The sequence below is a fragment of the Sphingorhabdus sp. M41 genome, assembly GCF_001586275.1.
In the GTDB taxonomy this organism is placed as follows: domain Bacteria; phylum Pseudomonadota; class Alphaproteobacteria; order Sphingomonadales; family Sphingomonadaceae; genus Parasphingorhabdus.
Map to the genome: position 1 here is coordinate 399395 of NZ_CP014545.1, position 55977 is coordinate 455371.

Annotated in this window: 60 protein-coding genes and 1 pseudogene (2 of these 61 only partly in view); 33 read left to right on the forward strand and 28 right to left on the reverse strand. The window is 55.7% G+C overall.

The features are described 5' to 3' along the window. Positions 1-479 carry the 3' portion of a hydrogen peroxide-inducible genes activator gene (locus tag AZE99_RS01960; RefSeq protein ID WP_067197633.1) on the forward strand. 427 nt of this gene lie to the left of the window's left edge, so 479 of the gene's 906 nt are visible here — the last part of the coding sequence; its start codon lies off the left edge, out of view; its stop codon occupies positions 477-479. A 63-nt stretch (positions 480-542) separates the two neighbouring features. Beyond that, positions 543-1400: a leucyl/phenylalanyl-tRNA--protein transferase gene (gene aat, locus AZE99_RS01965; RefSeq protein WP_067197636.1), complete on the forward strand. Its 858-nt coding sequence runs from the start codon at positions 543-545 to the stop codon at positions 1398-1400. 35 nt (positions 1401-1435) lie between these two features. On the opposite strand, the pseudogene AZE99_RS16485 reads toward aat, so the two are convergent. From AZE99_RS16485 to AZE99_RS01985, 5 genes and pseudogenes are all read right to left on the reverse strand, one after another. Beyond that, positions 1436-1876: pseudogene (locus AZE99_RS16485) on the reverse strand (DUF2155 domain-containing protein); the annotation flags it as partial. After that, positions 1873-2280 carry an NADH:ubiquinone oxidoreductase subunit NDUFA12 gene (locus AZE99_RS01970; RefSeq protein WP_067197639.1) on the reverse strand — a complete coding sequence of 136 codons (408 nt, stop codon included), beginning with the start codon at positions 2278-2280 and terminating at the stop codon, positions 1873-1875. The gene AZE99_RS01970 and the pseudogene AZE99_RS16485, both read right to left, overlap by 4 nt. Before the next feature lie 81 nt (positions 2281-2361). Then, positions 2362-2865, reverse strand: a complete 504-nt coding sequence (locus tag AZE99_RS01975; RefSeq protein WP_067197642.1) for a DUF192 domain-containing protein — start codon at positions 2863-2865, stop codon at positions 2362-2364. 17 nt (positions 2866-2882) lie between these two features. After that, positions 2883-3503: a cold-shock protein gene (locus AZE99_RS01980; protein WP_067197644.1), complete on the reverse strand. Its 621-nt coding sequence runs from the start codon at positions 3501-3503 to the stop codon at positions 2883-2885. Positions 3504-3659: 156 nt separating this feature from the next. Further along, positions 3660-4289, reverse strand: coding sequence for a regulatory protein RecX (locus tag AZE99_RS01985; protein WP_082788189.1), 630 nt, complete (start codon positions 4287-4289; stop codon positions 3660-3662). A 75-nt stretch (positions 4290-4364) separates the two neighbouring features. Between AZE99_RS01985 and AZE99_RS01990 the strand changes: the two genes are divergently transcribed. After that, the gene (locus AZE99_RS01990) at positions 4365-6095 is read left to right on the forward strand and encodes a fatty acyl-AMP ligase (protein ID WP_067197646.1); all 1731 of its coding nucleotides are present in this window, start codon (positions 4365-4367) and stop codon (positions 6093-6095) included. A gap of 142 nt (positions 6096-6237) precedes the next feature. On the opposite strand, the gene AZE99_RS16490 is transcribed toward AZE99_RS01990, so the two are convergent. Continuing rightward, positions 6238-6381: a hypothetical protein gene (locus AZE99_RS16490; protein ID WP_335339220.1), complete on the reverse strand. Its 144-nt coding sequence runs from the start codon at positions 6379-6381 to the stop codon at positions 6238-6240. A gap of 86 nt (positions 6382-6467) precedes the next feature. On the opposite strand from AZE99_RS16490, the gene AZE99_RS16495 reads away from it, so the two are divergent. Next, entirely contained in the window at positions 6468-6806 is a 339-nt protein-coding gene (locus AZE99_RS16495; RefSeq protein ID WP_335339221.1) for a hypothetical protein, read from the forward strand. Beyond that, a complete protein-coding gene (locus tag AZE99_RS01995) occupies positions 6784-8553 on the forward strand; it encodes a putative bifunctional diguanylate cyclase/phosphodiesterase (protein ID WP_335339222.1) in 1770 nt (589 codons plus the stop codon). Before AZE99_RS16495 ends, AZE99_RS01995 begins: the two co-directional genes overlap by 23 nt. Positions 8554-8568: 15 nt before the next feature. Here AZE99_RS01995 and AZE99_RS02000 read toward each other — a convergent pair whose 3' ends face one another. After that, the gene (locus AZE99_RS02000; RefSeq protein ID WP_067197652.1) at positions 8569-9300 is read right to left on the reverse strand and encodes a ParA family protein; all 732 of its coding nucleotides are present in this window, start codon (positions 9298-9300) and stop codon (positions 8569-8571) included. 47 nt (positions 9301-9347) lie between these two features. Then, positions 9348-9698 (reverse strand): arsenate reductase (glutaredoxin), encoded by a 351-nt coding sequence (gene arsC, locus AZE99_RS02005; RefSeq protein ID WP_067197655.1) that lies wholly within the window; start codon positions 9696-9698, stop codon positions 9348-9350. Between the two features lie 157 nt (positions 9699-9855). Here arsC and AZE99_RS02010 point away from each other — a divergent pair, with 157 nt between their 5' ends. Next, a complete protein-coding gene (locus tag AZE99_RS02010) occupies positions 9856-12066 on the forward strand; it encodes a TonB-dependent receptor (RefSeq protein WP_231862669.1) in 2211 nt (736 codons plus the stop codon). 147 nt (positions 12067-12213) lie between these two features. On the opposite strand, the gene AZE99_RS02015 is transcribed toward AZE99_RS02010, so the two are convergent. Both AZE99_RS02015 and AZE99_RS02020 read right to left on the reverse strand, forming a co-directional pair. Continuing rightward, entirely contained in the window at positions 12214-12753 is a 540-nt protein-coding gene (locus AZE99_RS02015) for a (2Fe-2S)-binding protein (RefSeq protein ID WP_067197658.1), read from the reverse strand. Between the two features lie 100 nt (positions 12754-12853). After that, positions 12854-13618, reverse strand: coding sequence for a class II aldolase/adducin family protein (locus AZE99_RS02020; protein ID WP_067197660.1), 765 nt, complete (start codon positions 13616-13618; stop codon positions 12854-12856). Between the two features lie 260 nt (positions 13619-13878). Here AZE99_RS02020 and rpsU point away from each other — a divergent pair, with 260 nt between their 5' ends. Genes rpsU through AZE99_RS02035 form a run of 3 tightly spaced genes read left to right on the forward strand, consistent with a single transcriptional unit; the run spans position 13879 to position 15348 of the window. Continuing rightward, entirely contained in the window at positions 13879-14085 is a 207-nt protein-coding gene (gene rpsU, locus AZE99_RS02025) for a 30S ribosomal protein S21 (protein ID WP_067197663.1), read from the forward strand. Between the two features lie 35 nt (positions 14086-14120). Next, the gene (locus AZE99_RS02030) at positions 14121-14699 is read left to right on the forward strand and encodes an FKBP-type peptidyl-prolyl cis-trans isomerase (RefSeq protein WP_067197665.1); all 579 of its coding nucleotides are present in this window, start codon (positions 14121-14123) and stop codon (positions 14697-14699) included. Between the two features lie 34 nt (positions 14700-14733). After that, complete coding sequence (locus AZE99_RS02035; protein WP_231862670.1) at positions 14734-15348, forward strand: FKBP-type peptidyl-prolyl cis-trans isomerase; 615 nt, start codon at positions 14734-14736, stop codon at positions 15346-15348. A gap of 18 nt (positions 15349-15366) precedes the next feature. Here AZE99_RS02035 and AZE99_RS02040 read toward each other — a convergent pair whose 3' ends face one another. Continuing rightward, positions 15367-17457, reverse strand: coding sequence for a RelA/SpoT family protein (locus tag AZE99_RS02040; protein WP_067197668.1), 2091 nt, complete (start codon positions 17455-17457; stop codon positions 15367-15369). Between the two features lie 173 nt (positions 17458-17630). Next, positions 17631-17960, reverse strand: a complete 330-nt coding sequence (locus tag AZE99_RS02045) for a CC_3452 family protein (RefSeq protein ID WP_067197670.1) — start codon at positions 17958-17960, stop codon at positions 17631-17633. Positions 17961-18133: 173 nt separating this feature from the next. On the opposite strand from AZE99_RS02045, the gene AZE99_RS02050 reads away from it, so the two are divergent. Then, positions 18134-18673, forward strand: coding sequence for a winged helix-turn-helix transcriptional regulator (locus AZE99_RS02050; protein WP_082788192.1), 540 nt, complete (start codon positions 18134-18136; stop codon positions 18671-18673). A gap of 35 nt (positions 18674-18708) precedes the next feature. On the opposite strand, the gene AZE99_RS02055 is transcribed toward AZE99_RS02050, so the two are convergent. Next, a complete protein-coding gene (locus tag AZE99_RS02055) occupies positions 18709-19293 on the reverse strand; it encodes an HD domain-containing protein (RefSeq protein WP_067197673.1) in 585 nt (194 codons plus the stop codon). A gap of 161 nt (positions 19294-19454) precedes the next feature. On the opposite strand from AZE99_RS02055, the gene AZE99_RS02060 reads away from it, so the two are divergent. Both AZE99_RS02060 and AZE99_RS02065 read left to right on the forward strand, forming a co-directional pair. Then, positions 19455-20687: a sensor histidine kinase gene (locus AZE99_RS02060; protein WP_082788432.1), complete on the forward strand. Its 1233-nt coding sequence runs from the start codon at positions 19455-19457 to the stop codon at positions 20685-20687. Further along, positions 20684-21484, forward strand: a complete 801-nt coding sequence (locus AZE99_RS02065) for a LytR/AlgR family response regulator transcription factor (RefSeq protein ID WP_067197676.1) — start codon at positions 20684-20686, stop codon at positions 21482-21484. The genes AZE99_RS02060 and AZE99_RS02065 overlap by 4 nt, the downstream gene beginning before the upstream one ends. A 3-nt stretch (positions 21485-21487) precedes the next feature. Here the strand turns inward: AZE99_RS02065 and tadA are convergent, their stop codons facing one another. Then, positions 21488-21946: a tRNA adenosine(34) deaminase TadA gene (tadA, locus tag AZE99_RS02070; protein WP_067197678.1), complete on the reverse strand. Its 459-nt coding sequence runs from the start codon at positions 21944-21946 to the stop codon at positions 21488-21490. A gap of 152 nt (positions 21947-22098) precedes the next feature. On the opposite strand from tadA, the gene rpmB reads away from it, so the two are divergent. Then, entirely contained in the window at positions 22099-22389 is a 291-nt protein-coding gene (rpmB, locus tag AZE99_RS02075; RefSeq protein ID WP_067197680.1) for a 50S ribosomal protein L28, read from the forward strand. A gap of 4 nt (positions 22390-22393) precedes the next feature. Here the strand turns inward: rpmB and AZE99_RS02080 are convergent, their stop codons facing one another. Next, the gene (locus tag AZE99_RS02080) at positions 22394-23467 is read right to left on the reverse strand and encodes an esterase-like activity of phytase family protein (protein WP_082788194.1); all 1074 of its coding nucleotides are present in this window, start codon (positions 23465-23467) and stop codon (positions 22394-22396) included. Positions 23468-23565: 98 nt separating this feature from the next. On the opposite strand from AZE99_RS02080, the gene AZE99_RS02085 reads away from it, so the two are divergent. Genes AZE99_RS02085 through AZE99_RS02100 form a run of 4 tightly spaced genes read left to right on the forward strand, consistent with a single transcriptional unit; the run spans position 23566 to position 27149 of the window. Continuing rightward, positions 23566-24276 carry a CoA transferase subunit A gene (locus tag AZE99_RS02085; RefSeq protein WP_067203183.1) on the forward strand — a complete coding sequence of 237 codons (711 nt, stop codon included), beginning with the start codon at positions 23566-23568 and terminating at the stop codon, positions 24274-24276. Further along, positions 24276-25220 (forward strand): hypothetical protein, encoded by a 945-nt coding sequence (locus AZE99_RS02090; protein WP_067197683.1) that lies wholly within the window; start codon positions 24276-24278, stop codon positions 25218-25220. Before AZE99_RS02085 ends, AZE99_RS02090 begins: the two co-directional genes overlap by 1 nt. A gap of 2 nt (positions 25221-25222) precedes the next feature. Further along, positions 25223-25864 carry a 3-oxoacid CoA-transferase subunit B gene (locus tag AZE99_RS02095; RefSeq protein WP_067197685.1) on the forward strand — a complete coding sequence of 214 codons (642 nt, stop codon included), beginning with the start codon at positions 25223-25225 and terminating at the stop codon, positions 25862-25864. 10 nt (positions 25865-25874) lie between these two features. Beyond that, positions 25875-27149 (forward strand): serine hydrolase domain-containing protein, encoded by a 1275-nt coding sequence (locus AZE99_RS02100; RefSeq protein WP_067197686.1) that lies wholly within the window; start codon positions 25875-25877, stop codon positions 27147-27149. Here the strand turns inward: AZE99_RS02100 and AZE99_RS02105 are convergent. Further along, a complete protein-coding gene (locus tag AZE99_RS02105) occupies positions 27134-27931 on the reverse strand; it encodes a sugar phosphate isomerase/epimerase family protein (protein WP_067197688.1) in 798 nt (265 codons plus the stop codon). The two genes, AZE99_RS02100 and AZE99_RS02105, sit on opposite strands and share 16 nt — an antisense overlap. 148 nt (positions 27932-28079) lie before the next feature. Here AZE99_RS02105 and AZE99_RS02110 point away from each other — a divergent pair, with 148 nt between their 5' ends. Then, the gene (locus tag AZE99_RS02110) at positions 28080-29666 is read left to right on the forward strand and encodes a fatty acid--CoA ligase (protein WP_067197689.1); all 1587 of its coding nucleotides are present in this window, start codon (positions 28080-28082) and stop codon (positions 29664-29666) included. Positions 29667-29780: 114 nt separating this feature from the next. Beyond that, positions 29781-30524 carry an enoyl-CoA hydratase/isomerase family protein gene (locus tag AZE99_RS02115; RefSeq protein WP_067203185.1) on the forward strand — a complete coding sequence of 248 codons (744 nt, stop codon included), beginning with the start codon at positions 29781-29783 and terminating at the stop codon, positions 30522-30524. A gap of 81 nt (positions 30525-30605) precedes the next feature. Here AZE99_RS02115 and AZE99_RS02120 read toward each other — a convergent pair whose 3' ends face one another. From AZE99_RS02120 to AZE99_RS02135, 4 genes are read right to left on the reverse strand one after another with little or no spacing between them, the layout of a single operon-like run. Continuing rightward, the gene (locus tag AZE99_RS02120; RefSeq protein WP_067197691.1) at positions 30606-31364 is read right to left on the reverse strand and encodes an SDR family NAD(P)-dependent oxidoreductase; all 759 of its coding nucleotides are present in this window, start codon (positions 31362-31364) and stop codon (positions 30606-30608) included. 32 nt (positions 31365-31396) lie between these two features. Next, positions 31397-32182 (reverse strand): ThuA domain-containing protein, encoded by a 786-nt coding sequence (locus AZE99_RS02125; RefSeq protein WP_067197693.1) that lies wholly within the window; start codon positions 32180-32182, stop codon positions 31397-31399. Beyond that, positions 32183-32731: a VOC family protein gene (locus AZE99_RS02130; RefSeq protein WP_067197694.1), complete on the reverse strand. Its 549-nt coding sequence runs from the start codon at positions 32729-32731 to the stop codon at positions 32183-32185. Beyond that, entirely contained in the window at positions 32728-33357 is a 630-nt protein-coding gene (locus AZE99_RS02135; protein ID WP_067197696.1) for a glutathione S-transferase family protein, read from the reverse strand. Before AZE99_RS02135 ends, AZE99_RS02130 begins: the two co-directional genes overlap by 4 nt. A 179-nt stretch (positions 33358-33536) precedes the next feature. On the opposite strand from AZE99_RS02135, the gene AZE99_RS02140 reads away from it, so the two are divergent. Both AZE99_RS02140 and AZE99_RS02145 read left to right on the forward strand, forming a co-directional pair. Then, entirely contained in the window at positions 33537-35117 is a 1581-nt protein-coding gene (locus AZE99_RS02140) for an aromatic ring-hydroxylating oxygenase subunit alpha (protein ID WP_082788195.1), read from the forward strand. A gap of 11 nt (positions 35118-35128) precedes the next feature. Next, positions 35129-35542: a PaaI family thioesterase gene (locus tag AZE99_RS02145; RefSeq protein WP_067197700.1), complete on the forward strand. Its 414-nt coding sequence runs from the start codon at positions 35129-35131 to the stop codon at positions 35540-35542. Positions 35543-35545: 3 nt separating this feature from the next. Here AZE99_RS02145 and AZE99_RS02150 read toward each other — a convergent pair whose 3' ends face one another. From AZE99_RS02150 to AZE99_RS02165, 4 genes are all read right to left on the reverse strand, one after another. Further along, positions 35546-36358, reverse strand: coding sequence for a helix-turn-helix domain-containing protein (locus AZE99_RS02150; protein WP_067197702.1), 813 nt, complete (start codon positions 36356-36358; stop codon positions 35546-35548). A 118-nt stretch (positions 36359-36476) separates the two neighbouring features. Then, entirely contained in the window at positions 36477-36710 is a 234-nt protein-coding gene (locus AZE99_RS02155) for a biotin/lipoyl-containing protein (RefSeq protein WP_067197704.1), read from the reverse strand. Positions 36711-36716: 6 nt separating this feature from the next. Further along, entirely contained in the window at positions 36717-37718 is a 1002-nt protein-coding gene (locus AZE99_RS02160) for an alpha-ketoacid dehydrogenase subunit beta (RefSeq protein ID WP_067197706.1), read from the reverse strand. Then, on the reverse strand, positions 37715-38830 hold the full coding sequence (locus tag AZE99_RS02165) for a thiamine pyrophosphate-dependent dehydrogenase E1 component subunit alpha (protein WP_335339224.1): 1116 nt from the start codon (positions 38828-38830) through the stop codon (positions 37715-37717). Before AZE99_RS02165 ends, AZE99_RS02160 begins: the two co-directional genes overlap by 4 nt. Before the next feature lie 166 nt (positions 38831-38996). Between AZE99_RS02165 and AZE99_RS02170 the strand changes: the two genes are divergently transcribed. From AZE99_RS02170 to AZE99_RS02180, 3 genes are all read left to right on the forward strand, one after another. Continuing rightward, positions 38997-39998, forward strand: coding sequence for an NADP-dependent oxidoreductase (locus tag AZE99_RS02170; protein ID WP_067197708.1), 1002 nt, complete (start codon positions 38997-38999; stop codon positions 39996-39998). Positions 39999-40083: 85 nt separating this feature from the next. Then, on the forward strand, positions 40084-41295 hold the full coding sequence (locus AZE99_RS02175; protein WP_067197709.1) for an acyl-CoA dehydrogenase family protein: 1212 nt from the start codon (positions 40084-40086) through the stop codon (positions 41293-41295). Positions 41296-41307: 12 nt separating this feature from the next. Further along, the gene (locus AZE99_RS02180) at positions 41308-42447 is read left to right on the forward strand and encodes an acyl-CoA dehydrogenase family protein (RefSeq protein WP_067197711.1); all 1140 of its coding nucleotides are present in this window, start codon (positions 41308-41310) and stop codon (positions 42445-42447) included. Positions 42448-42463: 16 nt separating this feature from the next. Here the strand turns inward: AZE99_RS02180 and AZE99_RS02185 are convergent, their stop codons facing one another. Further along, positions 42464-42844 (reverse strand): nuclear transport factor 2 family protein, encoded by a 381-nt coding sequence (locus AZE99_RS02185; protein WP_067197713.1) that lies wholly within the window; start codon positions 42842-42844, stop codon positions 42464-42466. Between the two features lie 84 nt (positions 42845-42928). On the opposite strand from AZE99_RS02185, the gene AZE99_RS02190 reads away from it, so the two are divergent. The 6 genes from AZE99_RS02190 to AZE99_RS02215 all read left to right on the forward strand — a co-directional run bounded on the left by AZE99_RS02190 (position 42929) and on the right by AZE99_RS02215 (position 47964). After that, on the forward strand, positions 42929-43699 hold the full coding sequence (locus tag AZE99_RS02190) for a glucose 1-dehydrogenase (RefSeq protein ID WP_067197714.1): 771 nt from the start codon (positions 42929-42931) through the stop codon (positions 43697-43699). An 83-nt stretch (positions 43700-43782) separates the two neighbouring features. Further along, positions 43783-44196 (forward strand): Zn-ribbon domain-containing OB-fold protein, encoded by a 414-nt coding sequence (locus AZE99_RS02195; RefSeq protein WP_231862671.1) that lies wholly within the window; start codon positions 43783-43785, stop codon positions 44194-44196. Further along, entirely contained in the window at positions 44196-45344 is a 1149-nt protein-coding gene (locus AZE99_RS02200) for a thiolase family protein (RefSeq protein WP_197460282.1), read from the forward strand. Before AZE99_RS02195 ends, AZE99_RS02200 begins: the two co-directional genes overlap by 1 nt. A gap of 8 nt (positions 45345-45352) precedes the next feature. Further along, on the forward strand, positions 45353-46528 hold the full coding sequence (locus tag AZE99_RS02205) for an acyl-CoA dehydrogenase family protein (RefSeq protein WP_156472059.1): 1176 nt from the start codon (positions 45353-45355) through the stop codon (positions 46526-46528). Positions 46529-46531: 3 nt separating this feature from the next. Continuing rightward, entirely contained in the window at positions 46532-47554 is a 1023-nt protein-coding gene (locus AZE99_RS02210; protein WP_067197718.1) for an NADP-dependent oxidoreductase, read from the forward strand. A gap of 17 nt (positions 47555-47571) precedes the next feature. After that, positions 47572-47964, forward strand: a complete 393-nt coding sequence (locus tag AZE99_RS02215; protein ID WP_067197720.1) for a limonene-1,2-epoxide hydrolase family protein — start codon at positions 47572-47574, stop codon at positions 47962-47964. 2 nt (positions 47965-47966) lie between these two features. Here AZE99_RS02215 and AZE99_RS02220 read toward each other — a convergent pair whose 3' ends face one another. Next, the gene (locus AZE99_RS02220) at positions 47967-48728 is read right to left on the reverse strand and encodes an SDR family oxidoreductase (protein ID WP_067197722.1); all 762 of its coding nucleotides are present in this window, start codon (positions 48726-48728) and stop codon (positions 47967-47969) included. Positions 48729-49012: 284 nt separating this feature from the next. On the opposite strand from AZE99_RS02220, the gene AZE99_RS02225 reads away from it, so the two are divergent. The 3 genes from AZE99_RS02225 to AZE99_RS02235 all read left to right on the forward strand — a co-directional run bounded on the left by AZE99_RS02225 (position 49013) and on the right by AZE99_RS02235 (position 55086). Continuing rightward, positions 49013-51472, forward strand: coding sequence for a TonB-dependent receptor (locus AZE99_RS02225; RefSeq protein WP_082788196.1), 2460 nt, complete (start codon positions 49013-49015; stop codon positions 51470-51472). Positions 51473-51685: 213 nt separating this feature from the next. Further along, positions 51686-54145 carry a TonB-dependent receptor gene (locus AZE99_RS02230; protein WP_156472060.1) on the forward strand — a complete coding sequence of 820 codons (2460 nt, stop codon included), beginning with the start codon at positions 51686-51688 and terminating at the stop codon, positions 54143-54145. Between the two features lie 149 nt (positions 54146-54294). Continuing rightward, positions 54295-55086, forward strand: a complete 792-nt coding sequence (locus AZE99_RS02235) for an SDR family oxidoreductase (RefSeq protein ID WP_067197728.1) — start codon at positions 54295-54297, stop codon at positions 55084-55086. A 2-nt stretch (positions 55087-55088) separates the two neighbouring features. On the opposite strand, the gene AZE99_RS02240 is transcribed toward AZE99_RS02235, so the two are convergent. Next, entirely contained in the window at positions 55089-55442 is a 354-nt protein-coding gene (locus tag AZE99_RS02240; protein WP_067197729.1) for a thiol-disulfide oxidoreductase DCC family protein, read from the reverse strand. Between the two features lie 110 nt (positions 55443-55552). Further along, positions 55553-55977: the end of a DNA topoisomerase (ATP-hydrolyzing) subunit B gene (gyrB, locus tag AZE99_RS02245; protein ID WP_067197731.1), read on the reverse strand. The gene runs 2092 nt beyond the window's last position; the window shows 425 of its 2517 coding nt (coding positions 2093-2517); the start codon falls outside the window, past its right edge; it ends in the stop codon at positions 55553-55555.

Sequence of the window (55977 nt, forward strand, 5' to 3'; positions counted from 1 at the left end):
ACATGCTGCTCGGGCCTTTGCCGATCGAGGGCGAAAACCTGCATATCGAACCGTTGTTTCGCGAACCGCTGATGCTGGTCGCGCCACCGGATCATCCGCTTGCCGCGCGGCAGGATCTGGTGCTTTCCGACCTCGCGGGATTACCGGTGCTGAGCCTCGACCGCCGGCATCATCTCCATCGCGACGTGGCGCGTCAGTGCCAGCAGCATGACATGAACCTGCTGCGCGACTATGAGGGCACCAGCCTCGACAGCGTGCGGCAGATGGTGGCTTCGGGACTGGGGCTGGCGATTTTGCCGGAACTCTATGTGCGTTCCGAACTGGCTCGCGGCGGAGATGTCGCCCTGCTTGAAGTCGAAGGCTGGTCTGTGACCCGCAGTATTGGGGCCGCCTGGCGCACCAATGCCGGTTTTGCCAGCGAATATGCAGCGATTGCAGAAAAAATTGCCGATGAGGCCCGTGTGTTGATGGCCGATTGAGGGATGGCGATCTTTGTCTATTTCCATCTGGGCGAATGGGGTTGATCGGGTTATTCGCTATTCATGACTATTAATCTGGACCTTTTGATAAAAGCCTATGCCTCGGGAATCTTCCCGATGGCCGATGCCCGAGATGACCCGGATACATTCTGGGTTGAGCCCAAAACGCGTGCTATCCTCCCGCTCGACAATTTTCAAATGTCGCGCTCGCTCCGCAAAACCATCCGATCGGACCGGTTTCGGGTTTCCTCCGACAGCGCCTTTGCCGAGGTGATCAAGATTTGTGCCACAGAAGCGGCCGATCGCAAGGAAACCTGGATTAATGCCGAGATCGAAGAGGCATTCAACAATCTCCACCAGCTGGGCCATGCGCATAGTGTCGAATGCTGGCTGCGAGACAAGGAAACCGGAGAGGAGAATCTGGTCGGCGGTCTTTATGGTCTGGCAATTGGCGGTGCTTTCTGCGGCGAAAGCATGTTTTCGCGGGCCAGCGACGCATCAAAAGTAGCTTTGGCGTGGCTGGTAGCCCGGTTGAAAGTCGGAGGATTCTCGCTGCTCGATTGCCAGTTCATGACGGATCATCTGGCGTCATTGGGCGCTATTGAAATAAGCCAGGAAGCCTATCTGGATGAACTCAGAAAAGTAAGAGGCTATGCGCCGTCTTCGGACTCGGCGATCAGGTCACCGATCAAATCTGCCGGTGCGTTATTTGGTGAAGGGGACGGCCTGGCTGCTGGCGCCGGTTTGGGCGCGGGAGCAGCAGGGGCTGCGGTTTCCGGCACAGTTGCGTTCGGTGCGCTTGATACACTATTGGCAAGATTGGATGAGGATGTTCGCGGAGCGGTTGGATTGACCGCATCTTCGGAGGGCTCCTCTTCGCCCGGGAAGCTCATTGCGCAGCTTTTGACCCAGACATCATAAATCGGATGCTCTACAACATTCAGCGAAGGTGATTCCCGAAACAGCCAGCCGGAAAAAACCCGTTTCCACTGATCTTCACCCGATCGAGTGGAGGGGCGATCGTTGACCAGAAGCTGGACGAATGCACCCTGCTCGGGAGTCAGTTCCCATGGCGCCGTTCTCTCACAGGCCCGCAAGCGGACAATTGCACGTCCGATACGGACGGACTGACCCGGCCGCAGCTCAAGATCCCGCGTGAGACCGTTGCGTTTGTTGAGAAAGCCGAGCGTGGCGACCCGTTCCGCCATTGGTGTACCAATTTGCTCGGTCACCGATGCGACCAGATCGCCATCGGTTGCGGCGAGCTCGCGTTTTTCGGCCGCCTGGCCGGTCGCATGTTCATCGACCTTGTCGCTGCTGAACCAGCCGCAGCCAGTCAGCAGAAAGGTCGCCGCTAGCATCGAAAAGGAAATGGATTGGCGCGTCATGCCTGTCATTCCGCTTCGGCGGGGTTCCAGGGTTCATAATCGCCAGTTGCCGGAGCGCGGTGACCGCCTGCTTCCAGCGCACCTGCCGGTCGATAGGCTTGCGCGGTACCGGTCAGGTTGCCGCTCGGTTCTTTTTCCCAGATGCGGGCTTGCGGCAGATGGCTTTCCGGTATTTCGTCATAGCTGTGATGGAGCCAGCCATGCCATTCTGGCGGCACCCGGCTGGCGTCATTGGCACCATTGTAGATGACCCAGCGTTGTCCTGCAGGGTGGCCGGCGCCAGCTTTTTTTGCCTGGAAATAGATATTGCCAAACACGTCCTCGCCGACACGCTTGCCATTGCGGGCGCTGAACAGGGAGGTGCCGATCGTCGCGCCGTCCCACCAAGTGAATATTTTCGCCAATATGCTCATGCCGTTCGCTTAGCCCCGCAGCCATGCGCTCCGCAATGAAAAAATGTCAAATGTGGCGGATGTCGGAAGAAGCAGGGATACTCATTGCCAGGCAACGGTGTCACCTGGCTTTATACCCAGTTCCGCTGCCCGGCCGGCGGCGATTTCGAGCACTGTGGCAATGGGTTCATTGGAGCGTACCGGCGCGAGCGAATAGGGTATCGTGTCGGCTGCAATTGATTCGATAGTCCCGTTCCTGCGGATGAAGATAATATCGAGCGGAATCACCGTGTTCTTCATCCAGAAACTTGCGACGCGGTCCTCGGTGAACGGGAAAATCATGCCCTTGTCAGGGGCCAGCCGGGTCCGGAACATCAGGCCCTGAGCCTGCTGTGCGCCACTCTCTGCCACTTCTACTATGAAAGCATGTGTCGCGTCCGTCGTCCGAATGCTCAAAGCCACCTGATTGAGGCCAGCTTCGGAGACAGGCAGTTCGTTTTGGACGCTGGTTGCGGTGGTTTCGCTCGACCGCCCTTGACAGCCGGACAGGCCGACAACCGAAAACAGCATCAGGGGAAGCGCGACCGCTTGTGATATCTTCAACATCTGGATGAGCTTCTGTTCTAGTTCGACGGGGGCTGGCAGACTTGCACGGCCATATGGCCGCGGTTGCCGTCTCTTATGCGGGCCAGCAATTGTTGGCCCGGAACGACCTCGATAATGCCTGCGTCCCGAAGCGTTTCCATATGGAGGAAAATATCGCCGTCAAAATCGTCGCTCACCAAAAAGCCATAGCCTTTAGCGCGGTTAAACCATTTTACCTCTGAGTCGATGAATGTAGAATTGTCGTCGACAATATGGATGGGCTGCCGGGCGCTAGACGCTGTTGACGCTTCATTTCGCGGTCCGCACTTGGACAGGTCAATATCGAGAATTCTGGTGGCCTGCAGCCCCTTGGGTGCGACGGCATATTCACAGGTGACGATTGCCATCTCGGGCAATTCCCGTGTGCCGAGGGATTCCAGCAGACTCCAGTGAACCAATATGTCCGATTGTGGGGTGGAGTCATTATCGGATGCTTCATTATGGTCCGGAACGATGAAACCAAAGCCGCGATGACTGTCGAACCATTTTACGCGACCTGTAGCGCGCAGCAATTCACCATTGGTTGATGCATGATCGTCATCGCTGGCATGGGGCGCGTGACTATCCGCAGGGTCAGGTTCCGCAAATAAGCTTGCCACGATGTATCTCCGAACAAAACTAAATCAAATCAAAAGTCTAAATATTTCGAGTCGCAGCGCGGGATATATCATAATTAATATAAACTTGCGATTCTTGACGTCAAAAAGACTTATTTACTCCAAAATGGGGAGATTTCCGCTCCAAATTGGGTTAAATTATTCTTCGGCTGCGATCTCTTCGCCGGGTTTGGCGAAGACAAAACGAGAGGCAAGGTCCAAATCATGGCCGGCGCGCAAGAAAGCCTGCAATTGCTTGCGGCACTTATCGTCTGCCTGCTGGGCTTCGGCATAGGGACCAATTCTTCGTTTGCGCGCAAATTTATCGGCGGCGGCCCATTTGTTCGACTCACTGGCCTCAAACGCCTCGCGCCCGTCCGCTTCGCTGATGCCCGCCTGGTACAGCGCATGCTCGACGCGGCGGGCTCCATAACCCCGGCGGGTGAGGGCCGAAGCTTTGTTCTGAGCGTATAAAGCGTCATCAATATAGCCCCGTTCCGCGAAACGCTCGACCAGCTGGTCAACGGCAGGAGGGGCTGCATCATCCCATTCTCTCTCGCGAATTTTGCGGTGCAGATAATCCGCCAGTTTTTTCCGGCTCGTTGCATATCGCTCGACATAGCGTATAGCCAGCCGATGCAAGCTCTCCTGATCTAACGTTTTAACGCTGTTTTTCAACGGTTTGACCTTCAACTGTGATGTCTGCCCTTTTTGTGCCACAGTCGGGTCGAAATTTAAACGCCAGAGGTAATCAATGACGGCGGTAAATGCGGTTAAAAGGGAGGTCATTCAGACCACTTATCCCATTACCGAACGAGAAAGATTGATTTTAGGAAGGCTGGACCTCCCGGAAATGGATATTGGATGACCGAATTGACACCAACCCCGACTTTGGATGAACTCCCTCGTCGCTTCTCTGATTTTGATACATTGGGGAGTGCGCTGGACTATGCGTCCCAAGGACAAAAGGGTTTCAACTTTCATGACGCCCGGGCGTCGCTTGTCCGGGTTTATCCGTTCAGCGAATTGCGAGAAGATGCGCTGGCGTCGGCAAAAAGATTGATCGCGGCCGGTATAAAGCCCGGCGACCGTGTGGCGCTGATTGCAGATACGGAACCGCAGTTCTGCGCGCTATTTTTTGGTGCCGTCTATGCCGGAGCGCTGCCGGTTCCATTGCCATTGCCAACCTCTTTTGGCGGCAAGGAAAGCTATATTGACCAGATCGGCGTGCAGCTGGACAGCTGCGACCCTGCTTTGTTGCTCTTCCCCGACGAGATTGCGGAATTGGCGGGTGCGGCAGGCCGGTCCCGGTCCATTCCGATCTCCGGCTGGGACGCTTTTGCGCAGCAGGATGTTCCGGACGTGCCATTGCCCGCAGCCAGCAGCAGCGATATCGCCTATTTGCAATATTCCAGTGGCTCGACCCGGTTCCCGCATGGTGTTGCCGTCACGCATAAGGCGTTGCTGCACAATCTGGGCTCTCATGCTCATGGCATGCTGATCAACAGCACGGATCGCTGCATTTCCTGGCTGCCCTTCTATCATGATATGGGGCTGGTAGGCTGCTTCCTGTCAATGGTCGCCAATCAGGTCTCGACCGATTATCTCAAGACTGCGGACTTTGCCCGGCGACCTTTGTCATGGCTGGACCTGATCACCCGCAATCCGGGTACGTCCTGCAGCTTTTCGCCAACATTCGGCTATGAAATTTGCGCGCGTCGCATCGGCAGCCAGTCCAATGTCCAGGAGCGGTTCGATCTTTCGCGCTGGCGGCTGGCGGGCAATGGCGCGGACATGATCCGGCCCGACGTGATGCAGCGGTTTACCGATGCTTTCGCGCCTGCAGGATTTGATGCCAAGGCCTTCCTGCCGAGCTATGGTCTTGCCGAAGCAACGCTGGCCGTCACATTGATGCCATCGGGCGAAGGCATGGAAGTGGAACTGGTGGAAGAGACCGAGCTTTCCGGCGAGAAAAAGAGTGATGGTAGTCGCCCGAAGCGTTTCCGCGCGATCGTCAATTGCGGCAAGCCCGTGCGTGATACCTTCCTGGAAATCCGTGAGGAAAATGGAGCGGTGCTGGCTGACAAAACCATCGGCAAGGTCTGGATGAAGGGACCGGCGGTGATGGAAGGCTATTATCGCGATCAGGAGGCGACCGATGCCTGTCTGGTCGACGGCTGGCTCGATACCGGCGACATGGGCTATCTGTCGAACGGCTATCTTTACATCGTTGGCCGCGCCAAGGACATGATCATCATCAACGGCAAAAATCACTGGCCGCAGGATATCGAGTGGGCTGTCGAACAATTGCCTGGCTTCAAGGCCGGAGACATAGCCGCTTTCGCGATCACCACACCGGGCGGGGAAGAAACACCCGCCGTACTCGTTCAATGTCGGACTTCGGATGAGATCGAGCGTCTGCGCCTGTGGAACGAAATCAGGGAAAAGGTGAGGGCGATTACCGGCATGAATTGTGTGATCGAGCTGGTGCCCCCTCGTACCTTGCCGCGTACAAGTTCCGGCAAGCTGAGCCGCGCAAAGGCCCGGAACCTCTACCTTTCCGGTGATATTCAGCCATATGCCGTGGCCGCCTGAACCAGGTTATCTGATTCTAATCGGGCTTCGCAAAAAAATTTAAGCCGATCCTTACTTTTCGCTAAGAATTTCAGCGTAGGGACGACCGGTGTTAAAAACTATTGCTCAATCCGGTTTGCCGCGGGAAATTCCGCTTAGCGTTTTACTTGGCCTGTCCGACCCTGATGGCGTTGATTGGGGCCGTATTCGTGCGCTGCAGTTCAGTGGCAATAATCAGCATGGTTTGCTGAAGATTGTGGCAGCGATCGTGTGTGGTCTGCTGATTGTCCAACTGGGTGTTGGCCATGTCAATATTCTGCTTCTCGGTCTGTGGCTCGCGGGTTTGTCAGCGTTATATATCTACGCCCATCTGCTGTATCGCAAGCAATCGGCTTGGCAGCGGAAAACAATCAATCGCTCGGACATGAGTTTATTTTATCTCATTTCCCTGGTCGGTGGATCGCTGTGGGGCGCCGGTTTTCTGCTTTTTGCGTTCAGCACAGACCTGATGACGATGATACCGGTATGGGCGATGATCATCTGCCTGATGGTGGGGTCTGCAATGCTGTTGTCAAATATGCCGCTGAGCAGCATTTTATTCATCTCGGCGGCCGGCGCCGCAACGATTATTGGCTGGCTTTATATCGGGAGCTACCATTTGGCTTTGGCCTCGCTGGCAATCGCGGTCTTGTTGATTTCCGGATGCCTGATGACCGGCCGGTCATTCATTGACAGGAGAGTCGCAGAAGCCAGCCTCAGCGAGAAAAGTGAAGTGGTCAGCCTGTTGCTCAAGGAATTTGAGGATACGGGCGCGGACTGGCTGTGGCAGACTGATACGTCGCGCCGCATAACGCATGTTTCACCGCGGTTTGCCCACGCCATCGGGCAGCCACCGGAGGAGATCGAGGGCAAGCCGTTCCTGCAACTGGTCGCGGGTGAAGCCTGGGATAGTGGAAAATTCTCGACCGCTTTGCACGAACTGGCGGACAAGCTGAAACGCCGTGATAGTTTCAGCAACATGCTGGTACCGGTCCAGATCAATGGGGAAAATCGCTGGTGGGAATTGTCCGCTTCGCCGAAACTCGACGATAGTGGCGCCTTTCATGGGTTCCGCGGTGTCGGGTCGGACATTACTGAGCAGCGTGAATCGGCTGACAAAATCTCGCATATGGCCAGATTCGATACGCTGACCCGCTTGCCCAATCGCCTGCAGCTGACCGATGCGGTCATAAAAGCGATGCAGGCGGCTGAAAAATGGAACGGCCGTTGCGGCTTCATGATGATCGATCTCGATCGCTTCAAGGCGGTGAACGATACGCTGGGCCATCCGGTGGGCGACCGGTTGCTGGCACGCGTGTCCGATCGCCTTCGCTCGATCATGACCGACAACGAGCTGTGCGGTCGTCTAGGTGGCGATGAATTTGCCATCGTGATCAAGGAGGCCAGCGACACGCAATATATGGAATTGCTGGCCAAAAAGATCATCGACACTCTGTCCCGGCCTTATGAAGTCGACCAGCATACACTTTACATCGGCGCCAGTGTTGGCACTGCGATCGGTCCCCGTGACGGACGTACGGTCGAAATGCTGATGCGCAGTGCCGATCTCGCGCTCTATCGTTCGAAGGACCAGGGCGGCGGCGCATTCACCCATTATGAGCCGCAACTCCACGTCCAGGCGGAAGAGCGCCGGGTAATGGAAATTGCCCTGCGCAAGGCGCTGGAGAATGACGAGCTGTCGCTGAACTATCAACCCGTGGTCAGTGCTGATTCGGGTGGGGTCGTCGGGTTCGAAGCGCTGCTGCGCTGGACCAGCCCGGAATTTGGTATTGTATCGCCGGCCAAATTCGTGCCGATAGCGGAAGATGCGCGCCTGATCGTCTCGATTGGTGAATGGGTCATGCGGACCGCGTGCAAGGAAGCCATGGCGTGGCCATCCACGGTCAAGGTTGCGGTCAATGTTTCAGCCGACCAGCTGACCGAAGTGAATTTCCTCTCGATGGTCGTGTCTGCACTCGAGGACAGCGGACTTCCTCCGAACCGTCTCGAGATAGAAGTAACCGAAAGCATTTTCATGCACGAGGGCAATGGTGCTGCAGAAGTGCTGGATCAAATCATTGCTCTGGGCATCAACCTGTCGCTTGATGATTTTGGTACCGGCTATTCCTCGCTCGGCTATCTGCGCAAAACGAGATTCACGACGATCAAGGTGGATCGCAGCTTTGTTCAGGGTGCTGCCAAAAACGCACCCGAGAGCCTCGCCATCATTCGCGCGGTGGTTGCTATGGCAGACGCCCTGGGCATGTCGACGACCGCCGAGGGTGCGGAGACGGAAGAAGAAGTAAACATGATCAAAAAGCTCGGCTGTCGCAAAATCCAGGGCTATTATTTCGGTCGTCCGATGGTCGCCGATGATGCCAAGAATCTGTTCGGCATATTTGAGCCCGGGCAATTGGCATATGGTCAAAAGTCCGCCTGAGCGGGCGTTCCGAATCTAGTTTTTTGCCAGTCGTTTTTCAATGCCGCGCCAGATTCGGGCATAGGCCTGGGCGGCGGGGCTGCGCGGTGCGAAACTGCCGACCGGTTTCTGCAATTTGGTCATATGTTCAACGGCGCTCGACATCGGGATGACCGGCCATTTCGGTTTCCGAAGCAAGCCCTGATTGTGGATGGAGCGCCGTCGATCAACCATTGTATATACCGGCAGCAAGGGCGCATGTTTTTTGCCGCTGCTGTTCAGGAATATCTGGACATCGGTGAGCGCGCGTTCCGAGAGCGGGGACGGGATTGTCGGTACAATCACGATATCGGCGTTGCGCAAGATCTGTTCGCTCGTTTCCGTCAGACCCGGCGGGCAATCGAGGATGATCCGGTCATAATCCTTGCCCATTTGCTTGAGCAATTTTCCGAGATGCCGCTTCTTGTTGATCTGGAAGAACAGCCGGTCGAGCCCACGTAGCGACACATCCGCAGCCAGCAGGTCGAGATTGGCTATTTCCGTATGCTTGATCAATTTATCCGGTTTGACATTGCCGGCGACCATTGCGCGCGCGAGGTCCTTTTTCATCTGGTCGCCCTTGAGAATGAACGAAGCCGCTCCTTGCGGATCAAGGTCCCAGAGCAAGGTCCGGCGCGAGCTGTTCACAGCGCTGTTCCAGGCGAGATTCACAGCCGTGCAGCTTTTGCCAACGCCGCCCTTCATGCTGTAGACTGCGATTACCGCCATTATCTTTCCCGCGTCGTTTCATTCCAATCCGCTGGAACAATTTCGTGCTAGAGCAGCTCTTGCACGATTTCCTGCGGTCGACACAGTCTGACCCCCTTGTCGGTCTCGACCAGCGGCCGGTTGATCAAGATTGGCTCTTGAGCCATGGCATCCAGAATCTGATCGGCCGTCGCGTCGTCCTTCGTCAACCCCAGCTCCTCAGCCGGCGAACCGCGCACTCTTAAGCCTTCCTGGGGGGTCATTCCAGCATCGCGGTAAAGTTGTTCCAGCTTGGCACGACTGGGCGGATTTTTCAGATATTCGACTACGGTCAGATCAACTCCGGGCGCTTCTTCCAATATCGCCAATGTCTTGCGTGATGTGCCGCATTTCGGATTGTGCCAGATTGTTGCCTTCATGATTCTCTCCCGATTCTTCAATAGAGTCTCATAAACACGAATTGGCCGAAGGGTTCAAAGAAAACCCAACCGCTCCGAGCTTGTGTGTTGCATATGAAAACCATTCGCATTAGCAGCGCGGTTGTTCAATCCAGTTTTCATATCAGGTAGATTCTCTGTGAATATTGTTCCGCGCCGTTCTTTGCGCTTCTGCGTTTCTGTCAGCCTCGCCGCGATTGCAGCGAATCCAGTCCCCGTCGATGCTGCAGAGGCGTTGGAAGACGGCTTTGCAGATGATCAGGAGATTATCGTCACCGGTGAAAAGGAAGGCTATGTTGCGATCAGCAGCGCGGGCTTGAAAACCGACACGCCGCTGATCGATACACCGCAGACCGTCTCGGTCGTTACTCGCGAGCAGCTTGACGACCAAGCACTTCAGGATATTGGCGACATTCTCCGCTACACGCCGGGTGCATCGATCGGGCAGGGTGAAGGCAATCGCGACCAGATCACCATCAGGGGACAGAATAGCACCGCGGATTTCTTCGTCGATGGCATTCGCGACGACGTCCAATATTTCCGGCCGCTCTACAATATCGAGCGAGTCGAGATTCACAAAGGTCCCAATGCGATGATCTTTGGCCGCGGCGGCGGTGGCGGGATCATCAACCGGGTGGTCAAATCACCGATTGCCGATCGCCAGTTTGGCGAAGCAACCGCAAGTGTCGACAGCTTCGGCGCATTTTATCTTTCGGGTGACCTCAATCTGCCGGTGGGTGAATCAGCTGCTTTCCGCCTCAACGGTCTGTATGAGGAATTCAACAACCATCGTGATTTTTACGATGGTCGCCGGTTCGCCATCAATCCGACCTTCGGCGCCGAATTGGGCGACAAGAGCCGGGTTATGCTATCCTACGAATATGTCGACGATGACCGCGCAGTAGACCGTGGCAATCCGGCGGAACTGCGCGCTCTGGGCGATGACTGCTCGTTTGCCGACCCTTGCGGCCCGCTGACCGGCTATCACGATACATTATTCGGGCAGCCCGGCACCAATCGCACGACGCTGCAGGCGCATGTCGTCAAGCTGCGCGTGGAACATGATTTCAGCGATGATCTGCGTTTCAGCACGACCACGCAATATGGTGATTATGACAAGCTCTATCGCAACGTCTATCCGGTCGATGCGCGCAGCAACGACATCCGGCTGACGCCGGCCGCCAATTCCGTCACCCTCGACGGTTATGTCGACACGACCGACCGCGAGAATTTCATCACCCAGGGCAATCTGTTGTGGACGGGCGACACCGGGGCTTTTGACCACAGCCTGCTACTCGGTTATGAATATGGCGAGCAGAAATCCGCCAACGCCCGGCGGGATATATTATTTGATAATAACGGAGATGGATTGCTGGACTCAAGTGTTTCGATTCCGAATTTACCAAATGATGATGACCAAACCACTGTCTCACTGACAGATCCGATTGTGACGCCTATATTCGGCTTCCCCGCCTTCAGCCGCAGCACTGTTTCCGACCTGAAGTTCCTGTCGCTTTATGTGCAGGACCAGATCAGCATCGGCGATCATTTCGAGATTATCGGCGGTGTACGTTTTGACCGGTTCGATCTGGATGTGAACGATATCCAGAGCAGCCTGCTGCTCAGCCGGACCGACGAGAAATTCTCGCCGCGTTTTGGCGCGATATACAAACCGCAGGAGAATATCTCGATCTATGCGAGCTATGCGAAGAGCTTTCTGCCACGTTCGGGCGACCAGTTTCTGACGCTCACTCCGAACAATGCCAATCTGGCGCCGGAAACTTTCGAAAATCACGAGGTCGGGGTAAAATGGGATTTGACACAGGCGCTCAGCCTGACCGCTGCCCTGTTCCGTCTCGACCGCGACGATCAGTCGATCCTGCTCGATAATCAGGGCAACACCACCCTGTCCGGTTCCAGGACCGAAGGCGTCGAGTTCCAGCTCGTCGGCAAGCTGACCGAGCAATTGCAGATCAACGCAGGCTATAGCTATCTCGACGGCCAGCAGCGCAACGCAACTACCGTAGGCGGTCAGGAATTGCGCCTGTTCCAGGTGCCGGAACATATGGTCTCGTTGTGGACAAAATATGATTTCACCCCCCAATTTGCTGCCGGTGTCGGGGTGACCCATCAATCAAGCCAGTTCGCCACCAACGACAATACGGTCCGCATCCCGGCATTCACCCGGGTCGATGCTGCGCTCTATTATGATGTCAGCGAGCAGGTGCAATTGCAGCTCAACGTCGAAAATCTGTTCGACGAGACTTATTATCCGTCGGTCCATAATAATGACAATATTTCAACCGGCGAACCGCTGAATGCGCGGCTGACCGTGAAATTTGGTTTTTAGACATTACGAGGAACTTGTGCCCCGGCGAAGGCCGGGGCCCATCTCGGCACGGTACGGCAAACTGACAAGAATTCACGATATCGACCGCTCGGCTTGAGAAGGCTCCGCCGGAGCCTTCGTCGCCTGCGCCCTTCGCGGGTGAACAACTCATTTTTGGGGCGTCAGCGCCGGCACCGCCTTGGCGGCGTCTTCCGGATCAATCCCCGGTGGCGGGGCGGCGCTGAGTACCGCTTCGCCGCGGGCCACGCGCCCGGCGCGCTGGATTGCTTCGCGGATGCGCGGATAGGTGCCGCAGCGGCAGATATTGGTGATTGCCTCGTCGATCGCGGCTTTCGACGGATTGGAATTTTTCTTCAGCAGAACCGCTGCTGCCATTATCATGCCTGACTGGCAGAAACCGCATTGCGGCACATTTTCCGCTGCCCAGGCCTGCTGCACCGGATGGCTGCGATCGCGCGACAGCGCTTCGATCGTGGTAACAAAACGGCCTTCGAGCTCGCCAATGGTGACTAGACAGGAGCGGATGGCCTCGCCGTCGACCTCAACCATACACGCCCCGCAATCACCGGTGCCGCAGCCATATTTCGTGCCAGTCAGATTGGACGCATCGCGCAGCGCCCAGAGAAGCGGCGTATCCGGGTCCATCCGGTACCAGACCGGCCGGTCATTGACGGTAAATTTGGTCATAGGACTCTGCTCGTCATCCTGAACTTGTTTCAGGATCTCCTGACACTGACTTATGCAATAAGAGATGCTGAAACAAGTTCAGCATGACGAAACCAGACTTTCACTCCCGCCAGCTTTTGTCTTCGCGATCGACCAGCCGCACCATCGCGTCAAATTCCGGGACGCCCTGTTGCAGGGGATCAATCGAGGCCTGCGACAGATTTTCCAGATGCTTCCTGATCACCTCTTCGCCGATCATCACCGGTTTGCCCATCGCCAGCGTCTGCATCTGGATTTCGCAGGCGCGTTGCAGCACCCAGTGGTTGAGGAACGCCTCTTCCAGCGTCCGGCCCATCACCACCGGGCCGTGATTCTCGAGCATCATCATCCGCTTCTTGCCGAGGCTGGCGAGGAAACGCGGGCCTTCGTCTTCGTGCACGGTAATGCCTTCGAACTTGTGGTAGGCGAGGCGCGGGACGATCGCGGCAGCGTAGAAATTGATCGGCTGCAGGCCGCCTTCGACTGAGGATACCGCCATGGTCGCGGTGGTATGGGTGTGGATGATTGCATGGACATCGGGCAGTTCGCGGTGGAACAGGCTGTGCTGGGTGAAGCCGGCCTTGTTGACCGGGTAGGTCGAGCCATCGAGCGTGTTGCCGTCGATATCGATCTTGACCAGAGTCGAGGCGGTGACCTCGCTGAAATGCAGGCCATAGGGATTGATCAGAAAGGCATCATCCTCGCCCGGAACCTTCAGCGTGATATGGTTGAAGATCATCTCGTCCCAGCCGAGATAGGCGAAAATCCGGTAGCAGGCGGCGAGCCGCTGGCGCGCTTTCCACTCTTCCTCACTACAGCTGGATTGGATGTTGATCGCGGTGGCCATTTTTCTCTCCTCGACTCGGCTGATATTGTCTGTACCGGCCATATTATAGCAAAGGCCCTGAAACACGAATGCAAAGCTTCTGTCATTCGCGCAATGAATCGTGTAAATGCTTGCCTAGCTGCCGAGAAATTGATAGGCGGCGCGAGATTGAAGCAGATTGATTCTGCTGCAAACCCTTTTTTTATGGCTTTTACACCAATATAGGCCAGAAGAAATTGCTTCTGGCCCGCTACGAAATCTGAACGGAGTTACTCAGTCTTATGCAAATCATGGTTCGCGATAATAATGTTGATCAGGCCCTTCGGGCGCTCAAGAAAAAATTGCAGCGTGAAGGCGTCTATCGCGAAATGAAGCTTCGTCGCCATTACGAAAAGCCATCCGAAAAGCGCGCCCGCGAAAAGGCTGCTGCCGTTCGCCGCGCCCGCAAGATGGACCGCAAGCGTATGGAACGCGACGGCCTGATTTAAGCGCTTCGGCTCCACAATAACAAGGTAGCCTGCCCATGTCAGTTACGACGGTTCCGATTCATCCCATCAAAAAGGGCTCGCTGACCAAGATCTGGATCGGTGTGTTGCTGATAGTGGGCGCTGCATTGCTTCTCGCTTATACGGGAACCCAGAATGTCGTCGTGAATGGCGCGACCAACGAGCAGTTTCTCGCCGCCAATGCTGATGAGGATGGGGTGGAAACAACCGCATCCGGCCTACAATATAAAGTGATCAAGCCGGGCGAGGGGCCTTCGCCTGTCGCCACCGATACGGCTCTGGTCAAATATGAAGGCACGTTGCGCGATGGCACTGTCTTTGATGCTAATGAGCAAGCGCCGATGCCGGTGGGTGCCGTGGTCCCCGGTTTCTCCGAGGCGCTGCAACTTATGCAGAAGGGCGGCGAATATCGCATCTGGATCCCGTCGGAACTCGCATATGGCGAGGCCTCTCCCGGTGAACAGATTCCGCCTAACAGCCTGCTCATTTTTGATGTGACGCTGCTCGACTTTATTTCAGCAGCGCAGATGGAAGAGCTTCAACGGCAGATGCAGGCAGAAGGCGCTCCCGGAAACCCACGACTTCCCGGCCAATAGCGACTTTGGTATAGTGGTTTCTGGAGAGTAGTTTGTGACCGATATCGTCACGAATCAGAATAGTCCGAAGCCATCATCGCCAATCAAGCCATTCTTGCTTGGGCTGCTATCGGGTGTAATTTCGGTGGCCGTGCTTGCCGCCGCAATTCCAGAAAAAACCAGTCCTTCAGAATTTGTCCAGGCAAGTTGGGAAAAGCTGTTTCCGCCACCGGGCAATGCAGAATTTCTGACGGAAAATGGAAAACAGGCCGGCGTCGTCACAACCGCATCCGGTCTGCAATATAAGGTGAACAAGCCCGGCAAGGGTGATTCGCCAACCGCCACTGATACGGCTCTGGTCAAATATGAAGGCACGTTGCGCGATGGCACGGTCTTTGATGCCAACGAGCAGGTGCCGATGCCGGTGGGTGCCGTGGTGCCCGGTTTCTCCGAAGCGCTGCAGCTGATGCAGAAGGGCGGCGAATATCGTATCTGGATCCCGTCGGAGCTCGCTTATGGTGAAACCTCTCCCGGACCAGAGCTTCCCGCCAACAGCTTGCTCATCTTTGATGTGACTCTGCTGGACTTTATTTCAGCGGCAAAAATGGAAGAATTGCGTCAGCAGATGCAGGCGCAGGCTGTTCCCGGCGGACCACCACCCGCTCCTTAACAATCGCCTATATCGGGGCTAGGAGCGTTCGGCTTGCGCAACAGCTTCCGATGCGCGCAGGGCAGATAATATCCGCATCAGATGGTGGACATTGTGCACTTCCAGATCAACGTCGAACGTATGGAACGGGCCGTCGCGATGCGACAGGCGCAGGTTCAGGATATTGGCATTGTGAAAGCCAAAAATCCCGGCCATTTCAGAAAGCGTCCCCGGCTTGTTGTGAAGGACCACACATAGACGGGCAGCCGCGCCGTCGCTTTCAGTGCCCCAGCTGAGATCGACCCAGTCGGCATCGACGCCATCGGCCAGACTCTGGCAATCGATGGTGTGCACTTCGACATTCTCGCCGCTCCGCCGCAGTCCGACAATGCGGTCGCCGGGCACGGGATGGCAGCATTCTGCCAGATTGAAGGCAACGCCCGGGGTCAGGCCCTTGATCGAAATTGCGCGATCCTGTTCGGGCCATTGCCGTTCGTCATCATTGTCGTGGACGCTACCGGGAATGATCGCTTCCATAACTTCGCGGTCGCTGAGCTGGCGGGTGCCGATAGCCATCATCAGATCGTCCGGTTCCTCCATGTTCAGCCGTTTCAGCGCAGCCTTGATTGCGCGCTTGCCGATCTTGCCGGGTAGCCGTTCGATGATTTCTTCATAAAGCTCGGTACCGATCGCGATCATCTCGTCTCGTTCCTTGAACCGGACATTGCGACGGATTGCCGCGCGCGCCTTGCCGGTAATGACGAACGACAGCCAGCCGGGTTGCGGTTCCTGTCCCTTGGATTTCAGAATCTCGACGACATCGCCGTTCTGCAGCTGGGTGCGCAACGGTACATGCCGTCCATTGACCTTGGCACCCACGGCCTGATTGCCGAGATCGGTGTGCACGGCATAGGCAAAATCGACGGTGGTCGAACCTCTGGGCATCTGCAGCAAGGTTCCCTTGGGGGTGAAGGCAAAAATCCGGTCCTGATACATCGCCAGACGGGTGTGCTCGAGCAGTTCTTCCGCATCTTCTGCCTGATCCAGAATCTCGATCAGATCGCGGATCCAGCCAGCCTGGCCATCGGGTCGATTGCCCTGTTTATAGGCCCAATGTGCAGCGAGGCCGAATTCATTATCCTCGTGCATGCGCTGGGAGCGAATCTGAATTTCCACTCGCATATTATTGCCATGCATCAATGTCGTATGGATGGAACTGTAGCCGTTTCGCTTCGGTGTGGAGATATAGTCTTTGAACCGGCCGGGGACCATTTTCCATTTCTCATGCAATATGCCAAGCGCACGGTAACATTCGGCGCTATTGTCGGTAACCACCCGGAACGCCATGATGTCGGTCAGATGCTCAAAGCTGACGTGCCGCTCCTGCATCTTGCGCCAGATCGAATAGGGATGCTTTTCCCGGCCACTGACCTCTGCCACCAGACCGCCGCTCTCCAGTGCCTTCTGAATTGACTGGGAGATTTTATCAACCTGGCCATCGTCGCCTTCCTTGATCGCCTTCAGTCTTTTCGTGATCGTGTCATGGGCCTCCGGTTCCATGTGCTGGAAGGCCAGCAATTGCATCTCGCGCATATATTCATACATGCCGATCCGCTCGGCAAGCGGTGCATAAATATCCATGGTTTCATGGGCGATCCGCTGGCGCTTTTCTTCGCTCTTGATGAAATGCAGCGTCCGCATATTGTGCAGCCGATCGGCAAGCTTGACCAGAAGCACGCGGATATCGTCGGACATGGCCAGCAGGAATTTACGCAGATTTTCCGCAGCCCTTTCATTGTCGGTCTGCGCCTCGATCTTTGAAAGCTTGGTCACGCCATCGACCAGGCGGGCAATTTCCTCGCCGAATAATTTGCCAATTTCCTCGGTCGTGGTGAGCGTATCCTCGACCGTATCGTGGAGCAGCGCGGTGACAATCGTTTCCTGGTCGAGTTTGAGGTCGGTCATCAGGCCGGCCACTTCGATCGGATGACTGAAATAGGGGTCGCCGCTCGCCCGTTTCTGGCTGCCATGTCGCTGCACCGAGAAGACATAGGCGCGGTTGATCAGATCTTCATCTGCATCGGGATCATAGGATCGCACCCGTTCCACTAGTTCATATTGCCTGAGCATGGATAGAAGATGGTGCGCTTTCTGGACCGGGGCAACAAAAAAGAGCGCCGAAGCGGGCTCTTATATCCGGGGGAACGGAAAAAAAGCTTCGCTTCGGCGCTATGGCTGACCGGCGGGGGCCGGGAATTGGCCCCTATATGGAGCGAGAAGCCGGTCAGACGGGGATTATTCAATCAGCTGTTGCACTTGGCGATCGCTTCGGAGTCAAAGGCTTCGCCTTTGTAGGCAAAGCTTGCGACCGGCCCGAATTCATCGACCAGCTTGGCGCAAATCGTCCGCGGCGCAGAGCTGCTCTGGCTGCCGATACATTCCGTACCGGCGCAGCGAATGACCGCACCTCTGATAATTTCCTGGGCGGCTTCAACCGGAGCCTGTAATTCTGCCGTATAGGCAACAGCCGGGCCGCGCGCTTCAGCGGTGGTGGCGGTAAACAGGGTGAGGGATGTCATCGCCGCAATGCAAAAGATCATTGAAGCGCGAAGGGGGCTTTGGGAGAGAAGCATGATATTTCCTTTCGTCAGTCTGTTGTCGAGCCATTATTGCGATGGCCAGAGGGGAGAAATTCATTGTTGCAATATCAGTTGCGAATCACTACCTAGATTAATAGGTTTTAAGTTGCAACTAAAAACTTATATTTTTTTCGCACTTGCCAAAAAACTGGTTTAGGAATGGGCACATGGACAAAATCAGAGAAGATCTATCGAGTCTGGCTGGCGGGGAGTGCAGCCTTCCCATATCCTTGGAGGTCATCGGCGAGCGTTGGTGCTTCATGATATTGCGTGCTGCGCTCAACGGCGTTGGGCATTTTGAGGATTTTCTGTCCGAAATCGGTATTGCCCGGAACATATTGGCCAACCGGCTCACCCGGATGGTGGAAGCGGGTATCATGACTCGGCGTCCCTGCGATCATGACAAGCGGAAGGTCGAATATCGGCTGACCGACAAGGGGCAGGATTTGCTGCCGACAATGATTGCCATGCGGCAATGGGGAGAAAGATGGGAAACCGGCGTTCCGTCTAACCCAATCCTCTGCGATTCACGGGATCGTCAGCCGATCCGCAAAATCACCATGCGCGCGCATGATGACCGGGTTCTTGAAATGGATGATCTGTGCTGGATCGATGAGTCGGAATTGAAGCCGGATGCCGACGGCGCCAACCGCGACGATATGGTGGTTCGCCATCTCAAAGAAATTGGCGAATCGTCAGCGGCTTAAGGGTTTTTGCCGACCGGCCCTATTCGACGCCGGCGCTATTCGACGGTCGCATAAATGCTGTTTATGGGCCGGGCCATGACGCGCCGAACCATCGGCTCGAAAAACTCCAGCGGAGCGGTGTCATAGTTGGCGTCGAACGCGGTCTGGTCATATTTTGCGCAGAATTCCGCACAATCTTCAAAATGCTCATGACCACGGAACTGTTCGCGCATGTCGCGGTCCTGGCCAAGATAGTGGAAGAAATAATAGCCCTGGAATATGCCGTGCTTTTCCGTGATCCAGTGGTTCTTCTCGCTGACAAAGGGTTTCAGGATCGCTGCTGCAATATCGGGATGGTTATAGGTGCCAAGCGTGTCACCGACATCGTGCAGCAAGGCCATCACGACATATTGCTCGTCCCGGCCATCGCGGTGGGCGCGAGTTGCGGTTTGCAAACTGTGCTGCATCCGGTCGATGGGAAAGCCGCCAAAATCGCCGTCGAGCAATTTCAAATGATCGAGCACCCGGTCGGCCACCTTGCTGGCAAAGGGACCAAAATGTCCGCCGATAATCTGCCAGTCTTCCTGGGTGCCCTCTTCCATGGAAGGGAATTTTGCTCGAACTTCGTTGGGACCACCCATGACATTCTCCTTGGTCTGTTGCCGATCTTCAGCCACATTTCTCTTTTCGGGAATGCAAATATCTTCGCATTTGGGTCGAAAAACGGAGCGTTTGTCGTCTTATTTGTGCAAATGATAGGCGATTCTTTCCCAAGCGGCAATGGCCCGCTATAGAAAGCATGATGGCCGTTATGGAAATTCGCCCCCAGCCGTTTTTTGGCAACAAGAACCGCGCATTCTGGAACCTGCAATCGGCGGGCTGGGCTGGCGCGCTTATTCTGCGCGCGATCGGCGGGATATCGAATGGTCTGCCGCTCAGCTTTCTGGTGCCGGTCATCATCTCGACCATTACCGGTTATTCCATCTCCTTGTTGCTGTCGGTGGTGTACAAGAATTTGATCCACCGCCGTCCGATTGTCACATGGAGCAGCACCGCCGTTTTCCTGACGATCGCGGCCGCGCTATATGCCTTCATCGATGCCTGGGTTTTCCTCATCCAGAATCCGACGTCAGAGACGGCGTTCGGTACGTTGTTTCTGGGCTCATTGTTCCTCGGTATCATGTTGCTGGGTGCCTGGTCGGCGCTCTATTATGCGATCAACTTCTTCCTGCGGGTCGAGGAGCAGAATGACCAGCTGCTGCAGCTGGAAGCCCAGGCCACTCGCGCCCAGCTGGCGATGCTGCGCTATCAGCTCAATCCCCATTTTCTGTTCAACACGCTGAACAGCATTTCGACTCTGGTGCTGCTGCGCCAGACGGAACCGGCCAATGCCATGCTCTCGCGCCTGTCCTCTTTCCTGCGCCATACGCTGGTCAACGAAGTGCACAGCCGGGTTACTCTGGCGCAAGAGGTTGAAACCCTGCATCTCTATCTCGATATTGAAAAGATGCGCTTCGAAGAACGGTTGCGATCACATTTTGACATCGATCCGGCCGTACGTGATGCATTGTTACCATCGCTATTGCTCCAGCCGCTGGTCGAGAATGCGATAAAATATGCGGTGACACCGCAGGAAGAGGGGGCCGATATATCGGTTTCTGCGCATCTCGACGGGGACAAGTTGCGCATAACCGTATCGGATACGGGGCCCGGTAAAATTGGTGCCGCGACCGGAAAATCCGATTCCACGGGCGTCGGTCTCGGTAATATTCAGGAGCGATTAAACCAGGCCTATGGAGAAGGCGCCATATTTGAAACGCGCTCGTCTCCGGGCGAGGGCTTTTCGGTATTCATCGCCTTGCCATTTGAAACGAGAGAACAGATCGAGCGCGAAGCGGCGGATCACTCTGCAACCGACGAACAAGTGAGAAACGAGACTATTTTTGGGGAGCATGCATCCAGTGATGACCGTCAGCGGGAGCCGGTGAATGCGCCGGGGATGGCATCATTCCAGCATAAGGATTTGAAAACATGACGATCAAGACGATATTAGTCGACGATGAAAAGCTAGCGATTCAGGGTCTGCAGATTCGACTCGAAAAATTCGACGATATCGAGATTGTCGATACCTGCCGCAATGGCCGGGAGGCGATTCGCAAGATCAAGACCTTGAAGCCTGATCTGGTGTTTCTCGATATCCAGATGCCGGGGTTTGACGGTTTTTCGGTGGTACAGGGGATTATGGAGATTGAGCCACCTCTGTTCATTTTCGTGACCGCCTATTCCGAACATGCCGTCCGGGCCTTCGAGGCCGAGGCCATCGACTATCTGGTGAAGCCGGTCGAGGAAGACCGGCTGGCCGACGCGATTGACCGGGTGCGCAAGCGCCTCTTGGAAAAGCGCGGCGGCGCTGAGCTTGAAAAGCTTAAAAATGTGCTCAGTGAGGTCGCGCCTGACGCGATGGCCAATATCGAGGATTCAGACGAGCCGGCGTCCGCGAATCGCTATGAGAAGCTGATCAATGTCAAAGACCGGGGGCAGATCTTCCGCGTTGACGTCGATACCATCGAGCGAATCGATGCGGCTGGTGATTATATGTGCATCTATACAGCCGACAATAGTCTGATCCTGCGTGAGACGATGAAAGACCTCGAAAAGCGTCTCGATCCCCGCCATTTTCAGCGCGTGCATCGCTCGACGATCGTCAATCTGAGTCAGGTCCGCGAGGTGAAGCCGCATACCAATGGCGAATGTTTCCTGGTGCTGGGTTCCGGTGCGCAGGTAAAGGTCAGCCGCAGCTACCGCGATGTCGTCGCGCGCTTTGTACATTAGAGGCTAGTCGCGGCGACTCCGGAAAAAATCCAACAGTAATTTCGCAGAATTTTCTCCCTCAATTCCGGCATAGACGTCTGGCTTGTGATGGCATGTGGGCGTCTCGAAAAACCGGACCCCATTGTCCACAGCGCCGCCCTTGGGATCGTCTGCGCCATAATAGAGCCTGCGAATACGGGCATGAGCGATGGCACCGACGCACATCGTGCAAGGCTCCAGCGTTACCCACAGGTCGCAATCTTCCAGTCGGTCATTGCCGAGATATTGTGTCGCCTGCCGAATCGCAACGATTTCGGCATGGGCAGTTGGGTCGTGATTGATTCGGGTGCGATTATGCCCCTGACCAATAATTTTACCGTCCTTGACGATGACCGCACCCACCGGTACTTCATCGACAGCAATTGCCGCATTGGCCAAAGCCAGCGCATCGCCCATGAAAGAAGTATATTTTGCTGCTACCATGGTTGTGAGTTAGCGTGGAAGCGGTCGGAAGGCCATAGTTGACCAGATCGTCGAAAATGCCTCCGATATGCTTGACGCATGGCCTGATTAGGGTTAGGTGACCGCTCTTTCCCGCTGGGAATCACTCAATAACAAGAAATTGGACTTTTACGATGTCGCGGATTTGCGAACTGACAGGTAAGACTCGGCTGGTAGGCAATAATGTGTCGCACGCCAAAAACCGGACCAAGAAAACATTTTTGCCCAACCTGCAAAATGTGACTCTTTTGTCCGACACTCTCGGCAAGGGCGTGAAACTTCGGGTTTCGACGCACGGCCTGCGTTCGGTGGAGCATGTTGGCGGCCTCGACAATTGGTTGCTGAAAACCAAGGACGACAAGCTGAGCCTGCGTGTGAAACGCCTCAAAAAAGAAATCGCGAAAAAGCAGGTTGCTACCGCTTAAGCGATCAATCTGATTCGAACGTTGAAAAGCCGGGGCTAGCCTCGGCTTTTTCGTTTTGACGTTCGGGGCCGGACTTTTTCGGGCTGTCTTTTCCTTTCAGCAATCGGAACTTGAAAAACAGCGATTCCTGTAACGCGCTGAAATTATCATCCGAAGCTATCCAGACAATAGTCGCTTCTCCGTCCCGCGTGATGGCCAGAGCCTCCATATTATCAACCTTCAGCGGTGGCTTCAGCGTGGCGATCGACACGGATGTCGCGACCTTTCCCGGTTGGAAATTCTTGAGCTGCGCGATCGACAATATCGCTGATACCCCGTCAAATGGCGTAAAGCGCCGGTGCAGCATCAAGGCAGAATCGTCGTCCAGCAATACCGCATCGGTCAACCGATACCCTTTGGGAGGTTGATAGCCGAAAACGACCGCTTTGCTTGTCGGCTCGGCAGCATCGCTGTCAAACATAAGGGCCTGATAGCCGCCCTTTGAATATTCTGCGGATTCCGAAAAAACCAGAAAGCGGCCATCTTTCAGGCGGAGCATAGCCTCCGCTCCTCCATTCTCGGGCCATTTTTGCGCTGCCTTCGAGTAATGCGCCGTTTCCTTGCGTGCGAAAGTCGGCCCGTAGCGCCAGACACTATGCTGATGCTCGTAGCCAACCCAGAATTGACCGGTCTCGGGATCATGAAGAAACGATTCGGCATCCCAGTTCAATTGGGCATATTCATTGGGCTTGGCCGGGCCTTCAGGCAGTGGCGCAATGAATGGGCGCAGCGCCTGGTTCTTATCTTCATCCAAGGTGAAGCCGACCAAAGTGCCATTGTCGCTGAGCATCAGGAAACGATTGTCCGGGAGCGCCAACATCGACGATATGCCACCGAATTCGCCATTGTCACTGGTGATTTTCCAGCCGGCGAGAAATTCGAGACGACCCACCACGGTCCGTGCCGGATCCCTGGCATCCAGGGCGATCGGTTTCAGGGTGATATATTGGCTGTCGTTTGGCGGCGGCACAGGGCCGCGAACAAAAGTGACCGGCACCAGAAAGAAGAAGAGCGACAAACATGCAAACAAGCGGGGCATGCGCCGCGCATAACCGATTCGTCGCTCCAAACATATTCTATTCTGGACGCTCGGGCGCGACCTGCGCTAGACGCCGACCAAATAGTCAGGAAAGCGCGATTATGAAAAAAGTTTACCCCGATGCGGCCGCCGCCCTCGACGGCCTATTATTCGATGATATGCATCTTTGCGTGGGTGGTTTTGGCCTCTGCGGCATCCCGGAAAGGTTGATCGACGCGATTCAGGAGGACGGGGTCAAGGGACTTACCATCGCTTCCAACAATGCCGGAATTGACAATGAAGGTCTTGGCAAATTGTTGCGCTCGCGACAGGTCAAAAAAATGATCTCCTCCTATGTCGGCGAGAACAAGGAATTCGAACGGCAGTTTCTGTCAGGCGAGCTGGAAGTGGAATTCTGCCCGCAGGGAACCCTGGCCGAACGGTGCCGAGCGGGTGGCGCGGGCATTCCGGGCTTTTATACAAGGACCGGTGTTGGCACGCAGGTGGCCGAGGGAAAAGAACACAAGGATTTCGATGGCGAAACCTATATTCTCGAGCGGGGTATTTTTGCAGATGTCTGCCTGATCAAGGGCTGGAAAGCGGACAAGGCGGGCAATCTGATGTTCCGCAAGACCGCGCGCAATTTCAATGCGCCGATGGCGACGGCAGGCAAGATTTGTGTCGCCGAGGTTGAGGAGATTGTCGAAGTCGGTGAACTGGATCCGGATTGCATCCATTTGCCGGGCATTTATGTCAAACGCCTGATTAACGGCGCGCCCTATGACAAGAAAATCGAATTCCGCATGACCCGGGAGCGTGAAGACGCCTGATGGCTCGGCTTCGCCTATCTCTGATTGCTTTGGCCACGCTGCCGTTGCTGTCCAGCTGCGTCGCCGCACTGGTGCCACTGGCTGCTTTGGGAGGCCTCGGCAAGCATGAGATTGATCGCGCCAAGGCGAGGCGGGAACTGGTCTCGTCCGGTGCCATCGATCTATCGGCACCGGTTGGTAAGGTCACGCTACAATCGGACGGCAGCGCGGCAAATGCATTGCCCAAGACGGAAAAGAAATTTTCCGGGCAAGGCGGCGCCTTTGAAACCGTCGAAGTCGACCTTGATGGCGAGGCCAAGGATTATATCTCACAATATTTTCAGCCTGTCGGTCCGCATTCTTCCCCTTATGCCGAGTTTGCGGCTCACGCTCTGAAACAATCGGCCAGACAGGAAGCCGGAGAAGGCGTCGTATCAGTGGTGCTGGTTCCACGGGTCGATATTTTCAAACCGGAAACCATGGGTTGCGCTGGCAAGCCGTTGGCTGTGGCCATCGATCTTGATGACACGGTCGGTGGCGACTGGATGGAAGCGGAGACGCTTTACCGGCAAAATGGCCTGATAGAAGTGCTGACCAGCCTGCGAGCTGCAAACATCAGCGTGATCTGGTTGTCCGACCAACCGGTTGCGGCATCCGAGAAAATCTCCGCGATCCTCAACGAGGCGGGCTTCTCGCAATCGGATTCGGATGATTTCCTTTTCCTTGACCGGGGTGGAGATGATCGCAAACAGGTCCGGCGTTGGGATGCCGCGCGCAACTATTGCATCGTTGCCATGGCAGGTGACGACCGCGCGGATTTCGACGAGCTCTATGCCTATTTGCGCAATCCAGACGGCGCGATCACGCTGGAAAATATGTTCGGTAACGGCTGGTTTCTGACACCGCCTCCTCTGGTGGAAGCGACGGAAGCAAAGGCCACACAGTCAGATGACAAAGAAGGATAAATATGCCCTGGACTCGCGATGAAATGGCCGCTCGGGCGGCAAAGGAACTGCATGACGGCTTTTACGTGAACCTCGGGATCGGCATTCCGACGCTGGTCGCCAACCATATCCCACCGGGCGTGGAGGTCACCTTGCAAAGCGAGAACGGTATGCTCGGTATTGGACCGTTTCCCTATGAGGAGGAAATTGATCCCGACCTGATCAACGCCGGCAAACAGACGATCAGCGAACTGCCCTCGTCGAGCTATTTCAGCTCGTCCGACAGCTTTGCCATGATCCGCGGCGGACATATCGATCTGACCGTATTGGGCGCGATGGAAATTGCGGAAAATGGCGATATTGCCAACTGGATGATCCCCGGCAAGATGATCAAGGGCATGGGTGGCGCAATGGATCTGGTTGCCGGTGTGAAGAAGATCATCGTCGTGATGGATCACTGCGCCAAGGACGGCAGTCCGAAGTTCATTCCCCAATGCACCTTGCCGCTGACCGGTACCAATGTCGTCGATATGATCATCACCGATCTATGCGTGTTCCAGCGCCCCGACCATGACAGTCCGTTCCGGCTGATCGAACTGGCTCCGGGAGTCAGCGCCGAGGATGTCGCGGCGAAAACCACAGCGGCTTATGAAATAGCATTATAAGATACTGAACGTGAAAAGATATTTGGCGCTACTATTCGGGCTGGCAGGTCTGTTGCTCGTCGGATGGTATGGTTATCGCGCTCTTGTCGACCAGCAAAGCGGGTTTCCGCTGCCGCTGCAGATCAAAGCAGAAGGCGAAAACAAGCTACCAGTCGAACCTGACGACTGGCAGGGAAAGATTGCCTATCGTGATCTCGATCGCGACTTCACGCTTCTGGCGGCGCAGCCGGAAATGGCCGGGCTTGCGGTCGCGATCGTGGAGGAAGGTGAACTCCGTTTCATTGGTACTTATGGTGTAAGCGACAAAAGCAGCGGCCGACGCGTAATGCCGGATACGGTGTTCCGCTGGGCCTCGGTTTCAAAAGGCGTGGCGGGTTCGCTTGCCGCAAAATTGTCGACAGAAGGCAAGCTCAATCTTAACACCCCGCTGAGCGCCTGGCACTCGTCACTCAGGCTGCCTGGGGGAGCGGAGTCGCAGATAAACTTGGCAGAGCTCCTGTCGCACCGAACTGGTCTTACCAAAAACGCCTATGATACGAAACTGGAAGATGGTCAGGATCCCGGTCTGCTCCGCTCGCAACTCGGCGTAGCCCCATTGCAATGCGTGCCGGGCACCTGTCACAGCTATCAGAATATTGCCTTTGATGCGGCGAGCGAGATCCTGGGACAGACTGCCGGAACCCTATATTCTGACGCGGTGCAAAAGCAGCTGTTCAAGCCGCTCGGCATGAAAAGCGCGCAATTTGGCATGGTCGGCCTGACCGGCGCGAAAAGATGGGCGCGACCCCATCGCGGTGATGAAGTGCGAACGCTGTCGGAATCCTACTGGCGGGTTCCCGCAGCCGCCGGCGTCAGCAGCGATATTGTCGATATGGCGCGCTGGCTGCGCGCGCAAATGGGCGAGAATAAGGATGTCCTGTCTGATGAGACATTGGCATTGGCCCATGCGCCGCTGGTCCGGACCAGGCGTCCCTATAGCGGCGATCTCGCCCGCGCACTCGGCGAGCCATCCTATGGTCTCGGTTGGCGCAGCTTTACCTATGCAGGCCGACAATTGGTCGGGCATAGCGGTGCGGTGGATGGGTTTCGCTCGACATTGATCTTCGACCCGGCCGCGCACACGGGCGTGATTGCGATGTGGAACAGTGGTTGGGGACGCCCGTTCCGTCTGCCATTTGCGGTGCTGGACAGCTATTATGGACAGTCCGGCAATAAGTGGCTCAATCTGTCGGACTTGCCCCCGCCCAAAGTGCCTGCGGCCCCTTCGTCTCAATCGAATAAATAGCGGCTGCCCGTGACGGCGCGCTGAGCCCATGGCTTCGCGGATGATCTTGCCGGATTGGCGAAGTTAGGCACTTCAATGTCGATATCGACATGAGGCCCTAGCAAGGCGACCATTTTTTTTAGCGGAAAGACTCCTTCACCGGGGATCATCCGGTTCATCGCTTCATCCAGATAATTCTTCGACAATCGGAAATCCGGCCCGTCGCACAGCTGTGCATAGCCGATGGTCGCCGGATCTATCGCCTGCAACTGTTCAAGCGTGCCGCCGGTACGGAAGAGGTGCAGAGCATCAATCGCGATCTTCAGATTGGGCTGATCCACTCTGTCATGCAAGGCAATAGCGTTCGCCAGGCTGTTGCAACCGGCAGCAAAACCGGTGAACTCCAGGCCGACTTCCAGTTCGTGATCCAGAGCGATTGTGCATAATTTTGTTAACTGATCTTCCGCGCGCGGCTTAGCGGATTCGTGGATATGGGTCACCACGCGTTTCGCACCCAATTTAGCGGCAAGACTGATGCCGGGAAGATATTGTGCAACATCAAGTTCCGCCATCACTGGAAAATATTCGGCGTTGATGATCCGCACATCATGGTGGCGAAGCAGGCGCTTGAACGACGGTGCGGCTGTTGGATCAACCACCGGGAACATGTCCCGACCATTTGCATCAAGCGGTGTGCTGGTGAACAGGCAGACGCCGTCAAGCCCGGTTTCGGCGGCGAAGCGCACAAGATTGTCCGGTCCGCCCTCCGTCATCGTTATCTGGTGCAATGCCAGTTTGCGCATGGCTCGACCCTAGAACAGAAAGAGCCTCTCTTGCCACCGGATTCAGGGCCGCGCGGCTAGTCAATCTGCTAGGCTGTATCATATCATGGCCTGTCTATGTATCCCATGAAAAAGCCGATCACAGAATCGCGCAAAGAGGACAGTATATATGACCGAAGAAGAAATTATTTCCATTGGCGACGTAGTGCGATTTCAGGCGCAGGAACAGCCGGATGCGGTGGTCTTCACGTTTGAAGGTGACGAGATGACCTATGCCGCGCTGGATGCCGGCAGCAACCGGGCGGCGCAGGCCCTGTCGTCCAAAGGGGTCAGCAAGGGCGACCGGATCGCTTATATGGGGAAGAACAGCCATCTCTATTTTGAAATCTTGGTCGGTGCGGCCAAGCTGGGCGCGGTCATGGTGCCGGTCAACTGGCGACTCGCTCCGCCCGAAGTCGCCTATGTCCTGAATGATTGTCAGGCTAAAATATTGTTCGTCGGCCCGGGTTTTGATGATCTGGCTGGCAAGATCGAAAAGGATCTGGATCACGTCCAACTGATATTGGGTAGCGAGAAAGCGGAGGGGGATTATCCCGGCTATCCTGCCTGGCGCGATGGTTTCGCTGACGAGGATCCGATGGTTGTCTGCGCGGAAGACGATGATGCCCTGCAGCTCTATACGTCGGGCACGACCGGTCATCCCAAGGGGGCGATCATGACCAATGGCTCGATCTTTTCTTCGCGCAGCGCCGGAATCGCCGAAGAGGATATGATGGACTGGCAAAAGCCGGTCCCCGGTGAAATCACCTTGCTCGCCATGCCCTGCTTCCATATCAGCGGCACCGGTACCGGGCTGGCAGTGATGTACACCGGCGGCAGCGCCATTGTGCTGCCGGAATATGACCCGACCCAGGCACTGGACCTGATTGCGGAATATAATATCTCGAAGATCTTCATGGTCCCGGCGGCGATTCAGATATTGCTCAATCATCCGCGGGCCAGGGATGTCGATTTCTCCAATCTCAAATATATCACCTATGGCGCTTCGCCGATTCCGCTCGAGCTGATGAAACAGGCGATGGATGTGCTCGGTTGCGGCTTTGTCCAGATGTACGGCATGACCGAAACATCGGGTACGATCACCACGCTCAATCCTGAAGATCATGATGTGAACGGCAACGAGAGAATGCGCTCGGTCGGTACGCCGCTTCCTGGTGTCGAGATCAAGATCATCGATCCGGAAAGCGGAGAGCCTTTGCCGCCACGCACGATCGGCGAAATATCCACCCGGTCGGCCAAGAATATGAAGGGCTACTGGAACCGTCCGGAAGCCACGGCCGAAACGATCGATGGCGATGGCTGGCTGCGTACCGGCGATGCAGGCTATCTCGACGAAGAGGGCTATCTCTATATCCAGGACCGGCTGAAGGACATGATCATTACAGGCGGTGAAAATGTCTATCCAGCGGAAGTCGAGAATGCGCTCTACGCCAATCCAAAGGTCGCCGATGTAGCGGTGATAGGCGTACCCGATGAAAAATGGGGCGAGGCGGTAAAGGCCTGCGTCGTCGTCAAGGCGGGGCAGGAACTGACCGAGGCCGAGCTGATCGCCGATGCGCGGACCCGCATTGCCGGTTACAAATGCCCGAAGTCGATCGATTTCATCGATGCCCTGCCGCGCAATCCCTCGGGCAAGATCTTGCGCAAGGACCTGCGCGCGCCTTATTGGGAAGGCAAGGACCGGGCGGTCAACTGATCGAGAATGACCGGATGTTGCACGTAGCGCCGTTCCTGCTGAGCCTGTCGAAGCATTGGGCCAGGCGCCCTTCGACAGGCTCAGGGCGAACAGCAAATGGATGGGAGTGATGCTATGACGAATCTCGTATTGCGGGAAGATCAGGATGGCTGGGCGCTGTTGACGCTGAACCGTCCCGACAAGCTTAACTCCTTGACTGTTGCGATGTTCAAGGAGCTGCGCGGTCATGTCGAGGATCTGCGGAAAGATGAGAATATCGGCTGTGTAGTGCTGCGCGGCGCAGGCAAATGCTTTTCGGCGGGCCACGATCTGGGCGACATCGCGGAGGGCGAAGCGGTGCCGTCGCGCGGCTGGCATTCGGAAACCCTGCGGATGCTGGAAAAGCTGCCCAAGCCAGTGATCGCGGCGGTGCACGGCCATTGCTATACCGGGGCGCTCGAAGTCGCGTTGGCGGCAGATTTCATTCTGGCAGCGGACAGCGCGCGGTTTGGCGACACCCATGCCAAATGGGCGCTGACTCCGGTCTGGGGGATGAGCCAGCGCCTGCCGCGCCGGGTCGGTATTGCGACCGCCAAGCGACTGATGTTTACCGCCGACATGATCGACGCCGAAGAAGCGGTGCGCATCGGACTGGCAGAATATGCGGTGCCGCTCGATCAATTTGATGCCGAGATCGAAGCGCTGGCGCAAAAGATTGTCGCCAATTCCGGCTTCTCGCACGCGGCGAACAAGCGTCTTCTGGAGGCCACCGATGGTGGCCCGCTCGATGCAGGGCTGCAATGGGAAGTGATGGAGAGCGAAGGCCATGGCCCCGATATGCATCAGCGGATCCGGGCGTTCACTGGCAAGGGCAAATAGGCGCGGTTGGTATCAGCGGTCTATCCGGCGCACAGGCTGCATAGCCACGCGCCGGATATTCATATTCGTCGTACTTGCCAGCTAGAACTGGACCCGTTTAGTGAAGCCGCCGTCGATTACCAGATGCGCGCCGGTGGTGTAGCTGGACGCGGGGCTGGCGAGAAAGACGACGCCGCGGGCGACGTCATCAGCGGTACCGAAATCACCCAAGGCAAAGCCGGCTTTCGTGCCTTCGTAAAATTCCGGCATGCCCTTCTCGATCTGCGACCAGTTGCCGCCGGGAAATTTGATCGGACCGGGGGACACCATGTTGACGCGGATGCCCTTGGGGCCGAGCGCCTGGCTGAGCTGGCTGCCATAGGTGATCAGCGCGGCTTTCATCGCGTTGAACGCCTGTGGGGCGACGAAGGTTTCGAAGGCTGCAGTGGAAGACATGAAGATCACGCTGCCATCGTCGGATTTCTCGAGATAGGGTTCGAGAACTTCCATCGCCCTGACCGCGCCGAGGATGTCGGTCTGGAAGGTCACGTCCCAGTCGCCGGTCGCGCCGGCACCGGATGAGCTGACATTGTGGACGAAGATATCGCAGCCGCCGAGATCGCCAGCGGCCTTGTCCAGCCATTTGGCGTAGGCATCAAGATCGGTCATATCGAGCGCATCGGCGAAGACCTTGCCGCCATGGGCTTCGAGTTCCTTTTTCGCGGTCGCGACTTGCTCGGCATTGCGCGAAAAGAAAGCGACATCAGCGCCTTCCGCTGCAAAATGTTCCAGCGCAGCGCGCCCGAGGCCACGGCTTCCGCCGGTGAGAATGACTTTCTTGCCCTTGAGTCCTAAATCCATTTTTCTCTCCTATATGTTTCGTGAAATCGGGGTTAGAATTTTGCTATGGCCGGTTCGCAGCTCCAGCCGATGCCGCGGCGGAGCAGATCATAGATAATCGGCTGCTGCCAGCCGGACCGGTCGACTTCCGGCCACCAGTCGAGCACTGGCTCCATATCATAATGGCCACGACAATGGCCCATGGTCAGATAGAGCACGGCGCCTTCGCCCATCCGGCGGATATAGAAAACGGGATGGCGGCTCTTGGGGATGTCGCTGTGGACGAAGCCGCTGATATCGTCGGTGCCATTATATTCGGTGTCGAGCAGCACATCGAGTTCGGCACGGGTTTCGACCAGATATTGCTCGTCGACGGTTTCAAAACTGGGGATGCCCTTGACCAAGGGATGATCCGGCTGGGCATTGTCGACGGTAAACGGAATGATCGGCGGGTGGGACAGGAAGCGGGTACCGAGCGTGTCGGCAAAGACCGGCATTTCATCCGGCGCATCGACCAGACCATTGTCTAGGAATTTCAGAACCGCGTTGGTTCCGTGCAGGGCAAAATAGCGGCCACCGCCGTTGACGAAATCCTGAATATTTTTCTGTGCTGCATCGCTGGGCTGCAGATCGCAAGTGTAGCTGACCAGAAAATCTGCATTGCTGATCGCCTCCAGATTTTCATAGTCCTCGAACACGCGCACCCGGATGCGGTCATCCTCGGCGAGCAATTTCATCACTTCGAGCCGGGCGTAATTGATGTCATGATATTTGCCGGCGGCGACCAGCACGCACTGGATCGGCTTCTGGTCGGGGCGGCGTTCTGGCGCTTCGCTCATCTATATTTTTCCTATTACTGGATTTGTCTTGCCATCCCAGTCGAGATGCGCCTGGCGCATGGCGGCGAAGCCATCGCGGCCGGCCTGCGGGATTTGCAAATATTCGATGATCGTGCCCGGGCCACCGCCATAATCGGCGTAAAAGGCACCGCCAACACCGCCGGGCAGGCTGACTTCCTGGATCACTTCGCCGCCCGCCTCTTGCGTGAGCGCGCGCGCATAGTCCAGATCATCTACGATCAGGCAGAGATGCTGCACGCCCTTCAGTCCCTTTTCCCGCCAGTCCCTGAACATCGACGGCGCATCATTATTCGGGCGGATCAGTTCGACCTGGATATCGCCCCAATAGCCGATCGCCATCGAAAACTGGATATCGGACGCCTCACCGCGATATTTGACATTTTCCACCTCGACTTTCTCGGTATGGAAAAACGGTCCCGCGCCCATTTTCTGTGTCCAGTAATCGAGCGCTGCATCATAGTCGTCCGGCACATAGCTGATCTGCATGATCGTGCCGAGCTTGGCGAGCGAGGCAGGTTTCTCGCTCATTCGCTGTCCTGCCAGACTTTCGAGGATGGCCGCTGGCCGATCCGGTCGACGAATTTCGCCAGATTGTCCGTGCCTTCGGGCAGCGACCAGCCGACGGTATAGCCGAACTGGATAAAGCAATAGGCGATGAGGTCGGCCATGGTGAATCTGTCCTGGCAGATATAGTCCTTGCCTTCGAGCTGACCATCGAGCCATTTCCATTTATTGTCGGACATGCGCGACAGATCGGCCGCGCCTTCGGCACCAACCACGTCCATCCTTGGTTCGAACATCGGCCGGCCGGCGCCGCCGCGGAAGGCAAGTGTCATCGGAACCGCTATTTCCAGATCAATCCGCCGGGTCCACATCCTTACTTCCGCGCGCTCCTGAGCGGTCGATCCGATCAGCACGGGTTCGGGATGTATTTCCTCGAGATATTCGGCGATCGCCATGATTTCGCTGAGCATGAAGCCATTGTCCAGCTCGAGCACCGGCGTCGTGCCGAGAATATTCTTGGCCGCAAATTCCGGCTGCCGGTTTTCCGCCGTCAGGATATCGATATGCACACGTTCGACGTCGAGACCCTTCTCGAGAATGAACATGCGGATGAAACGGGGGTTGGGACCAAGGCTGGAATAAAGCTTCACTTGAAATTTCTCCTTCGGGACGGATTCGCTTCCATCTCTATCTGATGCAAGGATACACAGGTAATCGCCGAGTTCTAACCTCTCAAAAACAACAGGCGATGCTGCCAGATTCACTAGTGGCCGAGCCGCTTGTTTAGGTTATTTTGATCGAAACAAAGACGTTTAGTTTTCAGGAGAAGATGATGGTTGAGACTTTAACCGGACATAATCGGTCGAACGGGATTTCCTATACCGAATTGCTGGAAGGCGACAAAGTCGCACCACCGGCTATTTTTCTTGAAGAATCGCCGATGGAACCGGGTGTCACCACCGTCGAGGTCAGCCGTTACTGGACCAAGGAAGAGCATGATCGCGAAGTTGAACGGCTCTGGAAGCGCGTCTGGCAAATGGCCTGTCACAAGGATGATATAAAGGAAGTTGGCGATACTCATGTCTATGATATTGCCGAGCTTTCCTATCTGATCGTCCGGGTTTCCGAAGACGAGATCAAGGCCTTTCCGAACAGCTGCATGCATCGAGGGCGGGCGATTTGCGACAATCACAAGAAAGGCCAGAAGGCGCTGCGTTGCCCCTTCCATGGCTGGTCCTGGGAGCTGGATGGCAAATTGAAGGAAGTGCCCTGTCAGTGGGATTTCCCGTCCGTGACCGAGGAAACCCACAGCTTGCCGGAAGTGAGTGTCGGTGAATGGGGCGGTTTCGTGTTTATCAACCCGGATCCGAATTGCGAACCTCTGGAAGATTTTCTCGGCGATATCGACCGCCATTTCCAGATCCCTTTCGAGCGGCGCTATAAAGCTGCGCATATGGTCAAGCGGTTGCCGTGCAACTGGAAAATTGCGCAGGAAGCCTTCATGGAATCCTATCATGTGGTTGGCACCCATCCGGAATTGATGCCGGCCTTCGCCGACGCGAACAGTAAATATGATGTCTGGCATAATTTTTCCCGGGCCATGTCGGCCCACGGCCAGCCAAGTCCGCATACCGATCTGGTCAATCCCGATCCCACGGCCTTTCCGGATCAGCAAGCTTTCCAGAGCTTCATCCATCCGATCAGCAAGCACAAGTTTGAACGATTGGAAGAGAATCGCGTCAAAGTCTCTCTGCCCAACGGCAAGAGCGGCATTTTCGATATGGAAGCCAATTATATCGAGGGTGATTTAAAGTCAGCCGATCCGCATATGTGTAACTGGATTGCGGGCAAGATCGCGCCGGCTGATGAAAATATGCCGATGGTCCACAGCGATGTTTCCCCACATGCCATGCGGGATGAAGCGGCGCAGGCGCGACGCGAGGAAATGCGTCCGACGTGGGGCGATATGGTCGATGATATCAGCGATGCCGATCTGGTCGATGCGATTTTCTACAGCGTATTTCCAAACATCAGCCCCTGGGCGGATTTCAATCCGATCTTCTACCGGTTCCGGCCCGATGGCGACAACCCGGAGCAATCTTTGCACGAGGTCATGTTCATGGTGGCGCTGCCCGAAGGAGCCGAGCGACCCGAACCGGCGAAATGTACCTTTCTTGATCTGCATGATGATTATACCGAGGCGACCGAGTTCGGCAGTTATCTGAACAAGATTTTCAATCAGGATTATCTCAATCACAAAGCCATGCAAAAAGGCGTCAGAAGCCAGCCGAACGGCGTGTCGCTATTCGCGCAATATCAGGAATCAAAGCTCCGGCATTTTCACGAGACGCTCAACCTGTGGCTGGATTCCGAGGAGCCGCCAAAAAGTCCGAAGAGAGTGGCTGCCTGACCTTGGATAATATGTCTGGGGACAATGTCCCGACCGGTTTTGACCGAGCGAGATTTTCCAGCCCGTTTCTGGACATGGCCGGGCCCTATTATGTGCGATCCGATGAAGATCGGATTGTCGTGGGGACACGGATCCATAAGGGGCAAATCAACCATATCAATGTTGCGCATGGCGGTGTTCTGGGAACGCTCGCCGATGTTGCCCTGAGCCTGCAGGTCCACGAAGCCGAGCGGCCCCGTCTGCCGGTCGCGACGATGAATCTGAACACCAATTATCTTGCCGCGGCAAAACTGGGCGACTGGGTAGAGGCCTATTGCCTGATCGATCGAATGAGCAAGCGCACCGCTTATTGCAGCGGACGGATTGTCTGCGGCGATGCGGTGCTGATGACGATGAGTGCGGTCTTCGCGATATTGCGGAAATAGACTTTAGTCAGTCGCGCCGAGATAACCCAGCTGGCCGGCCTTGAATATCGTCTGCCCGCGGTTGACGCTGTTGAGCTTCTGTCCCGCCCGATTGACATGATAGCGGATCGTCGCGTGGCTGAGCGACAGGATCATGCTGATCTCCTTGTCAGTCTTGCCGATTGCGGCCCAGTGCAGGCACTCGGCTTCGCGCTTGGACAGGATGCAATTGGCCGGCATTCTATGTTTTTCACGCATGGCAAGCACATAGCCGGTTACGAACCGTCCGGTGACAATCCCGAAAAAATCGGAATAGAGCCGGTAGGCTTCGGTGAGGTCGGTTATCCCATGTTCCAGCGTCGAGAAGCTGACGGCCGCGATCTGTCCGAATGGCAAGTGTACGGGAATCAATATGTGGGATTTGGACGTCTGGGACTGAGCGTAGAAATCCTTGAGATCGATCTTGTCGAGATATTCATTCGGCCAATGTCCGTGAAAACCCTCGGCATTGCACCAGACGGGTTCGCTTTCGTAGCGGCAGGCCCTCGGCAGGGGAGAGCTCAGCGCCAGCCGGGTATCTTCCCACCAGCGCTCGCCTTCCGCCACCCAGCCGAACACATCCTTGTTGATCAAATTACCCTCGGCATCGACGAGATGGGCCTTGGATGAAATATCGGCCGATACCGCTATTCTGAATCCATAGGATTGCGCTATTTTGTGAACAGCCTCGGCAGCGGGACGAATTTCCGCCGGGTTGGTAATGGTTACGCTGTCTACATTTTCACGAAATCGTTTGCGACCAATCTCGGGAATCTCGGCAATAAAATTCTCGGCCATCCAGCTCTACTCCTTGCGACGCTTATTATTATTTGCTTTGTGTCGCGTTGTTTGGTTTTGTAGTCAACCAAACATTCCTAACGATAATGACAGGAGTGGCAGAGCCTTCTGGCCCTGGTTATTCGATCGTGCCGATCAATTCGCCAACCGGATATTCTTCGCCATCAGCCTGGATGATGATCTTCAGTTTTCCGCTTGCCGGCGATTCTACTTCCTGGGTCGATTTCTCATTTTCCAGCGCGTAAATCTCCTGACCCGCGGTAACATCCGCGCCGTCTTCGACCAGCCATTCCGCAAGAATGCCGGATTCCATGCTGAACCCCAATTTGGGTATCCGTATTTCTGTAGCCATTATGTTTTACCCTAAGATCTTGTGTACTTCGCGTTCGACATCGTCCTGATTGAACATCCAGGCCTTCTCGATCGCTGGGGAGAAGGGGACCGGCGCATAGCCAGAGCCCACTCGGCCGACAGGGGCCTTCAGTTCGGAGAACAGTTCTTCGTGGATGCGAGAGGAAATTTCCGCGCCGACGCCGAAATTCCTGACCGCCTCGTGGACCACGACCGCAGCCCTGGTCTTGGCGACGCTTTTCAGCACCGTTTCTTCATCGAACGGGGCAATGGTGCGAAGGTCGACAATCTCGCAGGAGATACCATCCTTCGCGAGATTGTCTGCTGCACCATGGCATCTGCTGATGCTGCTGCCATAGCCGATCAGCGTTATATCTGTGCCTTCGCGCGGGACAGAGGCTTTGCCGAGCGGTACCACGTGATCGGGCGCAGGGGCAGGGCCTTTGACGAAATAGCCGGGCGTATTCTCGATGAAGATCACCGGATTGGGATCCATGATCGAGGAATAGAGCAGACCATAAGCATCGGCCGGATTGGAGGCAGCAACAACCTTGAGGCCGGGTACGTGGGCGAGCCACGCCTCGAGCATGTCACTATGCTGCCCGCCGAGACCGGTGCCGGCACCGGTGGTGGTGCGAATGGTCAGCGGAACGGTTGTCTGGCCGCCGGACATGAAGCGCAGCTTGGCCGCGTGATTGACAATCTGGTCCATGGCCACGGTGATGAAATTCATCAGCATGATTTCCGCAACCGGCTTGTAGCCGACCATGGCGGAACCGACCGCCGCGCCGACAATCGCTTGTTCGGAAATCGGGGTCGAACGGACGCGGTCAGTACCGAATCTTTCGGATAGCCCGAGGGTCACCTTGAACACGCCGCCGCCTTGCTCGTCGGCGATATCCTCGCCCATCAATATGACCTTGGGGTCGTCCGCCATTGCTTTGGCCAAGGCCATGTTGCAGGCCTGAGCGAACATGATTTCTTTTGGTTTTTCGGCTGTATCGCTCATGCTGCTATCTCCACGTCGAGGACATCGATACGATATTCATCGCCCGGAGGATAAGGGGCATCGAGCGCGAATTGCGATGCTTCTTCTATGATCGCGGCATTTTTTGCCTCGATTGCGGCGATATCGGATTCGCTGACCTGCAGGTCGAGCAGCTGCTGGCGGAGGACCGGCATCGGATCATCCTTTTTCGCCTGCTCCATTTCCTCTTTCGGAATATAATGGCTGGTGTCGCCCAGCAGATGGCCGTGGAAACGGAAAGTCATCGCTTCGATCAATGTCGGTCCATGACCCGCCCGCGCATATTCGACCGCTTCCTTTGCCGCCGCATACATGGCGCTGGCATCATTGCCGTTTACCTGCACCGAACGCATGCCGAGACCTTCGCCGCGCTGCTTTATTGAATCCGAACTGGTCGCAAATGCCATCGGCGTATGTTCGGAATAGAGATTGTTCTGGCACAGGAAAATGACTGGCAGTTTCCATATTTGCGCCATGTTCAGCCCCTCGTGGAAGGCGCCGATATTGGTCGCGCCATCGCCGAAGCAGCAGACCGTGACCTTGCCATCCTTGTCCAGCTGGCTGGCTAGCGCGAGACCATTGGCAATCGGGATGCCGGAACCGACAATGCCCGTGGTCACCATCACACCGGTTTCAGGATGGGTGATATGCATCGGTCCGCCCTTGCCCTTGCAAGTTCCGGCCATCTTGCCGGCAAATTCTGCCCAGAGATCCTTCGAGGGAATGCCCTTGGCCAGCTGATCATGCAAACCGCGATAGATCGTGACCAGATAATCTTCCTTGTTCACCGCTGCCATCATTGCCGATGAGACAACTTCCTGTCCGCGCACGGGATAATAGACGATTTGCAGCTGACCCGCTCCGATCATCTGGCGGAATTTGATATCCGATTGCATGATCAGGTCGGCACGGGTGAAAATATCAACGAGGACGTCTTTGTCCGCCATGTCACTATTGGCCAATGGCTTTGCTCCTTTGCACTGCGGCCCTCTGAAGGGGACGCTTTCCTTGCAAACTTCATAGCGCCAGCGGCCCGGCCCGCCACTATTGTTATAGGGAGTGAGCCGCGAAAATGCGGCACCCAGACCGGACATTGCTGCTCGCCGGACTAGGGCCGAAAAGCGCGGATCATGGCCGAGGAACCCGCAGGAAAGCTGAGTGCAATCGATATGTTCGATCCGCCAGCTATCAAAGCTGGCAGTTCGGTTGACCGGAAGAATCCGTCTAACAGGCTTGCAAGTCTTCCCATGGAGAGAAAAAATGACCGACAATAGGCAATGGCTGATCAACGGACGTCCGAAGGGACGCGGACTGGTGGATGATGATTTCAAGAAAGCCGTCACCGAGGTGCCGCCATGCGCCGAAGGCCATGTGCTGGTGAAGAACGAAATATTGGGTTTCGATCCCGCGCAAAAGGGCTGGATGGAAAATATCGGTGGTTATGTCGCGCCCACGGAAATTGGCGAAGTGATGCGCGGATCGGGCATCGGCACGGTCATCGAGTCGCGCCATCCCGGTTTTTCGGCTGGCGACAAGGTCATGGGCATGTTGCGCTGGCAGGATTATGCGCATGTTCCCGGCGGTGAATTGAACAAGATTTCCGATGATGATTTGCTTGCCGCAAATCTCGGCGCGCTCGGCACCACCGGGATGACAGCCTATTTCGGTCTGTTGAAACATGGCCGGCCGCAGCCGGGTGATACGGTTGTCGTCTCCGGCGCGGCCGGTGCCACCGGTTCCATGGTCGGGCAGATTGCCAAGATTGCAGGCTGTCGGACCATTGGCATCGCTGGCGGGGAAGAAAAATGCAAATGGCTGACCGACGAGGTCGGCTATGATGTGGCGATTGACTATAAGAATGACGATGTTCGGGCAAAACTGAAGGAACATTGTCCCCAGTCGATCAATGTCTTCTACGACAATGTCGGCGGCAAGATCCTCAATGATGCGCTGGCCCATATTGCCATGCACGCACGCATTGCGATCTGCGGCGGTATCTCCCGCTACGAGCAGGGAGACATGCCGGCTGGTCCCGAAAATTACTTCAACCTGATCTTTAAGCGGGCAAGCATGTCGGGCTTTATCGTATCCGATTATGCGAGCGAATTTCCGGAAGCGCAAAAACGCATGCGGCAGTGGATCAAGGAAGGAAGAATCACCTTCAAGGAAGATATTCAGGAGGGGTTTGACAATATCCCCGTAACCCTGAGACGCTTGTTTGCAGGCCAGAATTTCGGCAAGCAGATGCTCCGTCTGGACTGATGCAGACGATGATATCGCTAACTAAATGCGCAGTGCCCGCATCGTGCAGGCTGACATATGACATGCTGTCACGAGAGGTTAGGTCATGAGCGATACGGAAAAATTCCGCACGGAAGTGCGGGCATGGCTGGACAAAAACTGTCCCGAAGAAATGCGTGACGGGGATATTACTGCAGAAAACCAGTGCTGGGGCGGCCGCCTGTGGGAGTTCCAGTCCGAGGCGCAGAAAATATGGTTCGAACGCGCTTTGTCGAAAGGCTATACTGTACCGATCTGGCCAAAGGAATATGGCGGTGCGGGACTTTCTGCAGAGGAAGCCAAAATCCTCGACGAAGAGCGGCAGGCAATCAACGCCCGCAAACCGCTCAACAATTTCGGTATTTCGATGCTTGGCCCCGCATTGCTGGCTTATGGTACGGATGAGCAAAAAGCACAGCATCTGACCGGGATCGCCCGCGGAGAAATCCGATGGTGCCAGGGCTATTCCGAGCCGGGTGCCGGATCGGATCTCGCTGCTCTCAAAACGAAATGCGAGGACAAGGGTGATCACTGGCTGATCAACGGCCAGAAAATCTGGACATCCAACGCGGATATTTCGGACTGGATATTCTGTCTGGTGCGCACCGATTTCGATGCTCCGAAACATCAGGGGATTACCTTCATACTGTTCGATATGGCGACGGCCGGGATCAGCGTGAAACCCATCGTGCTGATTTCGGGACATTCGCCATTTTGCGAAACGTTTCTGGACAATGTCAAAGTGCCGAAAAGCTATGGCGACAATAATGCATCGGTTGTCGGGGAGATTAATCGCGGCTGGGATGTGGCGAAAAATCTGCTTGTCCACGAGCGTGGCATGCTCGGCACGATGTCACCGCTGCGCGGGACCACCGGACCGGAAAATCTGGGTAAATTTGCCGCGGAGAAAATCGGTCTGGATGCCACCGGGCGTCTTGATGATCCCGCGCTTCGGCAGAATATCGTGCAAGCCGAACTCGACAACTGGGCCTATAATCTCACGGTCGAGCGGATGACCGACGAGGCCAATGCCGGCAATGGCCTGGGTGCCAAATCGTCAATGCTGAAATATGCCGCCTCGGAACTTACCAAGCGCGGCACCGAATTGCGCATGGAGATTGAAGGCACGACCGCAGCAATCATTGGCGAAGACGGCATCGAATATGGCAGCCTCGCCAATAACTGGCTCTACAATCGGGCTTATTCCATCCTTGGCGGCACCACCGAAGTTCAATTCAACATCATTTCCAAGCGTGTCTTGGGATTGCCGAGCCAATAGGGCGAATTAGTCATGCTGCTGATACTCAACGAAGAACAGGAAATGCTGCAGGATGCGGCGCGTGGGTTCCTGGCGGAAAAGGCTCCGGTCGCTGCATTCCGGAAGATTCGCGACAGCAAGCCGGCGGACGGTTTCTGCCGTGAACTCTGGTTAGAGATGGCCCAAATGGGATGGGCCGGAATCATCGTGGAAGAAGAACATGGCGGCAGTGGTTTCGGCTATGTCGGAGCCGGCGTGCTCGCGGAACAAATGGGACGCAATCTGACCGCATCGCCCTTTTTCTCCACTTCCGTTCTGGGCGCGACCGCCATCCAGCAATTTGGCACCGAGAAACAGAAAGAGGAAAATCTGGCAGCGATCAGCAGCGGCGAGAGTTTATTTGCACTGGCTGTCGATGAAGGTCCGCGGCACAATCCCGGCCGGATCACATTCTCCGCCGAACCATCGGGCAATGGCTTCACCCTTTCCGGGGCCAAGACCTTCGTCGCCGATGGCCATGTCGCTGACAGATTGATAATCGCTGCCAGAACATCGGGAGAGGAAGGCGATACGCATGGTATCACCCTGTTTCTGGTTGATGCAGATGCGCCGGAAATCGTCCGCGAGCGCACGCCGATGGTGGACAGCCGCAATGCTGCCAATATTGTGGTCGATGGTCTTGAAGTCACCGGCGATGCCATATTGGGTGAACTGGACGGCGGCTATGGCGCGCTGGAAGGCATATTGTCGGCCGGTCGTGCCGTGCTCAGCGCGGAAATGTCCGGTTCGGCCCAGCAGGTTTTCGGGGTAACCACTGACTATCTCAAGGAACGCGAGCAATTTGGCCAGAAAATAGGCTCTTTCCAGGGATTGCAGCATCGGGCCGCCCATCTGGCGACCGAAATCGAGATGATGAAATCGGCGGTGCTCAAATCACTCAAGGATCTTGACGCGGATTTCGACAATGCTGGCATGACCTGTTCGCTGGCCAAGGCCAAGACCGGCCAGGTCGCGCAGCTTGCGACAAAGGAAGCGATCCAGATGCATGGCGGGATCGGTGTGACGGACGAATATGATGTCGGGCTCTATTTCAAGCGTGTCCATGTCGCCCAGCAGATGTTTGGCGACGCCGGATTCCACAGTGATCGCTGGGCAAGAAATTCCGGCTTTTGATCAGAGGTGGCGCGATCTAGGCGTTTCTGACCGTCACATTGGCAGGACCAAAATGAGCCGTCATCCTGATCACCTTTCCGTCTGGATTAAATTCGAAAATATCGATGACTTCCACGACCAGTATCTGCCCGCCTTCCTGATTGATTTCGGCGCGAAAAGGGAAAGCCGCCGCTTTTGCCGAAAGGCGCACGGGTCCGGTCAGTTCGACTTTCGCGCCGCCGGCAAAGGCATTGGTGTAAAATTGCAGGATATCATCGCCACGCTTGGGCTCAGTGCCAGCCGGGTCCTCGACCGCAGCGCCATCGGCATAAATTGTCATGACCGCCTGCATGTCGCCGTCGTTGATCGCAGCCAGATATTGGTCGACGACTTGCTTCATATATTCCGGAGTGAGCATCGAGCATCCTTTCGCTTTGGAACATGCCGGAACTAGAGTGCCGGGGCAGGATAAGCCTCTGCCGAATTTGATAGGGAGAAGAATATGACGGGTCAATTGGAAGGCAAGGTTGCGATTGTCACCGGCGGCGCATCGGGTATCGGTGCCGCGACCGTCGAGCGTTTTGTCCGGGAAGGCGCCAAAGTGCTGTCTACCGACGTACAGGAAGCCCTCGGCCGGTCGGTTGCGGAGGAAGCGGGCGCCTTGTTCATGGCGCAGGATGTGTCCGACGCGCAATCCTGGGATGGAGTGATGGAGAAGGCGCGGAGTGAATTTGGCCGGCTTGATATCTTGGTCAACAATGCCGGAATCGTGATCGGCAAGACTATCGAGGATGTCGATCTGGAAAGCTGGCACCATTTGCTGGGCATCAATCTGACCGGCGTGATGCTGGGGTGCCAGAAGGCGATTGCCGCGATGAAGCAAAATCCCGGCGGCTCCTGTGGTTCGATCATCAACATCGCTTCGACCAGCGCCTTCGCGGCGCTCCCCGGAGATGTGACCTACACGGCCTCCAAAAGCGCGGTGCGGATGCTGTCCAAATCGGTCGCCGTTCATTGCGCGCAGAGTGGGTTGAACATCCGGTGCAACAATCTGGTTCCCGGTGCAACGCATACTGCTATCATTGATACGGCAGCGGAGACCGTTCCCGGCATGTTCGATATGGCCGCCGCCATGTCACCGATGAACCGGATCGGGCAAGGTAGTGATCTGGCTGCGGCTGCCGTGTATCTGGCTGGCGATGACAGCAGCTTTGTCACCGGCAGCGATTTGCTGGTCGATGGCGGCATGCTGGCGGTCCATCCTGGCTATTAGCGGCCATCCACCCTAGCCGTTTTGGCAGTTATTTGCCGGCCGCTTTCGCCCTTATAGGACTAGCAGAAAAGGGAGAGATCTTCGTGAGTGCACAACCGATTGCCGACAATCTGTTTACCGAGGACATGAGTGCGCTCATTGGCGCGCGGAACAGGGAAACCGGGCAGATATTCTTTCCGCTACCCTTAACCCCCGATGACAATATCGAACCGGTCACGCTCGGTACGCGCGGGACCGTCTGGACCTATACGGTCCAGCGCTTTCCGCCCAAGCCTCCCTATATCGGACCTACCGATCCGGAAAGATTCAAACCCTATGTGGTCGCCTATGTCAGCTTGCCCGGCCAGACGATGGTGGAATCACGGTTGACCGGCGTCGAACCGGATGATGTCAAGATCGGCATGGAGGTGGAATTTACGGTGATCCCGTTGGATCCCGACGCGCCGCTGGAAGAGCAGAAGCTCATCCATGCCTTCAAACCTGTTCAGGGAGAATAATCATGTCAGACGTTTGCATCGTGGGAGCAGGTATCCATCCCTTTGGCCGGACCGAAGGACGCGACGGCATGGATCAGGGAATTTTCGCTGTCCGGCAGGCGCTGGCCGACAGCGGCATCGAATGGAAAGATGTCGAGTTCGCCTTTGGCGGCTCGGCGGCCTCGGGCAGTGCGGACAATATGGTGTCGCAACTGGGGCTGACCGGCATTCAGTTTATCAATGTCTCGAATGGCTGCGCAACCGGTGGATCGGCGCTCAACGCAGCGGTCAGCGCGATCAAGTCGGGTGAATATGAAATGGGCATGGCGGTCGGTTTCGACAAACATCCGCGCGGTGCTTTCAACGCCGATCCTTCAGCCTATGGCCTGCCCAACTGGTATGGCGAGGCGGGCTATATGCTGACCGTGCAGTTTTTCGGCGCGAAGATCATGCGCTATCTGCACGAGCATGACATCAGCCGCGAAACGCTCGGCAGGGTTGCTGAAAAGGCATTCCGCAACGGTGTGAAAACCGACCATGCCTGGCGGCGGAGCGAGGTCGATCTCGATACGATCATGAATGCGCCGATGATCTGCGATCCGCTGACCAAATATATGTTCTGTTCGCCGGCGGAAGGCGCCGTGGCGCTCATTCTGGCGAGCGAGAAAAAGGCCCGGGAGTTGGGCGTGCCGATCATCCGGCTCAAATCTTCGGTGATGCGCACACGGCCTCCGGGCTCGTTCGAGGTGTTCGCTGCATCGATCGACAACGAGCGAGGCGGTACGGCAACCGGGATTGCTTCCAAGGCAGCTTTTGAACAGGCTGGTATGGGACCGGAAGATATTGATATCGCACAATTGCAGGATACGGAATCCGGCGCAGAAATCATGCATATGGCGGAGAACGGTTTTTGCAAACCGGGCGAGCAGGAACAGTGGCTGCTCGAGGGACGCAGCGACATCACCGGTCAATTGCCGATAAATACGGATGGTGGTTGCCTGGCCTGTGGCGAGCCGATTGGCGCTTCGGGCTTGCGACAGGTTTACGAGAATGTCGTGCAATTGCGCGGAACGGCTGGCGCGCGGCAGGTACCCGGCAATCCCAAAACGGCTTACACCCAAGTCTATGGCGCTCCGGGCGTATCTGCCGTAACGATTCTTCAAAGATAGGAGATTCGATGACCAAAGAAATCAGTGCCGAGGCGCATGACATCGCCGAGCGGGTAGAGAAATTTGTCCGTGATGAAATATTTGCCTATGAAAAAGACGAGCGGTGCGAAGACCATGGCCCGACCGATGAACTGGTTCAGGAAATGCGCGCGTTGGCGAAAAAGGCTGGCGTGCTGACACCTCATATTCGCGAAGATGGCAGCCATCTGACCCATCTCGAGACGGCTCTTGTGCTGCGCAAGTCCGGCCTCTCGCCGCTGGGGCCGCTGGCGGTGAACACGTTCGCGCCGGACGAGGGCAATATGTATCTGCTCGGGAAATGCGCTTCGCCGGAACAGAAGCAGCGGTTCCTGGAGCCACTGGTATCCGGCAGGGAGCGTTCCGCTTTCTTCATGACCGAACCAGCCAGTGAAAATGGCGCGGGTTCTGATCCGATGATGATGCAAACGACCGCAAAACCAGATGGCAATCATTGGGTGATCAACGGACGCAAGACTTTCATCACCGGTGCAAAGGGCGCCAAGGTCGGGATCATCATGGCGAAGTCAGACGAAGGCGCGACCATGTTTCTCGTCGACCTGCCGGATCCCGCAATCAAGATCGAGCGGGTGCTGGACACGATCGACAGCTCGATGCCAGGTAGCCATTCGGTGGTGAATATTGATAATCTCCGCGTTCCTGCAGACCAGATGCTGGGCGAAAGCGGTGAAGGCTTCAAATATGCGCAAGTGCGATTGTCCCCGGCCCGCCTGACCCATTGCATGCGCTGGCTCGGTTGCTGTGACCGGGCGCAGGAAATTGCTGTGGATTATGCCTGCAAACGGCAGGCCTTTGGCAAGCCGCTGATCGATCATGAGGGTGTCGGCTTCATGCTGGCGCAAAATCAGATTGACCTCAAGCAGGCGGAATTGATGATCGACTGGTGTGCCAAGGTTCTCGATACCGGGGCATTGGGAACGACCGAAAGTTCGATGGCCAAGGTTGCAGTCTCTGAGGCTTTGTTCCGCATCGCCGATAATTGCGTTCAGGTCATGGGTGGCACGGGCCTCAGCAAGGACACCGTGGTCGAGCAGGTGTTCCGCGAAGTGCGGGCTTTCCGTGTCTATGACGGACCGACCGAAGTCCACAAATGGTCGCTCGCCAAGAAAATAAAGAAAACCCATAAGATTGCGAATGAAGGATAATATATGACCAAGAACCGCAAATTCACCCTCGTCAGCCGCCCGGTTGGCGAACCCAAGGAAAGCGATTTTGCGCTGGTCGAGGAGGATTTGCCGGAGCTCTCGGACGGTGCGTTTCTTGTACGGAACCATTATATCTCGCTTGATCCGGCGCAGCGCGGCTGGATGAGCGATGCGGAAAGCTACATGCCGCCGATCGCTTTGGGCGCTGCGGTTACCGCCAGCGCAGTCGGCAGGGTTGTCGAGTCGAAAAATCCCGATTTCCCGGTCGGGCAATGGGTGGTCGGCCTGGGCGCGATGGAAGAATATTCGGTGGTGGAAGCGGGCGGCTTCACATCGCCTGTGGATGTCTCTCTGGTGCCTTCGCCAACCAATTTCCTGTCGGTTCTCGGCGCAGTCGGAATGACGGCCTATTTCGGCATGATCGATGACGGCAAGCCCAAGCCGGGCGAAACATTGCTGGTGACCGGCGCAGCCGGTGCCGTCGGTTCGCTGGTCGGCCAGATTGGCAAGATCAAGGGCTGCCGGGTCGTCGGTATCGCCGGCGGCGCGGAAAAATGCGCCCGGCTGGTCGAGGATTACGGTTTTGATGCAGCGATTGACTATCGCGGCAAGAGCCAGGCTGATCTGGAAAAGGAAATCGCGGCGGCGGCTCCCGAAGGTGTGGACATCATCTGGGAAAATGTCGGCGGCGAAATTCTCGATGCCGGTATTACCGCGATCAACGAACATGGGCGCGTCGTGCTGTGCGGGCTGATCAGCGAATATAACAGCCCGGAACCGGTCGGCATTCGCAACCTCTGGTATCTGATCTCGCGGCAGGCCAGCATCAAGGGCTTTCTGGTTCGCGATTATCCGCCCCGCTTTGCCGAAGGCATTGCCGAAATGGGGCAGTGGCTTGCCGAGGGCAAGATCAGGCATGACGAGGATATCGATAAAGGCATTGAAAACAGCTATGCTGCCTTCATGAAGCTTTTTTCCGGCGCCAATCAGGGCAAGATGATCCTGGATATTTCGCCGGAGGAATGAACAGGGGAGTTTGAAGCATGTCAGAAAACAAACGGATTGTTCTTGATTTTATCGATGCCTGGAACCGGCTCGATTATGACGCCATCTACGCGGCGATGACCGACGATATCTATTATCACAATATTCCCATGGAGCCGTGTGACGGCATTGCTGCGGTTCGCGCATTTTTCGACAATCCTTCCTTCAGCTTCGATGCCGCGCAGTGGGATGTGCATCACATTGCTGCCACCGGAGAGGTCGTTCTGACGGAACGAACCGACAAATTCCGGTTGGGTGACAAATGGATTGCCATCCGGGTGATGGGCACATTTGAAATGCGCGATGGCAAGATCGCGAAATGGCGGGACTATTTTGATCTCGCTGAGTTCCAGAGCCAGATGGCTGCCGCTATCGGTGCACCTGGCGCCTGAGATCAGGCCGGTTGGTAGAGCACGCCATTGTCGACCGGATATTCGCCGGCGGTCATGAAACGCGATTCATCGCTCGCCAGGTAAACGCAAAGCGCCGCAACATCATTCGGATGACCCAATTGTCCGATCTTTATCATCCCGGTTTCGGGAGTTTCCCCGCCGCCAGCGCCGACGGCTTCCTGCCGCACCATCGGCGTATCGATGCCGGCGGGATGGAGGCTGTTGCAACGGATCGGATAATCCTGTTCCTTGCAATGCAACGCCACTGATTTGGTCATTGATCGGACGCCACCTTTTGCTGCGCTATAGGCTACGAAGGGAGAATAACCCTGCAAGGCGGCCATCGAACTGAGATTGATGATCGAACTAGGCTGGTCATTGGATTTCATATCTCTGACCGCAGCGCGGCACCCCAGAAAAACACCATCGAGCATGATCGAAGTCTGTTTGCGAAACTGTTCGAGCGTGCAGTCCTCGATGGTGCCGGGAATGACCAGACCGGCATTGTTGACCAGGATATGGGGCGCGCCAAATGCATCATTGGTTGCCGTTAGGATTTCATCCCAGCGTGTTTCATCGACGACATCCTGCTGCAGAGCGATCGCATTGGTGCCTATTCCATTGGCAACTTTTGTGGCGCTTGCAAAATCAATATCGGTCAGCACGACCCGAGCGCCTTCTTCAGCAAATGTTTCGCTGATTGCTTTACCCAGTCCGGAACCGGCTCCGGTTACGATGGCAATTTTCCCATTGAGGCGACCCATTTAGCTTTCTCCGATTCTGAATAGTGGTCCACTATTAGGCGTCGAGCTTCGGGCTGGCGCAATCCTTATTATCGTTAGCACTATCGATAGTGCTATTTCCGATTAATGGCAGAAAACCAACATATGTTGCGTGAAAAACACAGTTTTTCAAATCTGCTATCAAATTGGCTAGCAGAGCCAACAGGGACTCAGGCTTAAGATAAATTCATAACAAGGCGGAGCAAACCGTCGGAATTTTGAAATAGGCACCGGATAAATTTGCCGGGCCAATTTGGGAGAGAGCTATGACCAGACAATCTTCACGCCACAAATCCGCCTTGAAAAATAAGACGAGTAGGTCCCTGTTATTGGGGTCTGTCGCGACCCTGGCCTTTGCTGGTCTTGCCTCACCTGCATCGGCGCAAGGTGCTGATGACGTCGATGAAGCCGCCATAATAACCGTTATCGCGCGAAAACAGACGGAATCATTGCAAGAAGTGCCGGTGACGGTGACCGCGATTGGTGGAGACACGCTGGAGAAATATCAGGTCAATGAAATTGCCGATGTCGTTAGTCGCGTGCCCGCACTCAACGTTCAGGTCGGCGGTTCCGGCTCGGGTGGCCAGATCAGCCTAAGGGGCGTTGGTTCGTCCAATATTTCCGCTTCGTTTGACTCGGCGGTGGCATTTGATTTCGACGGCGTGCAGGTCAGCACGATGCGGATGGTCCAAGCCGGCTTTTTCGACGTCCAGCAGATTGATGTGCTCAAGGGTCCACAATCGCTGTTCTTTGGGAAAAGTGCTTCGGCCGGTGTGTTTGCCATCCGGTCGGCCAACCCGACGCAGGAGTGGGAAATGGCTGGCAAGGCATCCTACGAGTTTGAAGAAAAAGGCTATACGATCGGCGGGCATATTTCCGGCCCGATTAGCGACACGCTCGGCATTCGGGTCGCTGCGCAATATCAGGATATTGAAGATTATGTGAAGCTTGCCCCTGGAACGGCGGCGTTTAATCCGGACGGTAGTATCCGCGATACAAGAGGCCTCAAGAATTTCTTTGGTCGTGTAACGCTGCAGTGGGATCCTTCCGATAATTTCAGCGCCAATTTGAAATTGAATTACGTTAAAAACAAGAATGACGGCGCTGTCGGTCATTCCGACATCAATTGCGGTGCAAATGGTATTGCCGATCCTGTCTATCTGCTTTCAGGCGGTCTCGTCATCCCGTCCAATGCGGACTGTAATGATAGTGACGGTCTTTACCATCACTCCGATGGCGCCCCGGCATTGACCAGCCAGGTTCCGGACGGCTCAGCAGGAAAGCCGCGCTTTGAAAATGGTATTCCCTATGGTGAGACCGATATCTTCTTCGGAAGGCTGAAATGGGATCTGGACCTTTCCGATACGCTGACCTTGTCATCGGTGTCCGGCTATCTGAGCCTCGATGCGGTCGATACGGATTGCTATGCCTATGTCGGTCAGTTTTCGCCGACCAACCCGGCCAATTCAGGCTGCAGCGATCCGCAGAACAAGACCGAGCAATTCACGCAGGAACTGCGTATATCCAGTGATTTTGACGGAATGTTCAACTTCATGGTGGGAGCGTTTTACGAAGATCGGGACATTGATTTCAACACCTCGCAGCAGGGTGTGAATATTTCCTTCGTTGCACCCGATCCGGTAACGGGCAACACTTATGACTGGTTTAAAAAGCAGAATACGAGAACAGAGGCGCTGTCGTTTTTTGCCAGTGCGACCCTGGATCTGACAGAGCGTTTGGAACTGTCTGGTGGCGTGCGTTGGACCGATGAAAAGAAGGTCTCGAGAATTACTGTTCCCTATGTGCATACGTTCCTGTCTGCGACGCCGGCATTTATCAACAGCGGCTTCTTCTCGGGACCTATTACATTCAAGGACTCGAACTTCTCACCGGAAGTCTCGCTCAAATATCAAGCGACGCAGGATATCAATGTCTACGCTGCGTTCAAAACCGGTTTCAAATCGGGCGGCATCGACAATAGCGCGTTACCATCTAACAGCTTGCTGGGCTTCAACGATCCGGATCCCGCCGTTCGAGCCGCAGTTGCTGATGCGCTGAAGTTTAAATCCGAGACCGGCCTCGGTGGTGAAGTGGGCGTAAAAGCGCAATTTGCAGACCGCACAGTTACGTTAAACAGCTCGTTTTTCTACTATGTCTTCGATGATCTGCAGGTGCAAAATTTCGATGCCGCAACCGTCCAGTTCCAGACCTTCAACGCCAGTCAGTTGACCAGCAAGGGCATTGATGTAGAATGGGGATGGCGTACGCCGGTCGAGGGCTTGAACCTGTCTGGTTCACTTGCCTACACGGACGCCAAATTTACCGCTCCGTTTGTGACGACGTCAGGCGAGGACATTGATGGCCGAAGAGCGGCACGCGCACCGAAATTTGCTGCCAACGCTGCTTTTGATTGGTCGGTGCCCATGGGTGACTCGCTGGAACTCGGCTTAAACGGCAATGTGCAATATAGCGGATCCTATTTCACCAATGAAGACTCTGCATCGGACCTGAAGCAGGACAGCTATGTTTCCATTGATGGGTCGATCTCGGTCGGCGATCCGGAGGGTAAATGGAAATTGGCACTGGTTGGTGTGAACCTCACCGATGAAATCTGGATCAATACCAGCGGCGGTCGTCCGTTCCTTGAGCCGGGCGTTGGTGACGATCTCGTCGTTACCCAGAATCGCGGGCGTCAGGTCTTCGTGGAAGCCAGCTTCAAGTTTTGATCAACCTCCCGTTGATCAAGATGGGCCGGGGCAGCGCAAGCTGATCCCGGCCTGTCATTTTTGGTAAGACGATAGCGTCACAGAATAGCGAAAGTGACAGTAGAAGGCACCAATGGACCTGCTAATCGCTTGAAAATAAGGCGGCAAATATAAGGCTGCCAATTTTGGATATACCTCAGGTTCCTAACTGAGGTATTTTTTTTGGAGGTTCTGATGACTACACAATCGACACGTTCTGATAAAATGTTGCCCCGCAAATCCGTTCGCGGATTGCTGATGGGAACTGCAGCGAGCCTGGTCTTTGCCGGTATCGCAGCTCCAGCCTATGCGCAGGACGTCGTCGAATATGATGACAGCAATGTCATTACCGTGATCGCCCGTAAGCAGACCGAAACATTGCAGGAAGTACCTGTAACGGTCACCGCTATCGGAGGCGACACGCTGGAAAAATTTCAGGTCAATGAAATCGCCGACGTGGTCAGCCGTGTGCCTGCGCTGAATGTGCAGGTTGGTGGTTCCGGTTCGGGCGGCCAGATCAGTCTTCGCGGTGTGGGTTCATCCAATATCTCGGCATCGTTCGATTCTGCTGTCGCATTTGATTTCGACGGCGTTCAGGTCAGCACCATGCGCATCGTGCAGGCCGGTTTTTTCGATGTTCAGCAGATTGATGTTCTCAAGGGGCCGCAATCCCTGTTTTTCGGAAAAAGCGCCTCAGCTGGCGTTTTTGCAATCCGTTCTGCCAATCCGACCGCAGACTGGGAAATGGCCGGAAAGGCATCCTATGAGTTCGAAGAAAAGGGCTATACTCTCGGTGGCCATATCTCCGGACCGATCAGTGATACGCTTGGTATTCGCGTAGCCGCGCAATATCAGGATATCGAAGATTATGTGAAGCTTGCGCCAGGGACCCCGGCGTTCAATCCCGACGGAAGCGTGCGGGATTCGCGCGGAATCAGCAATTTCATCAGCCGCGTTACCCTGCAGTGGGATCCGGCGGACAACTTCAACGCCAATTTGAAACTGAACTATGTCAAGAACAAGAGCGACGGAGCCATTGGCCATACTGATGTCAACTGTGGTGCAAATGGCATAGCAGATCCCGTCTATCTGCTTCAGGGGGGACTTGTCATTCCGTCCAATGCAGATTGCAACGACAGCGACGGACTTTATCATACTTCGGATGGGGCCACGGCTCTGGTTTCCAACGTTCCGGCAGGGTCGGGCGGAGATCCGCGCTTTGAAAACGGCGTGCCTTATGGCGAGACCGATATCTTCTTCGGTCGGCTGAAATGGGATCTGGACCTTTCCGATACGCTGACATTATCATCGGTTTCCGGTTATCTTAGCCTCGATTCAATCGATACCGACTGCTATGCCTATGTCGGTGCTTTTGCTCCGGGCGTACCAGGCAATGCGGGTTGCAGTGATCCTGTAAACAAGACGGAACAGTTCACTCAGGAAGTGCGCATTACCAGTGATTTCGACGGCATGTTCAATTTCATGGTCGGTGCATTTTACGAGTCCCGCGACATTGATTTCAACACTTCGCAGCAGGGCGTAAACATCTCCTTTGTCGGACCCGATCCGGTTACCGGATATACTTATGACTGGTATAAAAAGCAGAATACAAAAACCGAAGCGCTATCATTTTTTGCCAGTGCAACACTGGATCTGACAGACCAGCTGCAGGTCTCTGGCGGTGTGCGCTGGACGGATGAAAACAAGACCAGCCGCATTTCCGTGCCTTATGTCCATACCTTCCTGTCATCCGGCCCGGCGTTCATTCCGAGCGGCTTCTTTTCAGGGCCAATTGAGTTCAGCGATGACAATTTTTCTCCGGAGCTTTCGATCCGTTATCAGGCGACTCCGGACATCAATATTTACGGCGCTTTCAAAACCGGTTTCAAATCTGGTGGTATCGACAATAGTGCTCTGCCATCCTCCAGCTTGCTGGGCTTTAATGATCCGGATCCTGCCGTCCGTGCCGCTGTTGCGGATGCGCTGAAATTCAAATCGGAAACCGGTCTCGGCGGTGAAGTCGGCGTCAAAGCGCAGTTTGCCGATCGCACGCTGACCTTGAACACTTCGGTTTTCTATTATGTATTTGATGATCTCCAGGTGCAGAATTTCGATGCCGCAGCGGTTCAGTTTCAAACCTTTAATGCGAGCCAGCTGACCAGCCAAGGTGTCGATGTCGAATGGGGATGGCGCACGCCGGTCGATGGTTTGAATCTCTCTGGTTCGCTGGCCTATACCGATGCTGAGTTCACGGCACCATTTGTGACGACTTCCGGAGAAGACATCAACGGCCGCTCGGCTGCTCGTGCTCCGAAATTTGCCGCCAACGCTGCATTCGACTGGTCTATCCCGATGGGTGACGCCATTGAATTGGGACTGAACGGAAACCTCCAATATAGTGGTTCCTATTTCACCAACGAAGACTCTGTGACCGATCTGAAGCAGGACAGCTATGTATCCATCGATGGTTCGGTCTCGTTCGGTGATCCCGATGGGAAATGGAAACTGTCGCTGGTTGGGGTCAATCTGACCGATGAAATCTGGATCAACACCAGCAGCGGTCGTCCCTTCCTTGAACCGGGCGTTGGTGACGATCTTGTTGTCACACAGAATCGTGGTCGTCAGCTTTTCGTCGAAGCCGCGTTCAAGTTCTGACCAACGCTTCTTAGATTTGGAAAAAGCCGGGACAGCTTGCTGCTCCCGGCTTTTTCTATTGGTGAGGAATGAATAGCCATAATGAGAGTGGCATTGGCCATCGACCGAACGTTAGAAGGCACGGAAAATCTATAAAAGGAGCGGATTAAATGGGACGTCTAGAGGGAAAGAGAGCGGTCATTCTTGGAGCTGCCGGCAAAGACAATATGGGGCAGGTGATTGCCCGGCGTTTTCGCGATGAAGGCGCTGACGTGCTGGTTGCAGGACGCAAGGAAGAGGAACTGAAGCGGTTTGCCGATGAACTCGGCGGACATTATGCGCTTTGCGATCTCACCAATGAAGCGGATATCAAGGCCCTTGCCAAGTCTGCCAAGGATCAGATGGGCGGCGTCGACATCGCGATCAACGCGACCGGTATCGGTTTCCTGAAGCCCTTTCTGGAAAATACCAAAGAAGAGCTGGAAATGATCTCTGCCCTGCAGCTGGTTGGACCGTTTCAATTCTATCAGGAGATGATCAAGGCTATGGAAGATGGCGGATCAATCATCCAGATCAGTTCGGCCACCGCGATGATCATGCTCAACGACCATGCTGCCTATATGGGCACGAAGGCGGCCACCGATCATATCATCCGCTGCGTTGCCCATGAATTTGGCGAGAAGGGCATCCGTGCCAACAGCATTTCTCCCGGCCTCACGCGGACGCCAATGACGGCCGGTGTCGATCAGGTACCCGGACTGGTTGAATCGTTCGAGGCGCGCTATCCGCTCGGCCGGATTGGTACCAGCGAGGATATCGCTGCCGCCGCGGTATTTCTCGCCAGTGACGAATGTTTCATGACCGGCGAGAATCTGCAGGTCAACGGCGGGCTGTGCCTGCGCGGCAATCCGACCCGCAAAGACCAGGAACTGATGATGGGCGCTGTCGCCGCTGCGTCCTGACTCTAGTCTACTGGCTTGAATCGCTTCTGGATGTGCGGCCGGACCTTGAGGAACTGTTGGTACAGGGCTTCAAGGATCGGCAGCACGCCAGGAATGCGGGCGAGCTGACCAAGCGGTCGCATGAGCGGAATGACACGCCACATGGCAGCAAAGGCTGCCGCGCCGGACAATATCTGCCCGTCTTCCGAAGCGTGAAAGCGGGCGAGCATCAATTGCCGGTCGAGCGGGCAGGATGTGACGGGCGTTGCGATGTCGATGAAGGTGACAGCGTCGCGCCGGTCCAGCTTGCGCATCAGGGCAATTTCCCGGATGCACAGCGGGCAGGCTCCGTCATACCAGACGGTTACCTGGCTCATCGATCCTGCTCGTTGCCGAGGCTGTGGGTCATGTCTGTCTCGCTATCATGGCAGCAGACATTTAACCGTCGGGATGCTTCTTCGCCATATGGCCTAAAGGCCTAGCGAGACTAAACGTCCAAGTTGGCAACGTTCAGCGCGTTGTCGACGATGAATTCGCGCCGCGGTTCAACCACTTCACCCATCAGCTTGGTGAAGATATCGTCTGTCACATCGGCCTGTTCGACGGTCACCTGCAACAGCGAGCGCACTTCGGGGTCGAGTGTCGTTTCCCAAAGCTGCTCGGCGTTCATCTCGCCGAGACCCTTGTAGCGGGAAATGGCGAGACCCTTGCGGCCTGCCGCCATGACGGTGTCGAGCAGTTCCGATGGGCGCGTGATCAGCGTGCCCTCAGACCCGATGGCGTCGTCATCTCCGGCTTCCGTGTCGCCAGTGGCCGATTTCACCAGCCGGCTGCCGCTGCCATAGGTTGCGGTTTCTTCCGAGGCGAGGCGATGGAGTTTGCGGGCTTCTGCACTCTCGAGAAATTTCGCTT

Coding starts and splice junctions, on each gene's coding strand:
- aat (WP_067197636.1), top strand. CDS start 543: ATGACTATTAATCTGGACCTTTTGATAAAAGCCTATGCCTCGGGAATC.
- AZE99_RS01970 (WP_067197639.1), bottom strand. CDS start 2,280: ATGAGCATATTGGCGAAAATATTCACTTGGTGGGACGGCGCGACGATC.
- AZE99_RS01975 (WP_067197642.1), bottom strand. CDS start 2,865: ATGTTGAAGATATCACAAGCGGTCGCGCTTCCCCTGATGCTGTTTTCG.
- AZE99_RS01985 (WP_082788189.1), bottom strand. CDS start 4,289: ATGACCTCCCTTTTAACCGCATTTACCGCCGTCATTGATTACCTCTGG.
- AZE99_RS01990 (WP_067197646.1), top strand. CDS start 4,365: ATGACCGAATTGACACCAACCCCGACTTTGGATGAACTCCCTCGTCGC.
- AZE99_RS16490 (WP_335339220.1), bottom strand. CDS start 6,381: ATGGCCAACACCCAGTTGGACAATCAGCAGACCACACACGATCGCTGC.
- AZE99_RS01995 (WP_335339222.1), top strand. CDS start 6,784: ATGACCGGCCGGTCATTCATTGACAGGAGAGTCGCAGAAGCCAGCCTC.
- AZE99_RS02000 (WP_067197652.1), bottom strand. CDS start 9,300: ATGGCGGTAATCGCAGTCTACAGCATGAAGGGCGGCGTTGGCAAAAGC.
- arsC (WP_067197655.1), bottom strand. CDS start 9,698: ATGAAGGCAACAATCTGGCACAATCCGAAATGCGGCACATCACGCAAG.
- AZE99_RS02015 (WP_067197658.1), bottom strand. CDS start 12,753: ATGACCAAATTTACCGTCAATGACCGGCCGGTCTGGTACCGGATGGAC.
- AZE99_RS02020 (WP_067197660.1), bottom strand. CDS start 13,618: ATGGCCACCGCGATCAACATCCAATCCAGCTGTAGTGAGGAAGAGTGG.
- rpsU (WP_067197663.1), top strand. CDS start 13,879: ATGCAAATCATGGTTCGCGATAATAATGTTGATCAGGCCCTTCGGGCG.
- AZE99_RS02030 (WP_067197665.1), top strand. CDS start 14,121: ATGTCAGTTACGACGGTTCCGATTCATCCCATCAAAAAGGGCTCGCTG.
- AZE99_RS02040 (WP_067197668.1), bottom strand. CDS start 17,457: ATGCTCAGGCAATATGAACTAGTGGAACGGGTGCGATCCTATGATCCC.
- AZE99_RS02045 (WP_067197670.1), bottom strand. CDS start 17,960: ATGCTTCTCTCCCAAAGCCCCCTTCGCGCTTCAATGATCTTTTGCATT.
- AZE99_RS02050 (WP_082788192.1), top strand. CDS start 18,134: ATGGACAAAATCAGAGAAGATCTATCGAGTCTGGCTGGCGGGGAGTGC.
- AZE99_RS02055 (WP_067197673.1), bottom strand. CDS start 19,293: ATGGGTGGTCCCAACGAAGTTCGAGCAAAATTCCCTTCCATGGAAGAG.
- AZE99_RS02060 (WP_082788432.1), top strand. CDS start 19,455: ATGGCCGTTATGGAAATTCGCCCCCAGCCGTTTTTTGGCAACAAGAAC.
- AZE99_RS02065 (WP_067197676.1), top strand. CDS start 20,684: ATGACGATCAAGACGATATTAGTCGACGATGAAAAGCTAGCGATTCAG.
- tadA (WP_067197678.1), bottom strand. CDS start 21,946: ATGGTAGCAGCAAAATATACTTCTTTCATGGGCGATGCGCTGGCTTTG.
- rpmB (WP_067197680.1), top strand. CDS start 22,099: ATGTCGCGGATTTGCGAACTGACAGGTAAGACTCGGCTGGTAGGCAAT.
- AZE99_RS02080 (WP_082788194.1), bottom strand. CDS start 23,467: ATGCCCCGCTTGTTTGCATGTTTGTCGCTCTTCTTCTTTCTGGTGCCG.
- AZE99_RS02090 (WP_067197683.1), top strand. CDS start 24,276: ATGGCTCGGCTTCGCCTATCTCTGATTGCTTTGGCCACGCTGCCGTTG.
- AZE99_RS02095 (WP_067197685.1), top strand. CDS start 25,223: ATGCCCTGGACTCGCGATGAAATGGCCGCTCGGGCGGCAAAGGAACTG.
- AZE99_RS02105 (WP_067197688.1), bottom strand. CDS start 27,931: ATGCGCAAACTGGCATTGCACCAGATAACGATGACGGAGGGCGGACCG.
- AZE99_RS02110 (WP_067197689.1), top strand. CDS start 28,080: ATGACCGAAGAAGAAATTATTTCCATTGGCGACGTAGTGCGATTTCAG.
- AZE99_RS02115 (WP_067203185.1), top strand. CDS start 29,781: ATGACGAATCTCGTATTGCGGGAAGATCAGGATGGCTGGGCGCTGTTG.
- AZE99_RS02120 (WP_067197691.1), bottom strand. CDS start 31,364: ATGGATTTAGGACTCAAGGGCAAGAAAGTCATTCTCACCGGCGGAAGC.
- AZE99_RS02125 (WP_067197693.1), bottom strand. CDS start 32,182: ATGAGCGAAGCGCCAGAACGCCGCCCCGACCAGAAGCCGATCCAGTGC.
- AZE99_RS02130 (WP_067197694.1), bottom strand. CDS start 32,731: ATGAGCGAGAAACCTGCCTCGCTCGCCAAGCTCGGCACGATCATGCAG.
- AZE99_RS02140 (WP_082788195.1), top strand. CDS start 33,537: ATGATGGTTGAGACTTTAACCGGACATAATCGGTCGAACGGGATTTCC.
- AZE99_RS02145 (WP_067197700.1), top strand. CDS start 35,129: ATGTCTGGGGACAATGTCCCGACCGGTTTTGACCGAGCGAGATTTTCC.
- AZE99_RS02150 (WP_067197702.1), bottom strand. CDS start 36,358: ATGGCCGAGAATTTTATTGCCGAGATTCCCGAGATTGGTCGCAAACGA.
- AZE99_RS02155 (WP_067197704.1), bottom strand. CDS start 36,710: ATGGCTACAGAAATACGGATACCCAAATTGGGGTTCAGCATGGAATCC.
- AZE99_RS02160 (WP_067197706.1), bottom strand. CDS start 37,718: ATGAGCGATACAGCCGAAAAACCAAAAGAAATCATGTTCGCTCAGGCC.
- AZE99_RS02165 (WP_335339224.1), bottom strand. CDS start 38,830: ATGTCCGGTCTGGGTGCCGCATTTTCGCGGCTCACTCCCTATAACAAT.
- AZE99_RS02170 (WP_067197708.1), top strand. CDS start 38,997: ATGACCGACAATAGGCAATGGCTGATCAACGGACGTCCGAAGGGACGC.
- AZE99_RS02175 (WP_067197709.1), top strand. CDS start 40,084: ATGAGCGATACGGAAAAATTCCGCACGGAAGTGCGGGCATGGCTGGAC.
- AZE99_RS02180 (WP_067197711.1), top strand. CDS start 41,308: ATGCTGCTGATACTCAACGAAGAACAGGAAATGCTGCAGGATGCGGCG.
- AZE99_RS02185 (WP_067197713.1), bottom strand. CDS start 42,844: ATGCTCACTCCGGAATATATGAAGCAAGTCGTCGACCAATATCTGGCT.
- AZE99_RS02190 (WP_067197714.1), top strand. CDS start 42,929: ATGACGGGTCAATTGGAAGGCAAGGTTGCGATTGTCACCGGCGGCGCA.
- AZE99_RS02205 (WP_156472059.1), top strand. CDS start 45,353: ATGACCAAAGAAATCAGTGCCGAGGCGCATGACATCGCCGAGCGGGTA.
- AZE99_RS02210 (WP_067197718.1), top strand. CDS start 46,532: ATGACCAAGAACCGCAAATTCACCCTCGTCAGCCGCCCGGTTGGCGAA.
- AZE99_RS02215 (WP_067197720.1), top strand. CDS start 47,572: ATGTCAGAAAACAAACGGATTGTTCTTGATTTTATCGATGCCTGGAAC.
- AZE99_RS02220 (WP_067197722.1), bottom strand. CDS start 48,728: ATGGGTCGCCTCAATGGGAAAATTGCCATCGTAACCGGAGCCGGTTCC.
- AZE99_RS02225 (WP_082788196.1), top strand. CDS start 49,013: ATGACCAGACAATCTTCACGCCACAAATCCGCCTTGAAAAATAAGACG.
- AZE99_RS02230 (WP_156472060.1), top strand. CDS start 51,686: ATGACTACACAATCGACACGTTCTGATAAAATGTTGCCCCGCAAATCC.
- AZE99_RS02235 (WP_067197728.1), top strand. CDS start 54,295: ATGGGACGTCTAGAGGGAAAGAGAGCGGTCATTCTTGGAGCTGCCGGC.
- AZE99_RS02240 (WP_067197729.1), bottom strand. CDS start 55,442: ATGAGCCAGGTAACCGTCTGGTATGACGGAGCCTGCCCGCTGTGCATC.